Origin of the sequence: Corynebacterium sp. 239_CJEI (assembly GCF_001055995.1) — a bacterium.
Taxonomy (GTDB): domain Bacteria; phylum Actinomycetota; class Actinomycetes; order Mycobacteriales; family Mycobacteriaceae; genus Corynebacterium; species Corynebacterium jeikeium_D.
Genome location: NZ_JVOW01000005.1, coordinates 1 through 57671, shown reverse-complemented (window position 1 = coordinate 57671; position 57671 = coordinate 1). Strand labels below are relative to the sequence as shown.

Sequence of the window (57671 nt, the reverse complement as noted above, 5' to 3'; positions counted from 1 at the left end):
ACTCCAGCGGCGGTCTGCAGGAAGTGCCGACGGGAAAATTCAGATATATTTTTAGGTGAAGTTGCCATAGGCATCTACGTTAAGAAGCGCAGATTACAGGCTGGAAAATTGTGGTTTAAATTTCCTCAATAAACCGCTCTAGACGGTCAACCACAGCCTGCGGCTCACGCGCCCAGCGATTGTGGCCCAGCCGCTGCTCAATGAACTCGTACTTTGCAGACTTAGGCAACATCCGAGCTAGCGCTTGCGCAGATTCCGCTGGGCAATCACGGTCACCGCCACAGTTCAGCAATAACGCTGGGGTAGTTACTTTCGGCATCTCAGCGGCATAGTCGATGTCTGCACCCCGTGGTCGCAGCAAGCCCGTGCGCGAGAAGCGCGCCCACTCCACCACATGATTGCGAGCCTGCCGACCGTAACCGGCCACATCGAACCTGCCTGCCGGCCAATAACCCAAAATCTGGGATACCACCTGCATAAATGGTGCACCGTAACGAAGCCGCTTGTACTCGTTGCCAGTAAAACACCTATAGTGCGGGGTGCCGGATCCGACCATCACCACGCCGGCCACATCCGCTTCCGGTCGGGCCAAATACAGAGAAGCAATCTGGCCGCCCATGGAATGACACAGCAAATAAACGGGAAGCTTCTTCCCTGCTGCCAGATGGTCGAATTCCTTCCGAGCACGAGCCACGGCCAACGGGTAATCCACCGATGCGAGATCCTGGTAGCCCCAATTGTGACGGCGGGTGGCCACTGCAGTCTGGTTACCCTGGCCACGCAACTCCGAGGTCAGGACGCAAAAACCTCGGCGCTGTAACTCTTGGGCAATCGGCCGGTAGTAGCGAGCACCCATGCCAAAGCCCGGCCAAATAACGACAATGCCCCGAGGCGAACCTTCGGGAAACCGAAGCGCCATCGGGGTCACGGAGCCATCTGGCAATGTCTCCTGCACAATACGTGGCTCGACTGGCGGTTCCCCGTTGACCATGCTTCCCCGAGTATCTTCCATTTCATAAACATTAATGGCTGAACGGAGGTTTTGTCAGGGGAACCGACAAGCCGATAACCAGACTTGGTATCGGCTTAGACGTCGAGGAAGCGAACGTCCTTCGCATTACGGGTAATGAACGAACGTCGTGAAGCGACGTCATCGCCCATCAGAATGGTGAACAGTTCGTCCGCCTTCTGCGCGTCCTCGAGGGCGACCTTACGCAGCACGCGGTGATCCGGATCCATGGTGGTATCCCACAGCTCAGCGGCGTTCATCTCACCGAGACCCTTGTAACGCTGAACACCATCGTCCTTGTTGATCTTGCGGTTGGCAGCCAGCCCCTCTTCCAGCAGCTGATCGCGCTCAGCATCTGAGTAGGCGTAGCCCGGCTCACCCTTGGCCCACTTGAGCTTGTACAGCGGTGGCTGGGCGAGGTAGACGTGCCCTTCATCAATCAGCGGACGCATCAGTCGGAACAGCAGCGTCAGTAGCAGCGTGGCAATGTGCTGACCATCGACATCGGCGTCGGCCATCAGCACAATCTTGTGGTAGCGCAGCTTCTCGATGTCGAACTCGTCGTGAATACCGGTGCCCAGCGCCGTAATAATGGCCTGGACCTCGTTATTCTTCAGCGTCTTATCCAGGCGCGCCTTCTCGACGTTCAAGATCTTACCGCGCAGCGGCAAAATGGCCTGGAACAGCGAGTTTCGGCCTGCCTTTGCAGAACCACCTGCGGAGTCACCCTCCACGATGAACAGCTCGGACTGCTTCGGGTCCTTCGAGCGGCAGTCCGCCAACTTACCCGGAAGACCGCCAAGATCGGTCGCGGACTTACGACGTACCAGGTCACGGGCCTTACGAGCCGCCTGACGGGCATGTGCCGAAGCAATGGCCTTGTTAACAATGGCCTTGGCCTCAGCCGGATTGGCCTCCAGCCAGTGACCGATGTGTTCATTAGTCATGCGCTGGACGAAGGAACGCACCTCGGTGTTACCGAGCTTCGTCTTCGTCTGGCCCTCGAACTGCGGATCGGCGACCTTCACCGAAATCACGGCAGCGAGACCTTCACGGCAGTCCTCGCCGGAGAGGTTGTTTTCCTTCTCTTTCAACAGGCGGTGCTCACGCGCATAGCGGTTCATCAGCGATGTCAACGCAGAACGGAAGCCCTCTTCGTGCGTGCCACCCTCAATGGTGTTAATGGTGTTGGCGAAGGTGTGCACCGACTCGGAGTAACCCGAGTTCCACTGCATTGCAATCTCGACCTCGTGGCCGTCACCTGCAGCATCGAAGGAAATGATGGTCGGGTGGATGATGTTCTTCGACTTGTTCAGAGTCTCGACATAGTCCCGCAGACCATTCGGGTAGTGGAAGACCTTGCGGCGCTCCTTCGGCTTGGTGGTCTTCTCTGCCTTCTCCTTCTGCTCCTCAACCGCATCCTTGGCGATCTCAGCGGATTCGGTCTCCGCCTGCTCCGCCAGAGCCTCGGCCTCGAGCTCCTCCTCGGAGACACGCTTGTCCACCAACGTGATGGTCAGGCCCTTGTTCAAAAACGCCATCTCGCGCAGGCGGCGAGAAATGGTGTCGAACTTGAAATCGGTGGTCTCAAAAATCTCCGGGTCCGGCCAGAAACGCTGCGTGGTACCCGAGCCGCGCGTCTTCTTACCTCGGATAATTTCTTCCGGAACAGCCTGGTCGAAGTTCTGGTACCAGGTGTAGCCATCGCGGATGACCTCGGTTTCCATACGCGTCGACAGCGCGTTAACCACCGAAATACCCACACCGTGCAGACCACCGGAAACAGCGTAGGACTCGGAGTCAAACTTGCCGCCGGCGTGCAGCTGAGTCATAACCACCTGCACCGTCGGCATACCCGACGGGTGCATTTCGACAGGAATACCACGGCCGTTATCGCGGACCTGAACGCCGCCGTCTTCCAGCAGAGTGACCTCAACATCGGTGGCGTAACCCGCCATCGCCTCGTCGACGGAGTTGTCTACAACCTCCCACACCAGGTGGTGCAAGCCACGCTCACCAGTTGAGCCAATGTACATACCCGGCCGCTTACGCACGGCCTCGAGGCCCTCGAGGATGGTAATCGATGAGGCGTCATATTGATGTTCGGTAGCAGCCACGGTTCGGCGCGTCTCCTATTCTTGGTTCTCTCCCCGCGCAACATTCGTCAGCGCGCGAAAAATAGGCCGGCGGTCAAGCGCTATCAGCGCCAGCCAGAACTACATAGGACTACTAGATAGGTCTGGCTAGTTTGGAAGTCGATAACGTCTCAAGAACCGCCTGCCGGTTTTCTCCTGCCCATCTTACCCCAACGTAGTCCCCTACTGTGGATATAGCCGATGCGCTCAAAGGACCAAATTTCGCAGTTTTACGCATACCGACGGGTATTCGTAGACCGTTTACCGACCTTTACCCGTAAGTATCACGCGGTCCTCGGCCCTCGATGTGCAATTTGCCCTTGCGCCAATTCGGCGCTTTTGGCCCAAGCACCTTAATTTCCTCAACCACTCCATCCCCGACGCGTTCCGCAATCGACTTCAAAACCTGTCGCTGTGCTAGCCGCAGCTGTGTTGCCCATGCTGTCGATTGGCACTCGACCACCAAAGTGCCGTCCTTGAACTCCTTGACCTGGGAGTGTTCCGCGACAACCTTGCCGACCATCGAATCCCACTCCGTCATGATCACACCGTGGGCAATATGGATCTGCCAGCCGCGATCAACTACTGCCTTATTCAGCACCGCACCAATCGGCGCAGGTCGACGGTCATATTTCCGGTACAGCCGAATCCCCGCCTCCTTCAATAAGCTCGGCGAAATCACCGTACCGGCACGATCTCGTACCACTGCTTGCGCTGCCCGCTGCTTATCGACGTCCGCAACAATCCCCTCCGCGGCCTTCACAGGCACACGGCTATCGAGGCCAGACCACGAGCCCTTCTTCTTCGGTGGCCGCTGGAGATTCGGTAACTTGTGACCGCCCTCCTTAGCGGCATCGCGCATGCGGAAGAAAGCGTCGCTGATCAGGTCCTTTTCTTCTTCCGGTGAGTTATCCGGCTCCATGTTCTCGACCATACCCGTCACTCTTCCGCGACTGGGTTTTCATCCAGCAGTGAGATTCTCCCCTGCTCAGTCTGCGCCACCGTCACCGTGTGATGAGTGACAGAAGAATCCTCGACCAGTGCCTGAGGCAACTCCTCCCCCACCGCCGAGGTGATCAACACCTGCTCAGCCTGCTGCGCGATTTCCATGAGAGCTTCCCGACGATGCCGGTCGAGCTCCGCAAACACGTCGTCAAGCACCAAAATCGGGTCGGGTCCATCGGCCCGGAGCAAAAAGTACGCGCCGAGACGCAGCGCGAGTGCAAAAGACCAGGTTTCGCCGTGGCTAGCAAAGCCCTTGGCGGGGTCATTGCCGAGAATGAGGTCGAGATCATCGCGATGCGGACCAACGAGACAGGAACCGCGCTCAATCTCCGCGGTGCGGCGCTCCGCCATCTTCGTCAGCAGCAGTGCCTCGAGCAGCTCCGGTTCGCTGGGCAATGGCCCGCCATCCAGGCTGTCGACCTTCGGCGCATAGGCAATCGTGGCTGGGCGCGAGTGCGGGGCAAGCGTGGCATAGGCCTCGCTGACATGCTCGGAAAGCTCGGCGATCAAATCCATGCGCGCAGCCATTAACGCCGCTCCCACCTGCGCCAATTGCGCATCCCAGGTATCCAGCGTGCTCAGTGCGGCCTGCCCCTCCGAGGAAGAATAGCCACGGCGCAGCGTCGAGCCCGCCGACTTCAGCAGCGCATTCTTCTGACGCAAAATCTTGTCATATTGAATGCGGATACCGGCGGACAGTGGCCGTCGTAAAGCGAGCAAATCATCGATGTATCGGCGACGGGAAGCGGGCTCGCCCTTGACCAGCGTGAGATCCTCGGGCGAGAAAAAGACCGACTTGACGATCCCCAGCAGCTCCCGCGGAGACTTCAGCCGCGTGCGATTAATCTGCGCCTGATTCGCGCGATGCGGATTGATGAGCAGATGCGCCGTCAGCTCGCGGCCATCATTGACTGCCGTCGCCGAAATGCGTGCCGACGGGGTCCCCGAACGAACCAGCGGAGCATCCGTAGACACTCGATGCGAGCCGAGCGTGGAGAGATATCCAACGGCCTCAACAATATTGGTCTTGCCGTAGCCATTTTGCCCGGTAAATACGGTAATTCCAGGCGTGAACTCGACTTCCAACTCCGGCCAGGAGCGGAAGTCCCGCAAGGACAAATACCGAATGTGCATAGCCGCAAACTAGCCCGGCAGGCGCACAGGCATCAGCAGGTAAGTGAAGTCGGTCTCCGGCGTTGGGTAGAAGCCGTCCTCACCGAGCTCCGGGATAGCTTCCGGCTCTGGAATGAGAATCGCGGGACGCGACGGCTGCGTAAAGCCCAGCAGAACGCGGTGGGAGCGAACAGCGCTGAGCCCCTCGAGCAGGTACTGCGGGTTGAAGGCGATCAGAAGTGGTTCCCCATAGAAGTTGCAGGCCACAGTCTCTTCTGCGTGACCGACCTCGTCGCCATGAGCGGAAAGGACAACCTGGCCGTCGGAGAAGTCCATGCGAATCTGCGCACCGTGATCCGCCATCAGAGACACACGACGGATGGCATCCTGCAGCTGGTCAACACGAGCAACAGCCATGGAGGAATGCTGCTTCGGCAGCAGCGGACGGAACTTCGGGAACTCGGCGTCCAGCAGTCGCGTGGTAGTGCGACGAGGATCGGCGAGGATAGCCAGCAGACCTTCGGAGCCGACCTCACGATCATCAGATCCGTCGCCGAATGCCAAGGTCACTGGCTCGCTGGAAGTGGTATCGAGAGTGCGGGCAGTCTCCGCGAAGGTCTTTGCCGGGATGAGCAGCTTGGTCTCCCCCTCCGGGATCTGCTCCCACTCGAAACTGCGAACCGCCAGGCGGAAACGGTCGGTGGCAGCGAGAGTGACCTCGTTACCTTCGGTTTCCATCCGGATGCCGGTCAGCATCGGCAGCGACTCATCCTTGCCGGCAGCGATAGCGACCTGACCAATAGCCTCAGCCAACAGAGCGGCATCGACAGTGCCGGTAGCAGCCGGAGCTTCTGGTAGCTGAGGGTAATCCTCCAAGGTCAGGCTTGGTAGCTCGAAGCGGGAAGAACCACAGCGAACGATGACCTTCGTGCCATCAAAGTGCATCTCTACCTGCTTATTCGGCAGCTTAGAGACAATGTCAGAAACCAACTTGCCATTGACGGCGAAGCGACCGGGCTCATCGACCTCTGCGCTAATACGAATCTGAGTCGAGACCTCGTAGTCATAGCCAGCGAGCTGCAGACCATTGTCATCCGCGAGAAAAATCATGCCACGCAGAATCGGCTGAGTCGGGCGTGCAGGCAGGTTACGAGCAACCCAGCTCACCGCACCCGCGAGATCGTCCTTAGCCGCGCGAATACGGACTTCGGTCTGCTCCATCGTTCCTCCACCGGTATTGGATGTCTGTTATTAGCCGTCTTTTGTGTTGTCAGCACGCTATGTCAGCGCACATGACTGGAGTTACAAAGATTCCATCGTACAACTCTACTGCAGACTGCCAAAGACCTCACTGGCATTCTTGTAGTCCGTCTAGTGCTTAATCCTAGTTCTTGCTCGTTCTTGGCATTTATGAAGTTGTGCGCGAGAGGTTGCTTGCCAGAGGTTGTGCGCTGGCCCCCTTTTATCTAGAAGTTTCTAGAGATTTTTAAAGTCGGGAGTAGTAATAGGGGGTGTGCACATTGTGAAATTACATGATTCCCGCTGGTCTTCACTGATTTCGCGCTGTGGATAACCAGTGCGTCTAACTGTGGATAACTTGGGGTGTCTGTGGATAGTGTTCGGGCTTCATCTTTCATCCACAAAATTTACGAGTTGTCCACAGCTCTGTGCACGGAAAAACCGCAGTTAATAACAAGAATTCCGCACGCCGAGCCCAAGGTTTTTAAGCCGTGCCGCGAGCTCGGTCTCGAATGCGTGTAGTCAGGTCGTTGACCTGGTCCTTTGAGGGCTTCTTCTCCTGAATTTCCTTAACAATCTTGCGTTCAGCGTGCAAAACCGTCGAATGGTCACGATTTCCGAACTCCCGGCCAATCGACGGCAACGAAAGCTCAGTGAAGGACCTTGTCAAGTACATCGCGATCTGGCGAGCATGAGCGACCGGGCGAGTCTTACCCGGGCCCACCAAATCCGCAACCGTTAGGTCGAAGTACTCAGCGGTGGTGGAGATGATGATCTCCGGGGTAATCTGCACCTCGATTTCGTCGGCACCGAGGATCTCCTGCGCAAACTTCAAGGTCACAGGCTCATGAATCATGGATGCGTGAGCGCTAATCTGCAGTAGACGCCCCTCGAGCTCACGAATAGAAGACGAGGTGTTCTCCGCGATGTACTGGAGTACATCATGCGGAACGACCAAATCAGACAGCTGTGCCTTCTTCGACAGAATTGCGATTCGCGTCTCCAAGTCCGGGTATTGCAGATCCGGATTGAGCCCCCACTGGAAGCGGGTACGAAGGCGATCCTCCAGGGTCTTAAGCTCGCGTGGTGGGCGGTCCGACGACAGCACAATTTGGTGATTGGACTGGTGCAGGGCATTGAACGTATGGAAGAACTCTTCCTGTGTACCTTCCTTGCCCTCCAAGAACTGGATGTCATCGATGATGAGCATGTCCAAATCGCGGTAGCGACGCTTGAAGGATTCCTGGGCGTCGTCACGCACGGAATTAATGAAGTCGTTGGTGAACTCTTCCGAAGAAACGTAACGAACCCGCAGGTTAGGGTACAAATGCTTGGCGTAGTGACCAATGCCGTGGAGCAGGTGCGTCTTGCCAAGACCCGAACCGCCGGAGATAAACAGCGGGTTGTAGGTGCGCCCCGGAGACTCTGCAACAGCGACGGCGGCTGCGGCGGCGAACTTATTCTGCGGACCAATAACAAAGGTTTCGAAGGTGTAGTTCGGGTTGAGGGTGGGCTCCTCGAAAGGCATGCTCATCTCGGTTGGAGTGCCGTGGCTCTCGGAGCGGAAAGGACTTGTGACCTGGCGCTGATCAGCAATAGTCATCGGATTCTCGGCAGATGAGTGCGAAAGCCCCTGCGCCATTGAATCCACTGCGTCCATCGATCGGTGCTGTGACTGGGCACTCTGCTGATTATGGACATTCTGCTGGTGTGTCTGCGGCACCTGTGGCGTCTGCGTCGATCCCTGGTGCTGCTCGTGGCGATTGAAGTCATTCGCATCTGCACTGGGGAACGGGTAGTTGCGGCCAGATTGCTGTTGGTGCTGCTGGTTTGGCTGTTGACGCTGAGCCTGCTGCGGACGCGAAGCTGCAGATGGCATCTGCCCCGAGTGCTGTGCAGATGGTTGAGTGGTCTCTGCTGCCTGGCTATCTTCAGCGTCGTCAGCAGGATCGGCAACGGTGATGACCGTTTCCAACTCCTCGCCGGTCAGCGAGGCTAAGACGGCCTCGATAATGCCCTTGAGCTCTTCTTTTACCAGTGCCTGCACCACTGGCGATTGAGTGCTGAGCAGGAAAAAACCTGGAAAGTCACCAGTGTGCGTCACTGACCGCAGCAGTGCCTTGTGTGGCGGGCGTAGTGGTGCAATGCCCAACTCCGGCGCACCTTCTGGTGAAGTCAGGATAGAAACGACCTGCTCCCAGAGTCCACCTGGCAATTCTGGTTGTTCGCTCACTGTGTGAATGTCCTTTTACATGTTTACGTTCATCAAATTTATCGAGGCGACCTGTTTTTGTGGAGTGTTTTTGGCATGGCGAGAGCGCCATATCTGCCCATTTGGGGGCTATTTCTTGTAATTCGCCCTGTGGGGTGTTTCTACACAAGGTGCTATACGCCCCGAGCAGGACTTCCACATGTTTGTCCACACCTGTGGATAAACCTTGTCGCTAATTGACTAACAGTTTATCCACAGTTTGCCCACAATGAAAAATAGCCCCCTAGTCTGCGTTTACCTAGGTAAACACGTTATTTCCCCTGCTCGCTGTGATTCATGGTGTGGAAGTTATCCACAGCTGATGGGATAAACGCCCTGTGGATTGCAGTGCATAGGTTAGTATTTCCACAGGTCAACATCGGTACCGTCGGAAAACTTGGAAAATGATTCTCCAGGTAAATCCGGCGTGTTGATTTGAATTTCTCGCTCGATTCGACGTAACCTATCTGGGTGTTTCATATCCATTGAGATATGAGTCCGAGCTTGTGCTTGGACCCGACAGAACGCATGTAGCTTTCAATCTGTCGGTAAGTAATTTTTCCGTGCATCACGGGAATGCGTCAGACGCATCGCTGCCTCGCACTCGAAGCGAGGAGTTTACTGCGGTGTGTTCAGCGTGGACTCGTGGTCGTTTGAGTTTCAAGGAGTGTCAACCGTGTCGAAGCGGACGTTCCAGCCGAATAACCGCCGTCGTGCACGCGTGCACGGCTTCCGTACCCGTATGCGTACCCGTTCCGGTCGCGCCGTTGTGGCAGCACGCCGCAGCAAGGGCCGTGCCCGCCTGTCCGCTTAAGCAAGAGGACACCGATTTCGGTGCTCCCTCAGAGCAATAAGCTGCGTTCTTCGCGTGACTTCACGGTCACCGTACGACGTGGACGCCGAATCGGACGCAAGACCTTGGTCTTGCATATTCGTGACACCGCCGCTTCTGGCGGTGAAGATAAGACCGATACGCAGATTGCCAGGTTTGGTGGTCCGCGTGTCGGTCTTGTCGTATCTAAAGCTGTGGGCAACGCCGTGACTCGTCACGCTGTATCCCGCAGGCTCCGCCATGTTATGGCCGCGGCCGCGCAGAATCTTCCGTCCACCATGGACATTGTCGTTCGCGCGCTGCCTGCATCTGCCACAGCCACCAGCCAGGAGCTGTCCCACGATGTGCAATCGGCACTCGCCACATACGAACGTCGGCGCTAATTCGCTTGACGACGGCCCCCTCGCTCAGACCCCCGGCGCACGTGTGGCTGAGAGGGCGATTCTCTTCTACCGCCGTCGTATCTCTAATCTGAAGCCCACGAGCACATGTCGTTTTGAACCGACGTGCTCCGCATATGGTCTTGAGGCTGTGCGCCGTTTCGGAGCTATTCGTGGCCTGTGGCTGACTTTCTTGCGCATCTTCCGTTGCGCACCCTGGCATCCGGGTGGCTGGGATCCAGTTCCTGCCACATTCCCCGGCCTGGGTTCGTGGTTGAGGCGAATGCACAGGTAACCTCTAGTAATGCTTAGCCTTTGACGGGGCTTTGTAGACGAAGGCGCGAGTGCGCTGTCCCCTAAAGAACGGAGTGATCTTAGACCGTGCTCAATTTCGTGTATGTGCCGATTTCGGCCATCCTGTGGTTCTGGCATAAGGCCTCAGGTTTCCTATTCGATCCCTCCTCGGGTATCTCCTGGGTGCTGGCCATTATTTTGCTTGTGGTCACCATCCGTATCCTCCTGTTTAAGCCGATGCTGAACCAGCAGCGTTCTGCCATCAAGATGCAGCAGTTCGCTCCTGAGATGCAGGCCATCAAGGAGAAGTACAAGAACGATCAGCAGGCTCAGGCTCTTGCTATGCGCCAGCTACAGAAGGAAATGGGTGTCAACCCGCTCGGCGGCTGTCTGCCGATTCTGGTTCAGATGCCTGTGTTCATTGGCCTTTTCCACGTGCTGCGTTCGTTCAACCGAACGGGTACGACGGGCAATGCGCTCGGCATGTCGGTGGAGCAGAACTGGAATACGCCTAACTACGTCTTCGGTGTAGATGAGGTGCGGTCCTTCCTGCTGGCTCGTGTGCTCAATGCTCCACTGTCCAGTTCGGTTGGTATGGGTGAGGATCAATACGCAGCCTTTACTGTGCCTGGTACGCCTGCGGACTTCACCCGCATGGACATCATGATCGTTGCCATTCCGCTGATTGTTATCGCGGCACTTGCAACGCACTTCAACGCTCGCATGTCTGTTGACCGCACGCGTGCCCGCCAGGAAGCCGGTCTGGTGAAGCGCCAGGAAGGCGTTATGGGTCAGCAGATGGACATGATGAACAAGATGATGCTTTGGTTCTTCCCAATCATGATTCTTGTTACCGGTGCTTTCTGGCACATCGGCCTTCTTGTCTACATGGTGACTAACAACGTCTGGACCTACTTCCAGCAGCGCTACATCTTCGGCAAGCTGGATGAGGAAGAGAAGGAAGCTGTCGCAGCTAAGAAGGCTGCCAAGCGCGAGGCACAGGAGAAGCTCGCTCCGAAGGTTGGCCAGAAGCCAATCAATCCGAAGAAGGGTGGCAAGCGTCAGGCAGCGCAGAATGCGCAGCAGGCGCAGTCCGGTCAGGCCTCTGCAGCGAACAAGGCTTCTAGCCATCTTCCGGATGGTAATTCGGGGAAGGGACAGCAGGGCCCAGTCTCGAAGCCAGCGCCAGGACAGAAACCCGCAAATCGGAAGAACCGGAAGCGGAAAAAGAAATAGCTGAAGTGGAATCGCCCTTCGTCTACATAAGTTAATTAATCGAAACGCCCCGCAGTTGATGCGGGGCGTTTTTGCTTGCCTTGGTACTCTATCGCGCAGACAACGTCGCTGTTATTACAGGCATGTAATTTTCTGTGGGGCCTGGAGTTTGGCATCCAACTCCGGTCAATGTTTCACGTGAAACATGGCTGTTGCACTGTCGTACACTAGGGGTAATGAAAAGCTCGACGGGTGACGGCACAGCTGCCCCATTGGAAAGGTTAGTGGAACTGTTGAGTAACTCCGCGAAAGACGTCGATAATCAAGAAGCCTCCGCAGGTTTGGTCGATCCGGATCTGCGTTCGGTGATAGATACCGTGTTTGGAGGGAATGCCGATCGAGCATACCGCTACCATTCATGGTTGGCTGAGGAGGCTACAGTCCGAGGTTTGATTGGGCCACGTGAAACTCCAAAGCTGTGGGATCGGCACATTATCAATTCTGCGGTAGTTGGAGAAGCGATAGGCAAAGGGCTTCTAGTTGCGGACATTGGTTCGGGGGCAGGCTTGCCCGGGATTCCGCTTGCTCTTGCACGACCAGATTTGAAGGTGGTTCTTGTGGAACCATTGCTGCGCCGTACGACTTTCTTGAACGAGGTTGTGGAAGATCTCGAGCTGGACAATGTGACCGTGGTTCGCGGCCGCGCTGAGGAGAAAGTGGTTCGCGCTGAGGTTGGCCAAGTAGATGTCGTCACTTCTCGCGCTGTTGCCCCTCTTGGGAAATTGGCGGGCTGGTCGCTTCCTTTAGTTAAATCCGGAGGCGCGATGGTTGCACTGAAGGGTGGAACTGCGCAAGAGGAGATTGATCGGGACGCAAAGCTTATTGCCAAGGCGAAGGGAACTAATCCCCGCGTTGTAGAGGTTGGCGGTTCCGTGTTGGGAACTTCGACGTACGCCGTGATTATTCAGAAGAAGTAGGTTGTAAGTCCCCCTCCCCTACTCCACTGCCGGTTCGCTTGTGTTTTGGTTTCGACATTGAGGCGCGTAGTGCCGTCGGGCTAGAGTGGGATAAGTATCGCGGTATGGCAAAGTCCTACCGGCCAAGGTGGATGTTTCACGTGAAACATTTCCACAATCGTCGGCGTCTAACGCTTGTTGGGGCTTGATGATTACGCTTTTGCAGATAGTTACTAAGTTTTTATTCGCACTCCAGTGGCCATGATTGGTGATTGCTGTGCTTGTAAGGGGAATAGTTAATGAGCCGGAAGTCCTGGCAAGACACACCCATCGCTGCGGCAGCTCAACGGGCAGCGCAAGTTAAGGCCCCGAACCGTTTATCGCTTCCACGCCCCGAACGCCCGCGCCGTATTACTATCGCCAACCAGAAGGGTGGCGTGGGCAAGACCACTTCGGCAGTCAACATCGCGTCGGCGCTCGCGCGGCATGGTCTCAAGGTGCTAGTCATCGATAATGACCCGCAGGGAAATGCTTCTACGGCCCTGGGGATTGAGCATGTTTCCGGGACCCCGTCGACGTATGAGCTTCTAATTGGCGAACTACAGATTGACGATGTCATCCAGCGTTCCCCTGAATCTGAGAATCTCTTTTGTGTGCCAGCGACATTGGACTTGGCGGGCTCCGAGATTGAGCTGGTCTCGCTCCTGAACCGTGAGCGCCGACTTCTCGATGCAGTGTCAGATCAGTACCTGATTGACAACGGCTTTGACTTTCTCATTATTGACTGCCCTCCTTCGCTCGGTCTGTTGACTCTGAATTCGATGACTGCCGCCAACGAGGTTTTGATCCCGATTCAGTGTGAGTTTTACGCCTTGGAGGGTGTGACTCAGCTGATGAATAACGTGCAGATGATTCGTCAGCATCTCAATCCGGAGCTACATATTTCTGCTGTGCTGCTCACTATGTTCGATGGCCGCACCAAGCTTTCGGAAGAAGTTGCCAATGAGGTTCGTAACTACTTCGGTGAGGTTGTGCTACGTAATCTCATCCCTCGATCTGTGAAGGTATCGGAGGCGCCGGGATATTCGCAGACCGTAATTTCCTACGATCCAGGGTCTCGGGGCGCAGTTGCTTATCTTGACGCCGCGAAGGAATTGGCAACGCGTGGCGACTATTCAGCAGTTTCGGGTGGAAGTGCGATTGGGCAAAAACCAGCTTCCTCCCCTACCCCGTCCAATTCCACTGAGACAAATTAAAGCCACTAGGAGTAGTTACCGATGTCGAATCAAAAAAAGGAGAACCGCAAGGGAGGGCTCGGTCGCGGTATCGCCGCGCTGATCCCAACTGCTCCGGCGGCTAACCCCTCGGTAGGTGAGAGTGCCGCGGATATTATCTTCGGTCCCCGCCGTACCCAGGGGACGAAGCAGCCTGGAAGTAGCGGAGTTGCCGACGTACTGGGGGCAGCCGCGACGGGATCCGGCACCTCGTTGACTGAAGGGAAAAACGCCGGAAAATCTGCAAAATCCGGCCAGAGCAAACCTCATACCAATGAGGCGCAGAAACGTCACAGTGACAATAAGACTATTGGTAAGTGTAGCGATGTTTCACGTGAAACATCGCCCTCGACGACATCGGGAGTAGCGGACCATAGCGGCGCCAAGCCGACCGATGTTGACACTTCGGCCGCAAACGAGTTTGGCGCGACCTATCGCGAAATCAACTTGAAGCTGATCACGCCGAACCCGAAGCAGCCACGAGAGGTCTTCGATGAGGAGCCCCTAAATGAGCTCGCTCACTCTATTCGTGAGTTCGGTCTATTGCAGCCGATTATCGTACGACCAATCTCTGAGGATAGTCGTGCGGCCGCACTCGAGGCAGCGCGCAAGGAAGATCCGAACGCGCCGCAACCCGAGTTTGAAATCATCATGGGTGAACGGCGCTGGCGTGCTTCTCAGCGAGCTGGGGTCGACACGATTCCCGCCATCGTTCGCGATACTCCAAACCAGGACATGCTTCGCGATGCCCTACTAGAGAACATCCATCGCGTTCAGCTGAACCCACTCGAAGAGGCCGCTGCGTACCAGCAGCTACTCGAAGAGTTTGGTGTAACTCAGGCAGAGCTGGCGGATCGAATCGGTCGCTCGCGGCCCGTTATTACCAACATGATTCGACTCTTGCAGTTGCCGGTGGAGGTACAGCGACGAGTAGCGGTCGGTGTTCTGTCGGCTGGTCACGCACGTGCCTTGCTTGGAGTTAAGGCAGGTAAGGAAGAACAGCAGCGCCTCGCCGAGCGAATTGTTGCTGAAGGACTATCCGTCCGTGCGACCGAAGAAGCAGTGACATTACTCAATGCCGGCGAGCGACCGAAAAAGCAGCACCGCGAGCCCACTCCGCAGCCGGAGGTCCTTCACAATTGGGCTGACCGCCTGTCCAATTCTTTTGATACGAAGGTGACTGCCCAGATGGGCAAGCGTAAGGGCAAAATCGTTATCGAATTCGGCAACCTCGAGGACTTTGATCGCATCATGTCACTGATGCATCTCGACGAAGAGTAAACCCGGTTACTGTGACTGAAGTATTCATCGAGAAAATTTCGCTGGCCGACATCGAAGGAATCTATCCAGAGACGATGTTAAGCCTGTTTTGGGAACAGGGCATGGAGCATATCCGTACAGCAACTGCCCTACCCCAGTTCTCGACTGAGCCGCGCGAACCTAATTTGGACCCCAGCACGCCAGAAGAGGATGAAGCGCTCAACGGTGATTTAAAGCATTCGGACGGCCAACCCCCTACTCGGCCAGGCGGAGCTAGTGAAAGCCTCTTAAATGGCGATTTAAGCCCTGATTTAGCCGCCCAGGTGCGCTTGGAGAAGGAAGCATGGCTCAATACCGTCTACCTTTCCTGGGGACCGTGCGGATATTCACTACGACGAAAGCCACCGGCATCACTTATCGATGGGAAACTTGAGACCGTCGGCACGCTGCTCTTTGCTCCGCCACGCTTCTGCCCGACGACATTTTCCATGCCTTCCGGACCAATATCGCCGGATGCGATTGCGCTGACGAGTCTGCATTACAACGCTTTAGAGGTTGACGATGACATGCTCCGCGTGCTCATTGTGACCGCTCTGCACAAGCTCGCGCTGCGCGGGATTTCAGCGGTAGAAGCGTTTGGTTGCAGTGGCACGGCGGATTCTATGTCGGCATCCACGCCGTCGTCGCCAACGCCTGACGACGGTACGGAGAATCTAATCGCTGATTTCGAAGCGCAACTCGAAGAAAAGCTGAATCCAAAGCCGTGTATTTCAGATTCGTTGGCGGCGATTAACCATAACGCCGGTGATTTGATTCGTACGCGAACCCTTCTTGACTCCGGGTTTCGGGTGGTGACTCCACATCCGATTCATCCGAAACTCCGTATCGAGTTGGATGCGGAATTGGACTGGGACGAAGAAATCGGCCATGCGTTGGATCTAAGTGCGAAAGAACCCTTTATGCGCTCAAAGCTGTTCAGTCTTTAGCGCTGGGTTTCATTGGTCAGCCGTGTTTAGGCTTTTTCCTCTTCAATCAGCTGCGCAAAGCTGTAAGCGCCGGTCATTGGCTGCTGCTCTTCATCGCCCAGGTACAGACGCTTTACAGCGACAACGATAGATTCGGCAATTACGTCCCGCTGATCTGGGGAAGAAAGAATTGCGACGTCATCCTCGTTGGTCAGGTAACCAACGGCGACTTCCACCGTGGGCATCCTGGTCAGACGGAGGAGATCCCAGGTACGGGCGTGCGAGCGGCAGTCTACCAGGCTCGTACGGGCAACAATCTCTCGCTGGATAAGGCCAGAGAGCTGTTCGCCCAGAATGGAGTTGGAGCCCTTCATCGAGCCAAAGTAAAAGGTCGCAATACCGCTGGCGCGGTTGTTGTGATAGTGGTCAGCCTGCAGGGAGATGAAGACGTCAGCGCCAAATGCGTTGGCCATCTCAGCGCGATCCTCGATGGACGGATTGTCGGTACGAGGACGAGACAGAATAGTCTCTGCACCTGCCGCGACAAGGCGACCCTCAATGCGAGAGGCCAAATCCCAAAGAATCTCTTCTTCAGAAATCTGACCGTAAGGGCCGTCGACCACAATGCCGGGCTCCCCTGCCCCAAGACCTGGATCAATGACAATGCGCTTTCCAGAGAGCTTCGGCCCCATCGTGCGCAGTATTTCCTTCTCGTGGAAGGCGTTTACAGAGCCACCAGTAACCCTCCTGCCCAAGTAGCTGAGCGCCCGGAGAGTAACGGGACCACAGATACCGTCGGGCTCCAGCCCGTAATTGAGCTGGTATTCACGTACAGAGGCATCGGTCTTCGGGCCAAAGTGGCCGTCTACTCGGGCATCGTGGAAGCCGAGTTCCTGCAAGGTAGCTTGGAGAACGCCTACGTCCTCACCGGTCATTTGTGACAGTGGATCGTAGGACAGTACGCGGGTGCCCAGAGTGTACGAGGCTTCTCGCAGTAGGCGCAGGGTGCTGTCGCGGATAATCCCGTCGGCATAGACACCGCGGGACTGTTGGAACGCCAGAAGAGCGTTGCGCATGTCCTCATCAAAGAGGTCATCGTCACCAGACCACTGAGGCGAGTTCTCCTCCGCGGCTGAGCCCTCCCAATTGGGCAGAAGCCCAAGACGAGCCAGGGTAGAACGTACCTCGGCTACACGAGGTGACCTATCGCCCACCTTCAGAAACTCTGGCACGAAAACTCCCTTCCGAACTCCACAATTATGTTTAGGCCGTTGTGGGTCCTCACAACACTTAATCAGTATTACTGGCCAGTGAGCTAAACGAAACTTCAGTTAAGAAATCCCGCGCACTCTCAGAGGATATGGTCAGCAATACCTCTCAAGTTGGCGGCAACCTGGTTCCTTCACGGTATTAAGGAAGACGTAAACCGCCATTTCCAGCAAGATTACCAGGTCGCAGGCGCGAATTGATTGTTACGAGGGCGCGTCGGCTAGCCCGACGGCAGAACCCCAGGACTAACTCTAAATCACAACCACAACTTCAGTCACATCATAATGGGGTGTGTCCAACGAAGGTGGCAGTGGCGAAGTGACGGGTGGGCAGTCGTAACCTCGTATCGGATAAGGAGCAACCCCAAGTTCTTTTAAAGGTGCTTTTCGATGAGCGACGTGATTTCGCCCTTCGGGCGGACTCCGCGAATCTCTTCGACCTTCTTGCCGTCCTTGAATAGGAGCAGGCTTGGGATGGACATAATCTGGAACATGCCAGCCAGTGCACGCTCCTCATCGACGTTGACCTTGGCGATGACGGCCTTGCCATCGAGCTCGGTCGCAACCTCGTCCAAAACGGGAGCAATCTTCTTACACGGGCCACACCACTCTGCCCAGAAATCAACAAGCACCGGCTTATCGGATTCGAGGACATCGGACTTAAAGGTGTTGGCGGTGACGGTTACCGGAGCCATGAAATTCTTCTCCTTAGAATGAGCTCGTTTGAGTTCTTAGTGGTTTTGTTTTGTGGTCTTGATTCTAATTTTTCAACCTAGCTTCTTCAGCCTCGCGTACGGATTTGGCGCTCAAGGCGTCAAAAATTAGGGCTTCCGGTGGTGCGAGTGAAGTACTAAATTGTTAATTAATGGTGTTCTTGAGAACGCTGCAAGTGCTCGATGAGTACGGGGCGTACCGGGCTATAACACGTCCCGCTGCACCCTGATTGAGCTACAGCTAACAACAATTGGGCTTACCGACTATCGGATATTCCCCATAGTTGGATATCTGCAATCGTAGGGCTTATCCAACAATTGCGATACCCCAACTATTAGGTGTTTATCCAGCTAGTGCGACTGCCCTGCTGTCATCTACCGAGTAACAGTTTCCAAGTAGTGCTCAGCATCCAGCGCAGCCTTGCAGCCAGAACCAGCGGCGGTAATTGCCTGCTGGTAATGCGAGTCAACAACATCGCCCGCCGCAAAGACGCCCTTGAGAGAGGTCTGGGTGCTCGGAGCGGCTACCTGAATGTAGCCATTCTCATCGCAATCCAGCTGATTGCGAACCATCTGCGAACGTGGCTCGTGGCCAATTGCTACGAACATGGCAGTCACATCCAGGACGGACTTCTCACCAGTGACGGTGTCTTCCAGCTCGAGACCGGTAACCGAACCCTTGTCCTCACCAAGAACCTGGGACACAACCTTGTTCGTCGCAAAGCGAATCTTGTCATTGTTCTGCGCGCGCTCGACCATGATCTTCGACGCACGGAACTCATCGCGGCGATGGACAATCGTCACCGAGCGGGCGAACTTGGTAAGGAAGGTTGCCTCTTCCATTGCGGAGTCACCGCCGCCGATGACGGCGATATCGTGGTCGCGGAAGAAGAAACCATCACAGGTGGCACAGGCGCTGACACCATGACCAAGCAGCGCCTGCTCACCCGGAGCACCGACATAACGCGGAGCGGCACCGGTTGCCAGGATGACAGCGTGAGCCTTGTGCTCTTCTTCGCCAACCCAGACAGACTTGATATCGCCGGTGAGATCCATGCGATCGACAATCTCCATGCGCAGGTCAGCGCCGAAGCGCTCTGCCTGTGCGCGCATCTGATCCATCAGCTCTGGGCCCATGATGCCCTCGGAGAAACCTGGGTAGTTCTCCACATCGGTAGTCGTCATAAGCAGGCCGCCAAACTCGATGCCCTCGAACACCACAGGCTTCAGGTCGGCACGGGCTGCGTAGGTGGCAGCCGTGTAACCGGCGGGACCGGAACCGACGATGATCAGGTCGTGAACGATATCGCTCATGAAGACTCCTATAATTTTTATCTCTCACATCACATGGCGCACAGTGATGCTCAGTAGTAAGCAAATTTTTCAGCTCCGGGAAAGAAATTACCGGAACCAGCCACCTCAACCAACGTGAGGTTAGCCATCTCTATTCCCCCAGCCTCTCCCCTGCTCCGCAGTTGTTAGGCCACCTGCACTTCTTCCAATTGTCGCCGAAGCGTACGACGCGCCCGCGCCCGCCGAGACTTCAACGTCCCGCTCGGCTGCCCAATACTGCGAGAGGTCTCCTGCAGCGAATATCCAAAGATGTCCAAGTACAGCAGGGCATCCCGTTGATCCGTTGGCAGCTGCTCCAATGCGGCGGCCATAGTCACACGTAGCGGAACATCCGGGCAGGGAATCGGCTGTGAACTCATAAACGTCTCAAAATCCTCCTCCTTATCGCAGAGAGGGATCTCCCCGAAACGACCGCGGTTGTGGTCAATACACGCATTCTTCACGATGCACGTCAGCCACGTCGCCACCGTCGAACGCCCGCGAAAATTCGCCGCCCCCGCAATTGCCCGCGCCAGCCCCTCCTGTACCCCATCCAAGGGATCGAAATCATCCCGACGATAGCGCCGCGCCATCGCTACCAACTGCGGATAATAACGCCGTGCCAACACCGCGAACGCGCGACGATCCCCCGCCAGGTGCGCCTTCAATAATTCACGATCGACCTCGTCCGCAGATGCATGCTTTTGCATACCGACGACGCCACAATCCCCCAGTCGCCGACCCATGCGGGCCTTACGGTGACTGTCCCCAATTCGATTTCTTCCCCCAAAGTTCATGGCTCCTATGCAAACACGAAACCCGCGCTCTCCGCTTGGCAAAACTGCCGTGGAGACCGCGGGCTGTGGATGAATTTCAAAACGTCCCAGTAGCTGTGGATAACTTGGGACAACTTGAACTGTTGCCACCTAAGGCAAGCTCAGAGCGTTATTCCGTACCACGCACCTGAATGTCGCCAATAGCAACTGGCAGCAACGAATCCGGAGATTGCTCAGCCAGATTGCGGTCGCCGACAAGTGGGTTGTCCGCATCGGAATTCTGCGACTCAGCATCTGTATCAGCATCTGTATCAGCGTCAGTGTCTGAGTCGCTGTCGGCTACCGCTTCCGCAGCCGTCGGCAAGCCGGAGATCCAGACAACAAGGTTCTTCCACTCAGTGTCGCGGCTATCGATTTCGATGGTCGTCGTACCTGAGGTGGCAGTAGCGCTTCCGAGAACCGTTGTGTCATCCAAGTTCGTCGAGTCAGCATCTCGTAGGCCGCGAACTTCAATGTGTGCGCCCGGGGTCGCCGCGACCTTAAGCTCTCGAATGGTTGCCGGTTCATCGAGAGTGACCCGAATACCAACGCCAGGTTTGAAGTCCTCTGGGCGATTGCCGAACTGGCTGAGGTAAGTAGAAGTTACCCAGAAGCTTTCCTCGTCATTATCGATGGTCAGCTCAGCCATGTCCGGATTGTCCGGACCTGCTGCAGGGTTGTCGGTGTCGGCTTGCCACTCGCTAGCGTCGGCAAGCGAGAGCGTCGTGACCGGAGCCGGACCGCGTCGTACGGACTCGGAGTTAATCGGTGCGTCCGAGGAACGGTTAACCAGACCAAAGATGCCCGCGGCGACGAGTGCACCGACAATGACTACGCCGACAACGACTGCGCCGGTGCTGAATGCGCGGGTGCGATTCTTGGTGTGATGAGCGTTTGATTGGGCTGCACCGCCGGCATCGACGGATTCGCGCGCACCGGTGTCGGGGTCGATTGCGAGAAACTCCGAAGAATCGGGGCCCAGCGCTGCGGCGCGCAAGTCCTCGGCGAGCGTGCGAGCTGGCGACTCCTGCCCATTGAAGTCCTCCGGGCGTGTTTGCTTCGCGCGGTCGATAGCAGCAGAAATATCGGAGGGGATGTTCGTCACGCTGTAGAACAGCTCGTCGATGACAGAAAGCAACGCGCTGTAGTCCGAACGTTGCGAGCTATCGGGCAAAACGACGGGGAAAGCGTCGTAGATGTGGCCGTCGCTGCTGATGCGCAATTGTCCAGGCTTGTTTGTCAGGCCAAGGCAGCGCCCAGATTCGTGGGCGTCGGCGATTGTCTCGGCAAGTGATGCTATTGCGAGTGCCAGGGCATCCGGGTGGGCGGCCTGATCGAACCGCTCAATACCGATACTGCTGGTCCAGTCGGCGACGATGAGCACCTCGGTGCGTGTCTTCGCCACACTATGAATGCGGGACATCCCGGTGCCAGCCAGGTCACGCAGCTCATTGGTCGTCGTGGCAATCTTCTGGGCGGCAACCGATGGCGAAGTGTCGTAGTACGGCAGTGCAATCGTGTCGACGAAGACAAGTGCGACATCTGAGTTGTCGGGATCTCCCATATCCATGGCGCGCCACAGGCGCAGACCTGGGTAGGTCGCGACTTCAGAACGCAGACGGAAACGACCACCTGAGACCATCTCGCCGGGTACATAGCGGGTCGGGCGAGAACCCTGCGTCGGCATCGGCGGCAACAGCGGCGAAGCGGTGAAGCCCTCGTTTGCCAGACCCGTGGCCTCGCCAATCAGGTTCGACGGGGCAATCGAGAAAGCATCAGCGGCGAAGCCACGTTCGCGCTCCATATCCTCACGGTCGGCGACGGCATTGTCGGCTGCATGAGGCTGCGGAGCAAAGCGACGTAGACCCGGAATGCGGCCGAGGAAGCCACCCAGAACGCGGACCTCTTCCAATGGAGCCTGAGCGAGCACCAGGCCGGTACCGATGAGGAAGACCACGCCGGTGACGATGGTCTGCAGTAGCACACCGAAGGAACCGAAGAAATCGAACAGCACAAGGTCGGTCAATGCGAATGCGCCCCAAGCAACGGCGACACCGACAAGCGACGCCCCCAGTGCCCACAGCACGGTGTGGACGGTCGCCTTACTGTCCAAGTGTCCGAGAGTGCGGCGCAAGAGCAAGAAGCCAATTATTGCGCCGGCGACGAAACCGAAACCGTTGGCGGCACCGAGCAACACGACGACGGTCTCATCGTCAGAAGCCAGACGAGGAGCGAAGAACGACAGAATCACCTTGACGGTGGTAATGCCGAGGATGATGAAAGTCGGGGTCCAGGCCTCTTCACGGGCGTAGAAAACACGCAAGTGCAAAAGCACAATGGCGTATGGAATAAGCGAGAACGCCGAGAAGGACAGCGTCCAGCCGAGAATCTCTGCGGTTTCGCGGGGGAACTCCAGATACGCGAAAAGACCGACGGCGATGGGGCGGCCGAATGCGGTGAAGAAGGCAACGATCGGCACCAGCGCAATCATGGTCAGGCGGGTACCGATGGACAGATCTCGGACCACTGCCCCATCGTTGCCGTCGGCTGCATTGCGGGACAGTCGCGGCATGATGGCGGTCAGCAAGGTAACGCCGATGATGCCGTAGGGCACCTGCAACAGCAGCCAAGCCTGCTGGTAAATCGTCGGCGCTGCCTTGGAGGCAGTCGAGGCAATATTGGTGGTGATGAAGTAACCAGCCTGGGAAATTGCCACGTAGGTGATAATCGCGACACCCATGCCGGTGAACTGTTTGATGCGGTCGTCGATACCCCACAGCGGACGCAAATCAATGCCCGCGCGCTTGAGGTAGGGAATCATGATGGCTGCCTGAATGACGACACCCAGGGTGGTACCAAGACCCAAAAGCAGGATGTGCGGATCGGAGAGTGAACCGTCCGAATCCGGACTCAACTGGCCGGGCAGGAACAGATATAGCAAGAGCGTGGCAATGGCCACGACGTTGTTAGCGACAGGTGCCCACGCACCGGGTTTAAAGATTCCCTTGGTGTTTAGCACCGCCATGAGCAGCGCAAATATGCCGTAGAAGATAATCTGCGGCAATAGTAAGAACGCAAATGACGTTGCCAGCGGAACGTTGACCTTACCGGCCTCGTTAAGGCTCAATCTGGTCAACAGTGGCGCACCTATCACCGCCAGCACCGTCACCACTGCCAACAGCGTCATAGAGACAGTCAAGAGACGTCTAATGAAGGCGGCACCGTGATCTGGATCCTCCTTCTCCGCGCGCACCAACACTGGCACCACCAGAGAAGTCAGCACTGCGCCGAGGACGATTTCCGTAATCAGGTTCGGCAGTGTGTTGGCGACGTTGAAGGCTGAAGCCACAGCCGGACCCAGCGTCGCGCCGATGAGCAGGTTTCGCAAAAAACCCGTAATGCGCGAAATCAGGGTAGCGATTGCCATCGAGCCCGTGGAGGCGACGATGTCCGAGTTCGACTGTCCCTGATTTGCGTCCGCCGTCGAGCCTGCGGAGGAATCGCTGGAAGCGGTTGCTGTCGCAGTTGCCGCCTTTGCTGGCGATGGTGATGCCGATTCCGTCATCGCGTCAGCGGCGGTATCGGCATTTGCCTTATGGCCGGATACGCGAGTTAGGTCCGGGGCCGCTTCGGCCGGCTGAGATTCAGCCGTTGGCCGCGCCGCCGGAACTGGGGCCGGTGGCGCGGGGCGACGAATGCGGCCTCGAAGTCCAGATTTATGCGCGTCTGAGTCAGTCACATGTCCTATTGTTGCTTAAAAGGGGGTCTATTTCCGAAAGTACTGAGACCGTTTTGCGGCAAAAAACCCACCAACAGTGACGATGACGAGGGTCACGATAGCCAAAACCCCAACCGAAGCGCCCGATTGCACGGAAATACTCACTGATCGAGAAATCGGCGTGCCGCCAGGTGATTCGAGCCACAGCAACAGGTTGTGGGAGTTGTCTCCACTATCCCGTGGCCGGTCTCCCTCTGGAGCATTGGTCGCCGGAGTGGATTCTGCATCATCACCCGACTTCGGAGTGAACTGAACAGTCACCGACCCCTTGGCGGGGATGGCGGCCTCATACTTCTCCTCCAACACCGAATCTCCAGCGCCGACGCGCACGAACGCGGGAACCGGCAGCGGCAGGCCATTACGAGCCAGCACCGCAATCGGCGACAGCTGCGTTGCGCGGGTGTAGACACCGCCGGGAGCTACCAACGTCACCGAATTGCGCAGGCGTCGATTCATAATCAGTGCCTGGTCGCTGAGTTCTTCGCTCCGCCGCTGCACGTCAGTTGACTGCAGCTGATTTCGCCGGCCGAGAGTTGTAAACGAGCGCAGCAAGTCGTGCCGCAGGGGACGGGTGAATTCATACCGCGTCAGCGCGACATTGGGATCGTTGGACATGATTGTGGTCAGGTCGGTGATCTCGCGGGAGGCCGTCTGAGCCTTCTCCACGAGCGTCTCACTCACTGGCGCGGGATCGGCAAGCTTGTCAATTGGAGTAACCGAGCCCGCATCCAGGTCGTGAGCTGAAGCGGTGATGGAGTCCATCAGCGGAGTCAGCTCAGCCAGGTTATCGTCCACGGCTTTCCTGACCGCAGCCATGAAATCTTCAGCGTCGCTAGCGCGTGGATCCCAACCGGACGGCGGTGCTGCCACCACAGCCGCGCGAGGGTCATCCGAATCAGTCAATGATTGGAACAGAGTGCCAATCGCTGTCTGCATCCGTGCAGCTTCGGAGTCGATTCGGAAATCGTAGCGTCCGAGCAGATTCGAATACGCCACAGTCTGGGGAGACCGTCCTGTTGCAGCCAGAGAGGTTGTCAGTGCCCCAGGGAGGGCGAAGGCGCGGCTACCGTCGGCAAGCACGCCACTATGGCCGGGGCGCAGTGTCTGACCATCGGCGGTGACGGCGGTGTTGTCTGCGACTAACACGGTGGTGTCGTGCGCGGCTTCGGGTGGAGTGGGCGACGGTGGCATCGCCTCGCCGGTATCTACGCGGTCTTCGAATGCGCGCTCCGGGGCGGTCCCGCTCAGGGCCGTCGCCGCCGAGTACAGCGGGGCGCTTTCCGACGTCACGTATCCCTCGGCCGGCAAATAGAGGCCCGGCAGTGCCTGAACGTCCAAATGCTTGGCGATAGTCTGCCGACCAGCGGCGAGTGCCTCCATCGAAAGCTCGTGATCCCCCACGCGAGCCACGGCGCTGGCATCGGTGCCGCCCCACGGCAGTGACAGTGTGCAGGTGTCCTGTGTGAGATCGTGCAGCCGATTGAGCCAGGCGGCAGCATTGTCACTGGCGGGCATATGCGTGAGATTGGTGTCATCCGCGTTTCCCCAGGAATCCCGCAGTCGCGGAGAGGACTCCACAGGACTTGGGCGGCTGGTGCCAATCCAGTAGTCGCGGGTCATCCTGGAGATTGCGTCGAGGGTCTCCGGGTCGATGGCGATGCAGGTTGATTCCCGCAACCTCTGCCCATCCGGGCCGGCAAAGCCCTTTTCCAACGAGGTGAGCAAACCGTCGAGGCGGCCACCGCGTTCGAGAGACTCGGCCAAAGAATTGTCGGTGAGGATGAGATTCGGCGACGAGGGTGCGTCACCGGTCTCACCGCCGACCAGTGGCACTGGCTGGCTGATGGGCCAAATCAGCGAAAACGGCACTGGGTCGCGGCGGGTGGGCGCATCGGAATTGTCGGTCTCATCGTTGTCGTTCTGATCACCGGCAGGCGGTTCCGGCTCATCACCTTCCGCTTGCGGATCCGTCACCGGAAGCAGTGCGCGTGTTTCCGCCAGCAGGCGGTCGATGTCATCTGCCGGTTGCCCGTTAGCATTGATGAGCAGCGGAAACGTGCCGGCTTCCGTGATGTCGAGTCCTTCTGGAGCCGGTGCGGAGATAGGAACACTTAGCGTAACCTCACGCTTCTCCCCCGCTTTCAGCTCGATGGGGGCACTGAAGGTCCCAGCCACATCAAACACCGATTCAGGCTCAGCGAGAATCGTCCGCGCATCTGCAGAGGAAGCCAGTGCGCCGGCCCGCTGTGGGCGCAGCGCAACATTGCTGATATCCGCATCGGAGGTGTTGTGCACCTGCACCTTGATGGTCAGCGTCGAATGTAGAGCCGCGACATGCGGAGTGAAGCTGGTTATCGAAAGCCGAAGGGGGCCCTGTTCACCGACACGATTGGTGCCACTGCCCCACAACTGCTCATCTTGCGCAAAAGCTGGGGGCGCAACGGTCGTCGGCAAGCACAGTATGAGCGCTGCGGTGGCGGCCGTGACTTTACGAACAACATTTCTTGGCAACTGCAACCTGAACATGCGCAATCACCTCGGCGTCTGCCGGCCTGCTCGCTTTTCCGCGCGGGCGAGATCGGGCAGCAGATTGTGCGCGCGCCGGGCCAGTTTGCGTTCGTCAGCGTAGGCCAACCGTTCCACCAGGGTATCCACAGGAACCCACATGACTTGGGTGACCTCGGGGTCTTCGTCGTTCAGATCGCCATCGACGTAGCGCAGAAGGTGATGGTGCACGGTCTTGTGAATTCGCGTGCCATCGGAGACAAACCAGTAGTCAATCACACCGAGCTCTTCGATGACCTCGCCGCGAATGCCCGTTTCTTCCCACACCTCACGTTCGGCGGTGGAATCGAAAGCTTCGCCGGGTTCGACATGGCCCTTAGGCATCGACCACAGCAGGCGCCCGCGACGATCGTGCCGACCAATGAGCGCGACATAAATCCGTGACAGGTTGACCTTGCCGCCATCTCCGACCGCCTCGGCAAGCCCCGAGACGACCAGTCCGCCCGCCGAAGTCTCAATCGAGGTCTGCATCGGCGCTGCATTTTGCGCGCGCGACGAGTGCGCGCGGCGATTGTTCGTGCGCTTCGTCTGTGCGTGACGACGGCGATTGTTCCTATCCTGACCGTTCTTACGGCCACCGCGGTTGTTCGACTGCTTCGAGGGTCGTGCCGACTTCGGTGATTTGGAATTTTTCTTGGCGCCACCGGAGTTTGGCTTGGCCTTTTGGGGGCCATTGGCACCGGAGCCACTACGTTTTGCAGAATTTCCGCTGGTAGTAGCGTTGCTAGTGTTGGTGGACGAGGAAACGCCACCTCTTCTGCGCGGTCGCCGACGACGTCGACGGCTCTTCGCCACCGAGTTGTCATTGCGTACCACGTTGTTCATTCCACTTAGACTACCGGGTTTATAGGTATAAGCGGGTATTGTGTCGGTCGTGACACAATCGACTCCTTCAACGACAAATGGTGACCAGCCCGGGGGGACTACACCTCACGGTGCTACTCCGGCGACTGCTGACGCAGACCCACAGGTGCGCAGGACGGCAATGCTGGCAGTGGCGGATCAGGCGATCGCCAAGGAGTCTGAGATCCTCGATTCGCTGGCAGCTGCGTTTAGTGCAGCTGGCCATCGCCTGTACCTCGTGGGCGGTTCTGTGCGCGATGCTCTCTTAGGGCGACTGGGCGTGGATCTCGATTTCACCACCGACGCGCGCCCGGAGGTGACACGCGCAATCCTTGATGACTGGGCGGACATTGTCTGGGATACCGGCATTGAATTCGGCACACTCTCCGCGGAACGGCATGGCCGTCAGGTGGAGATCACCACCTTCCGCGCGGATACGTATGACCAGGTCAGCCGGAATCCGGAGGTCACTTTCGGTGACACGTTGGAGGGCGATCTAATCCGCCGTGACTTCCGCTGTAACGCCATCGCCGTGGAGCTCCACGGTGACGGCACCCGCACCTTCCTCGACCCGCTCGGAGGTTTCGAGGATCTTGTCGCGGGTGTGTTGGATACCCCGGGTGCGCCGGAGGTCAGTTTTGGCGACGACCCCCTGCGGATGCTGCGTGCCTGCCGCTTCGCATCCCAGTTGGGGTTCGATGTGGCACCGCGTGTGCTCAAGGCGTTGAAGGAAATGTCCAGCGAAATTGACCGCATCACGGTCGAGCGCATCTCCACCGAGCTTAACAAGCTCATCCTGGGTGCGGACCCAAGCCGAGGTATCGACCTGATGGTGGAATCGGGGTTGGCCGACCGCGTGCTGCCGGAGATTTCCGACATGCGCATGACGCAGGATGAACATCGCCAGCACAAGGATGTCTACCAACACTCTCTGCAGGTCATGCGGCAAGCTATTGACCAGGAAGAACCCGGTGAACCGGACCTCGTACTGCGCTGGGCGGCACTGCTGCACGACTGCGGCAAACCCGCTACCCGTGCCTACAACGAGCAGGGAAACGTCACCTTTTACCAGCACGAAGTGGTTGGTGCGAAGCTGGTGCGGCGCCGCCTTCGGAAACTGAAGTTCCCGAAGAAGACCAACCACGAAATCTCGCAGTTGGTCTACCTGCACATGCGCTTCCACGGCTACGGCGAAGGCAAGTGGACGGACTCGGCGGTGCGACGTTATGTCAACGATGCCGGAGATTTGTTGGAACGACTCAACAAAATCGTGCGGGCCGACTGTACGACAAGAAACCGTCGTAAAGCAGCACGCCTCGCACGAGCCTGCGACAGCCTGGAAGCGCGAATCAAGGAGCTCGCCGAGCAGGAGGACCTCGCACGCGTCCGCCCCGACCTGGATGGCAACGAAATCATGGAAATTCTGGACCTGAAGCCCGGCAAAGAAGTCGGACAGGCCTGGAATTACCTGAAAGAGCTGCGATTGGAGTCCGGTCCGCTGGAGCGTGAAGATGCTATCTTGGCGCTGAAGAAATGGTGGTACGAGCAGTCCGGTGAGCAGGCTGAAAGCGAAAGTGAGAGCTAATGGCATCGATTAATCCGGAAAATCTCTACGGCGACCGGCTTTTTACCAGCCTTGAGCGCAACGACCCGGCTGCCGGGATGCTGCTGCTCGCAGCACCCGGCATGCTCTCGCCGGAGTTTTCCCGCTCGGTGATTTTCCTTATTGAGCACGATGAACACGGCACCCTTGGTGTCGATCTCACGCAGCGTTCGCAGACGCCGGTGCACAATGTGCTCGAGCCTTGGGCGCCGCTGATGGCCAAGCCGCCGGTGCTCTACGTCGGGGGTCCGGTCAACCAGACACAGCCAATCTGCATTGGTGTGGTGCGAAATGGTGCCACCCTCCCAGAGGAGACCGACAGTATTACCGGTGCCCCGCTGATGGAACGCATCGCTCACAGGTTTGCGCTGGTCAACCTCGGTGCGGAGCCGGAGGGCGTACGCGACCGCATAGATGGCGCACGCATCTTCGCCGGTTACGCAGGCTGGGATCCGGGGCAGCTGGAAGACGAGCTCGAGCGCGGTGACTGGTACGTCGCCCCTGCCCTGCCCTCAGATGTACTCGCGCCTGCTGCCGCGGACATCTGGGGTGATTGCATGCGCCGTCAGCCCTGGCCGCTGCCACTGTATGGCACCTATCCCGTAGATGTACGTGACAACTAGATGAGTGAGCACATCAATACCGAAGGAAACAGGGCTGAAGGAAGTAGCGCCACAGGAAACAGCGACCGCACCGACATAGCTGCCGGCATCCGGCAGACACTGCCCGTGGGCATGGGACTCATTCCGCTAGGGCTCGCATTCGGCCTGCTCATCGCACAAACTGGCTTTAGCTGGTGGTGGGCCCCCATCTTCTCCTTCGTGGTCTACGCCGGGTCGATGGAATTCCTCGCTGTCGGCCTGGTTATGGCGCATACGGGTCTGCTCGGCTGTGCCGTGACGTCCTTTATGGTCAACTTCCGCCACGTCTTCTACGGACTGACGTTCCCACGCGACCGGATACAGTCTCGTCTCGGCCGCGCATATTCCACATACGCGCTTACCGACGAGTCGTATGCCATCGTCTCTGCAGCAAATCCGACCGAAAAGATGTCGGGCCACCGACTGCTGACGATTCAGATTCTCTGCCAGTTATTGTGGGTGGGCTCCGGCATTGTCGGGGCGCTAACCGGCGCAGCACTGCCCGAGGGTATCCGCGGTGCCGAGTTCGCACTGGTGGCGCTCTTTACGGTGCTGGCCATGGACGCGTTTGAGACTTCTAAGGACTGGTCACTGCCCCTGTCCGCTATCGTCTGCACGCTGGTGGGCTGGCTGATTAACCCGAACCAGATGCTGGTTATCGGACTGCTGATGTACTTCGGCCTGCTGCTGTTGCGCGTGTGGTCACCGCGGGTGGATCGGGTGATGCGCATGACGTCGGCAAGCAATCAGCGTACGACGGAGGGAGAGCGAGCATGACCGCGATGCCCGATTCCGGCTATGTGCTTGCCGCGCTCTTTGCGATGGGTACGGTGACTCTTGCGCTGCGTGCGCTGCCGTTTGCATTCGTGCGCACTCTGAAGGGGTCTCCCCTGTTCGAGTTCCTCGGCACGACCATGCCGGTTGGAGTCATGGTGGCGTTGGTTGCCTACACCGTCTTCGGGCGGCTAGGACTCAGCGGTGAGAGTGGCGACCCCGGCGCTGCCTGGGCCGTGCCCGTAGCGCTGGCCGTCACCGTTGGCCTGCACTGGTGGCGGCGCAACACCGTGATTTCGATTTTTGTAGGCACGGCGCTGTATATGGTCCTCGTGAACCTTGTCGCGTGAGGTGCGCTGTGTGTGGGACGGTGCCAGCGGACCAGTGGCTAGCGGCAGTGGCTAGAACTGTGCCGGTACCTGACCAGTGAAGTCCGGTAGTCCCGGAATCTGGGGCAGCTGCGGGGATTCCGGCAGATTCAGTAGTTCGCCGAGATTTGGGCTCTCGGGCAGGTTCGGGACGCCTGGGATGTCCGGCAGCGATGGAGTGCCCAGCGTGCCGTCGAAGGCATTCTGAACATCGCTGGTGTGAGTTTCCTTCGTGCCGTAGGTGTTAGCAGCGACGCTGAAGTCAGGTCCAATGGATGCCGAGGCGTGAACGCTCTGGCGGTCATCGGACCAACCCCACTTTGTGCCAATAACACCCGGCAGCGTGGCGGTGCCGTAATCCTGACGGTAGTCATCCGCTGCCACAGGTGACGCGGTGCTCATAGCAACCAGAACCGGGTCAGAAGTGTTCTCACGCTTCTTGGCCTCCAGGAACTTCACAGTGTCCGCGCTGGACGTAGTTGAATTTCCCCAGTGACCTGCATCGTGGGTGTTGCTGAGGCCGTATTCACGCGCAGTGGCGTTGATGGAATCCGGGTAACGGCCATAGAGCTCACTGGCGATATTGTCATCGGAGTAGCGAATCATCTCTGTGGCCTTCGCCTTGTCCGCTTCTGTGCCATGTTTGAAGACGTAGTCCGCAATGTAGAGCTTGACAATCGAAAGCCCCGGACGAGCTTCATTCTCGTTCGCCGTACCGTAGTGCGTGCCACTTGGGGTGTGGGTAAAGCTGATCTGGGTTCGCCCCGGAGCATCAATAGTGCCCTGCGGAGTCAGTTTTGGCTGCGGAGCCGCAGCGACGTTTCCAGCTGCCAGCGGAAGGCTGGTGACAGCGATGACACCGGTAAGACCCATGCGAATCGCGCGGGAAGGCCGTGGAGTAAGACGATGACGAGCGTTCATAACAAAAAACCAATCTACACGCGCAGGTGACCGACGCGCTGCCAAGCTGGATCGTAAGCGGTATCGATGACATGCTCTCCCTCGGTCCACGTCTCCGCAACAGCTTGCAGACCCGCCTCCGCATCAGATGCCGGGTCAATAAAGAAGTGCATCAGAGCCATGCCATCGGATTGCTCAGTTGCAACAAAAATACCCTTGTCCTCAGCGATGGCTTCAGCGGCAGCGGTATTGAACTCGGAGAGGGATTCCTTCGATTCGTCCGTCGGCAAGCCCTTGTCGTCAATATTGCCGAGCATGAGCTGAATCAGCACATGCTGCGTCATAGTCGGGCTCACCAGCTGCGTAATCGGAGCGCGGGTGGCGACGACGAGCGGCTGGCCGTTGGCTTCGGCATCAATGGTGAGCCACTCGGGGCACTCTTCCGCGAGCTTCTCGACGACACCGCCCAGCTCCGGTAGCGGGATCGCACCTTCCGGCTCCTCGCCGGCGAAGGCAAAACCGCGTAGCCATAGGCCGAAGTCCTCCTCCCCCAGAGCCAGCTGCAGCAGCGTGAAACCGAGCTGAGCTACCAAGCGCTCACCGTCCTCCAACTGAGCAATTGCCGGGAACAGCGGGTGGAATAGGCGAACGTCCACTGCCCCATGACCACTGCTAACAGCCACGCGGGCGTCTGCCGGATCGACCTCGGCCGGAGCATCGGCCTCGAGAGCACCCTGTGCAACCAATGTGGCCGCGACATCCCCCAGCGACAGCTTCATCGCCGGATCCGCCTGACGGAGGTCGGTGAAAGACCACACCGCGCCGTCGTCAGGCGCGGCCTCCAGCCAACGGCGAGCGACCGGACGCAGCTCAGGGTCACCCGCAGCGCTAACAGTCAGAAGGTGGCGAGAATACGGAGCGCCAGCCTCAAACCCCCAGATGAGCCGGTCATTAATAGCGGCGATGCGGCCGCCGACCTCCTTCTGGACATCAATAATGTCCACATCGGCGGCGTTCGGAGCACCATCGATACCGAGCTGGACACTAAACATCGAGTCGAGCGCATCGGCGCCAAAAGAGTTCCACCACGACCAGAACTCGTTGATTGCGGTCTCTTCTGCGGCGCGCTGTTCCGGGGAGAACGGAGCCGGATTCTCGTTAGCCATGCTGAATCTCACACTTTCGTTTGCTCGTTTAAAACCGAACCATATGTTGTGCGCCCCAGTATATGTGCCAAGCCGGATTCGCTCCTCGGGTCCATGCGCTAGACCGCGTTAAGCGGGTTGTGGCTCCGGCTCAGCTTCTGCTTCCTTGCCCCAGCGAGCGGCGTAGACCGCACAGATCATCAGCTGAATCTGGTGGAAAATCATCAGCGGCAAAATGTAGAGGCTGGCATCGGCACCGAAGATAACGGCAGCCATGGGCAGACCGGTGGCCAGGGACTTCTTCGAACCGCAGAACTGAATCGCAATGCGGTCCTTGCGGTCGAAGCCCATCTTATTTGCGATGAATCCGGACAACCGCAAAACGAATTCCACCAGCACGACCGAAAGCACACACAGGATGACAATGTCCCCTGCCGGCACCTTCGACCAGATGCCCTGCACCATGCCCTGGGAGAAGGCTGCGTAAACGACCATTGCGATGGATAGGCGGTCAACGTTCTTAGTCGTCTTCGCGGCGGCAAACTTCAGGGTCCAACGGCGAGTGAGCTGGCCGATTGCGAATGGCAGCAGCAACTGCAGCGAAATATCCAAGAACACCGACGAATCCACATGAACGCCGCCACCGGTGGCCATCAACAGCATCACCAGCACCGGTGTGACCACAATGCCCAGCAGGTTAGATGCCGAGGCACTGACGATTGCGCCGGCGACATTGCCCTTGGCGATGGAGGTGAAGTTCACACTCGACTGCACCGTCGACGGTGCCAGCGTCATGTACAAAATGCCCAGGTAGAGGCCAGGAGAAAGAATCCAATCCAGGGGTTTCATCAGCAGGCCGAGGATTGGGAACAGCACGAATGTGAAAGCCAGAATGGTTATGTGCAGCCGCCAATGCTTAACACCGGCCAACGCATCCTGCGGGCTCAGGCGCGCGCCATAGAGGAAGAACAAGAAGCCAATGGCGATCTTTGTGGCCCAGCTGAAAACCTCAGCGGTAGTGCCGCTTGCAGGAAAAATAATCGCCAGTATCGCTGCAGCAACGATACCGACGATGAGGGGATCTGGACGCCAATTCACAATTCGTTGCCACATGGACAAATAGCTTAGTGGGCAACCAGAGGTTGTCTTACTGTTTTGCAGAAGCTTTTCTCTGCAATAATTTTTTACTTCTTCTGCTCAGCTGCCTTGCGCAGCGCATCCTTGTCCACAGGCTTGAAAGTGGCATTCGCGGATGAGCCCTTGTCCGTGCACAGTCCTTCCAGACCACAGGAGCTGCAGCCACCGGAGACACCGCAGTCTGCTGCCGGGTTGTCGGAGCAGCAGGCATCATCAGCCGCAGTGTCGGTGGCATCAGTGGCGGCGGAGCCACAGCCACAGCCGCTGTCACCGTCGCCGCACCCACAACCGGAGCCGGACTCGGCGGAGACCTTGGCGTCGTAAAGCGCGATGGTGTGCGAGCCGATAGCCGCACCAATGCCGAGCATGGCGATACCGGCGAGCAGAGCGACGGCGTACCACAGCCACATCCAACCAGAGGCCTCCGGGCGGATGGCGAGGAAGCCGAGCATGGCGGCACCGAGGAAAGCGACAGCGGACACAGCCCACGGCGGGCCGGCAACGCGGTGCGTAATATCCCAGTTTTCCTGGGACTTTCGAGCCTCAGGCGCACGAATTCCGATCCAGTTATTACCCGGTAGCTTCGCCGACCATGCCAAACCAGCGACAACGGCTATGCAAACAGCCAGAACCAGGGTAATTACAGGGATGACAATCATGCTTCCAATTTATATAGGTGGTTGAGCACGTGCCAAACGCACCTATTAGACTGTGAGACCATGACCAACAGCGAAAAGTCCTCGTCCTCGGCAGAAGCCACCGACTACCGCTACTCCCCCGAGCTGGCGACTCAGCTAGAGGGAAAGTGGCAGGCGTATTGGAAAGATAACGGCACCTTCTACGCCCCCAACCCGGTGGGCGATTTGGCAGCTGCCGACGGATCGACTCCGCCGAAGGACAAGCTTTTCGTCCAGGACATGTTCCCGTACCCGTCCGGTGTCGGTCTGCACGTAGGCCACCCGCTGGGATACATCGCCACCGACGTCTTCGCGCGCTTCCACCGCATGCAGGGCGCAAACGTGCTGCACACCCTGGGCTACGACGCCTTCGGCTTGCCGGCGGAGCAGTTCGCAATCCAGACCGGTACGCACCCGCGCGTGACGACGGAAACGAATATCGCCAACATGGAGCGACAGCTGGGCCGCCTGGGACTTGGCCATGACCGCCGCCGTGTTTTCGCGACCACTGACCAGGACTACTACAAGTGGACGCAGTGGATTTTCCTGCAGATTTACAATGCCTGGTTCGATGAGGATCAGAAGAAGGCCCGTCGCATCGATGAGCTGATTCCACTCTTGGAGTCGGGCGAGATGGCTACCAAGGACGGTCGCGTCTACGCTGAGCTCAGCGAGACCGAGCAGCGCGAAGCAGTCGACGAATTCCGTCTGGTTTACCAGTCGAATTCGATGGTCAACTGGTGTCCGGGCCTCGGCACTGTGCTGTCCAACGAAGAAGTGACCGCCGAGGGCCGTTCGGAGCGCGGTAACTTCCCGGTGTTCCGCAAGCGGCTGGGCCAGTGGATGATGCGCATCACCGCTTACGCTGATCGCCTAGTCGACGACCTGGAGCTGCTGGACTGGCCGGACAAGGTCAAGTCCATGCAGCGCAACTGGATTGGCCGCTCCCGCGGTGCCGAGGTCGACTTCACAGCCGAGGTCGGCCCGAAGGTCTCCACCAAGATCAGGGTCTTCACCACTCGCCCGGACACTCTCTTCGGAGCCTCCTACATGGTGCTCGCTCCTGAGCACGAGCTGGTGGATCAGCTGGTCGAAGCCGGCAGCGGTACCTACGAGGGCATGGATGAGCGCTGGACCTTCGGCAAGGAAACCCCAGCCGAGGCCGTCGCCGCTTACCGCGCCGCAATTGCCTCCAAGTCCGACCTGGAACGCCAGGAGAACAAGGAAAAGACCGGTGTCTTCCTGGGCGCTTACGCCACCAACCCGGTGAGCGGTGAGCAGGTGCCGGTGTTCATTTCCGACTATGTCTTGATTGGCTACGGCACCGGTGCCATCATGGCTGTCCCGGCCCACGATGAGCGCGACTACGAGTTCGCCACTGCCTTCGGTCTGCCAATCCGCGAGGTCGTCGCAGGTGGTGACATTGCAAAGGAGGCGTACGTCGGTAACGGTACGTGCGTGAACTCCGCCAATGATTCCGGCCTGGACATCAATGGCCTGGACAAGGACACCGCCATCGCCACCGTCATTGAGTGGTTGGAGAAGGAAGGTGCTGGTCACGAGAAGGTCCAGTACAAGCTGCGCGACTGGCTGTTCGCCCGCCAGCGCTACTGGGGCGAGCCCTTCCCCATCGTCTACGACGAGGACGGTCACGCCCACGCGCTGCCCGAGTCCATGCTTCCGGTCGAGCTGCCAGAGGTCGAGGACTACAAGCCGGTCACCTTCGACCCGGACGACGCCGACACCGAGCCAAAGGCTCCACTGGACAAGGCCACTGACTGGGTCAATGTCGAGCTCGATCTCGGCGATGGCAAGAAGAAGTACCGCCGTGACACCAATGTCATGCCGAACTGGGCAGGTTCCTCCTGGTACCAGCTGCGCTACATCGACCCGAACAACGCTGAGGAGTTCGTTGACCTGGAAAACGAGCGCTACTGGACCGGCCCTCGCCCGGAGACTCACGGTAAGGACGACCCAGGCGGCGTCGACCTCTACGTCGGTGGCGTCGAGCACGCAGTGCTGCACCTGCTCTACTCCCGCTTCTGGCACAAGGTCCTCTTCGACCTCGGCTACGTGACCTCCAAGGAGCCGTACCGCCGTCTGTTCAACCAGGGCTACATCCAGGCCTACGCCTACACCGATGCCCGTGGTGTCTACCAGCCGGCGGATCAGGTTGTTGAGCGCGATGGTAAGTTCCTCATCCCGGGCGGCGCCGAAGACGGCTCTGACCTGGAAGTTTTCCAGGAGTACGGCAAGATGGGCAAGTCCCTGAAGAACGCCGTCTCCCCCGACGAGGTCTGCGACAACTACGGCGCTGACACCCTGCGCGTCTACGAGATGGCCATGGGTCCGCTGGACACCTCCCGCCCGTGGGCGACGAAGGATCTAGTCGGCTCGCAGCGCTTCCTCCAGCGCGCTTGGCGCCTGGTGGTCAATGAGGACTCCGGTGAGCTCGCCGTCACGGACGCAGCGCTTTCCGACGACGACCTCAAGGCCCTCAACCGCACCGTGGAAGGGGTTACCTCCGATTACGCAGAGCTGCGTGACAACACGGCCGTCGCAAAGCTCATTGAGTACGTCAACTACCTGACTAAGACCTACGGTTCGGCCGGTGCACCGCGCGCCGCCGTGGAGCCGCTGGCCCTCATGCTTGGCCCTGTGGCGCCGCATATTGCGGAGGAACTGTGGAGCCGTCTCGGCCACACCGAGTCCCTGGCACACGGCCCCTGGCCGGCAGTTGACGAGAAGTGGCTGGTCGACGACACCGTTGAGCTGCCAGTTCAGATTAACGGCAAGGTTCGCGCTCGCATTGACGTGGCTACCGATGCTTCCCGCGAGGACATCGAGGCCGCCGCGCGTGCCGACGAAAAGGTTGTCGCAGCTGTGGAAAACGCCGGTGGCAATATCGTGAAGGTCATTGTCGTTTCGGGCAAGATGGTCAACCTGGTTGTGAAGAAGTAACCAGGGAGGCTAATGCGTACAAGAAAGTGTCTGGGTTTATGACAGTTTGAGGCCTAAAATCGACTCAAATTTGTCATAAACCCAGACACTTTCTCGCTTGAGACTTTCTCGCAAAAGCCTCAAGGGGTGGCTCCGAAGCTGGCCGCCTCTTACCCCTACTTAACGCCCAGAATCAGGACACCGAATGTGGAGAGCATCCACATCAAAGTGAAGGGCATGAGCACCCAGCACATAGCGAGCCACGCGCGCCAGTTGCGGAAGTTCTTCCACTCCACGTAGGTCTGCCAAAAGCCCAAAAGGCAGCCGACCAGGGAGATTACGCCCGGGACAACGGGGAAAAGGATCTCCCAAGTGCGGGAGCAGAGGAAGCTGGACTTACCCGCATCACAGGTGGGGCCACCGACAATGGCGCCGGCGATGCCAATAATGAGGCCCGCGAGCAGCGTCGTAAGAATCACACCCGCGGTGTAGATGTAGGCGCGCTTGCCGGAATACATCTTGCGCTCAAGCTCGTCGAAGATTTCATCCTCATTGCGCTCTGGTGTACTGCGTTCCGATGAATTATCCACCTTCTGCTCCCCTCGCCTCTAAATGCCGTCTGATGTGCCTGCCATACTAGGCCGGAGTAATCAGCATTGGCACTGGGCTGTGGCGAACGATGTGGTTAGTCGACGAGCCGATGAAAATTCGCCCGAATGGGCCAAGAGTAGACGAACCCAAAACGAGCAAGTCTCCCTTTTTCCACTTGATGGACTGAATGGCCTCTTCCCAACCGTTGCCGGAGGCTACTTCCGCATCAATGGAAAGGTCTGGGTAACGGGTATGCGCGCGGTCGATACCGCGGTCGAGCAGGCCCATAGCCTGCTCGCGCCACTCAATCATCAGGTCAGAGGAGGGGCCGTAGCCGTTCTCCGTCGGGTACATGGTCGCACCACGCGGCGTAAATGAGACCAAACGCAGGGGAACTTCCCAGCGATATGCCAGGTCAGCAGCCTTATTCAATGCGTGGTGCGACTGTGGGGTGTCAATGTAGCAAATGCTGACACGGGTCACACCGTGCTTAGAAAGCTTCGCGCCGGGGATCGCCAATCCCAGCGGGATTGGCGAGTAATGCAGCAGCGCATCCGAGGTTGATCCCGCAGTAAAGCGACTGCGGTTCTTGGCGGTCCAGTCCTTGGTATTGCTTCGGCGGGTGCCAAGCAAAACCACATCGGCTTCGAATTCTTCGGCTTCGTTGCAGATAGTTGTGGATTCGCTGGAGGATTCGATGATCCGTACGGCATCGTCGTCAAGCATGCCCTTGCGCAGGCCAGCGAGCTTTAGCTCATCCTTGATGATTTTTTCAAGAGACTCGGTTTCGTGGGAAACCCAGGAGTCATTGGTGCTCAACCGAGCCAGTGAGGTCAGCGGCCAGCCACGCGACAGTGCGCTGACAACGCGAATCTGCACCTTCGTGGTGCGAGCTAACCAAGCGGCGTAAGCAAGCGTTTCGGTGCCGTACTCGCCTGGACGCCACGCAATCATGATACGAAGCGGGCGGGAAGCCATCGCTAATCCTCCTGTGATTACTCAGAAATATCCAAGTGGTGCTTCTGGGTAATAGCCTACGTGGATAGGCGGGCATATTTAAAACGGCACCGAGGAAGTGTAAAAGCTATGTATCCTGCCTGTGGGCTTAAAGGTGGCAGGGCTAGCTGGAAAAGAGACTAGACGCTTGGGTTTGTCTTTGGGTGCTCCGGGTAGTTTTCGAGGATCTTGGACAGAATCGTCTCAAGACCAGCGCCAAACTCCAGCTCTTCCTGGGTCAGCGTGCTGAACATCTCAGCCATCTGCTGATTGCGCTCTTCAGAAACGCGGTGCAGCTCTTCACGGCCACGGTCGGTCAGTTCAACGCGGACGCCACGGCGGTCTTTGCTGTCGCGGACGCGCTCCACCATGCCGGCGACCTCCAAGTGGTGCACGGCGTTGGAGGCGGTGGGCATGCGGATGGCCTCGGCCTCAGCCAACTGGCTGATACGGCAGGCACCCAGTGCCTCCAGGGTCATCATGATGGACAGCTGCGCGCGGCTGAGCTGGGACTCCGAGGAGCGGCGGCTGTAGAGCAGCTCAGCGCGAGTCAGAAGAGGGCGAATGCGCTTAGCGAGCGACAGAGGAGTAACGGCATCAGGATTGCCAATCGAGCCCGAAGATAATGTCATAGCGACGATGTTATATGCGAACAGTGCTAGTTGCCAATACGAAATTTATTTGGGGTGCTATTTATTTTTCTACAACTGGTAATTTCGGCAATGAAATCACCGGGAATTTTTCGCCAATCATCTAAAACCCCAGTACAAGGCATTAAACATATCTGCGTATAAGGTTTTTTCGGTGCTGGCAGAAACCCCCTAAAGTGTCACTTCTTCTGTACTTAGAACTTTGGGTTGGAGGTAGCCATGCGGCTACTCTCGCGAACCCTTTTGGCTTGTGATATATCTCGCGGATCAACCCTCGCGGGTGTATTGCTGTCAGCTTTACGACGACTGCAGCGCACGCATCCATGGCGGGGACGAGATGGGCGCAGCAGCGAGTAGGGCGAGAAGGCGTGGAAGAGACGCGGGGAGGATAGGGGAGAGAGAAGCACAAAAGCGCCAGCGGCTACCGCATGGGTAACCGGCTGACGCTTTTCAAGGAACATGCTCTCGGAGCTGCTGGCTTATACCTTTGAGCGCTTGTGCCTTTTAGTCTTCGCCCTTGATGAACGCTTCGAGCTGTGCTCGCGCAACATCGTCGGCAAGCTGCTTCGGCGGGGACTTCATCAGGTAGGAAGAAGCGGCGTAGACCGGGCCGCCGATGCCGCGATCCTTGGCGATCTTGGCAGCGCGAACAGCATCGATGATGATGCCAGCGGAGTTCGGGGAGTCCCAGACCTCGAGCTTGTACTCAAGGTTCAGCGGCACCTCGCCGAAGGCCTTGCCCTCGAGTCGGACGTAGGCCCACTTGCGGTCATCCAGCCAGTCCACCCAGTCGGACGGGCCGATGTGGACGTTGCGGTCATCGATCTTGCCGGCCAGTGGACCGGTGAGATTGGAGGTGACGGCCTGGGTCTTGGAGATCTTCTTGGACTCGAGGCGGTCGCGCTCGAGCATGTTCTTGAAGTCCATGTTGCCGCCGACGTTGAGCTGCAGGGTGCGCTCGAGGCGAACACCGCGGTCCTCAAATAGCTTGGCCATGACGCGGTGGGTGATGGTTGCGCCGACCTGGCTCTTGATGTCGTCGCCGACAATCGGAACCCCTGCGTCTTCGAACTTCTTGGCCCACTCCGGGTCGGAAGCGATGAAGACCGGCAGGGCATTGACGAAAGCTACACCAGCGTCAATGGCGCACTGTGCGTAGAACTTGTCAGCCTGTTCTGAACCGACCGGCAGGTAGGAGACCAGGACATCGACCTTGGCATCCTTCAGCGCCTGAACAACGTCGACCGGTTCAGCCGGGGATTCGTCGATGGTGTCCGCGTAGTACTTGCCAACGCCATCCAGGGTCGGGCCGCGCTGAACCTCAACGCCGAGAGTCGGGACATCGGCAATCTTGATGGTGCAGTTCTCGGAGGAAACAATGGCCTCGGAGAGGTCCTTGCCGACCTTCTTGTCGTCAACATCGAAAGCTGCGACGAACTCGACATCGGAGACGTGGTAGTCGCCGAAGACGACGTGCATGAGGCCAGGAATGGTCTCATCGGGCTTTGCATCGCGGTAGAACTCGACACCCTGCACCAGGGAGGAGGCGCAGTTGCCGACGCCGACGATAGCGACGCGAATTGAACTCATTTGGTAATTCTCCTTGAAACTATGTGCTCGGAGGCTTTGACCTCGCGCCGGGAACTCACACCGGGAACTCGCATCAGAACCTAGCATCAGAACCCGCACCAGGGCCTTACGCCCGCGGTGCGGCCGTGAGTGGGTGCACGCATTGAGGTAACGAGCGTGACGTTATACCTTTATGCGTTTTTTGCCGATGCCCGAACCGTGAGGGGGCATGTGTTTACCGATAAAGCGGGGGTGAAATCAGCCCGCACGCGCCTGCTAATCTGTCTTCGTGATGACATGGCAGGGCGAGATCGATCACTCCTTGCTCAAGAAGCAGTTATTGGAGCAGTGGCGTGCAGGGGAGATTTCACGGAAATCACTCTGTGATGCCGATGCTCGGCTGGTCGCTGCCGCGCGTTTTCACGGCAGAAAGTCCCAGGAAGAGTGCCCAGTATGTCGCAAATTCGACCTCCGACTCGTATTCTGGGTGTTCGGAGAAAACTTGGGCCGTCGTTCCGGCTCTGCTTGTACTGAAAACGAATTATCCGCAATAGTTAATGAATATGGTTCGTGCACCGTCAAAGAAGTTGAGGTGTGCCCCGACTGCAAGTGGAGTTTCCTGACCCGGACACTTCAGGCAGCTCGAGAAGAGTCAGAAAACTAGGGAGAGCACCCGTGAGCAATGATCGACCCGATAGCCCAGGCGGTCCTAACAGCCCTCACGAGGGCCAGGGTTCTAATTCATCAGGCGAGTGGTGGGATCAGCCGGATGCTGATTCCTTCAATACGCACGCACGCTCCGATGACGCATCGCTTGACGACGATTCCAGCGACAGCATTGATGCTGTTTCGGTCGGTGGCAGTGACGAGGGTCTGGCTACCGGTTCAGAGATGACGTCGGCAAGCGAGCCGGACCCGGAGAAGGGGCAGTACGCCCCAGATGACCATGAACCAGATGACCATGAAGAGGAAAGCTCGATGGCGCAAGAAGAACAGCCGACTGACAATAAGCGGCGAATTTTAGCGTGGCTCGGTCTAGCCGTGGCGTTGGTCGTGCTGTTGCCGGTAGTTGTGTTCGGTGTTGCTTATGCGACAACGGACGTGCCGGAGCCAGAGGAGTTGGCCAATAGCCAGATTGCGGTGATTTATGACCGTTCTGGTGAAAAGGAAATCACGCGCATCGTCCCCGAGGGCGGTAACCGAAGCAACATCACTATCGACAAGGTGCCGGATGCTGTACGCAATGCAGTGCTGGCAGCTGAGGATCGTGATTTCTATACCAACCCGGGTTTCTCCTTGACTGGTTATGCCCGTGCGGCTCTGGGAGTCGTGACTGGTAATTCCAGTGCCGGTGGCGGCTCGACCATTACGCAGCAGTACGTCAAGAATGCTGTGGTGGGCAATGAGCGCACGCTGACCCGTAAGGCCAAGGAACTGGTCATGTCGGCGAAGATGGCGCGGGAGTGGACCAAGGACGAAATCCTTGAGGCCTACCTCAACACGATTTACTTTGGTCGTAACGCATACGGTATCGCGGCAGCGTCGAAGGCCTACTTCGGTAAGGAAGTCGGTGAGCTGAATGCCGAAGAGGGTGCCGTGCTGGCAGCCTCGATTCAGCGTCCATCCGCACTGGATCCGTGGACTAACCGTCCAGAGGCTGAGCAGCGTTGGAACTACGTCCTCGATGGCCTGGTGGAGATGAACATCGTCTCGCCGCAGGACCGCGCGGGAATGCAGTACCCGGAGACCATCGATCCGGCGTTGGCGCCGAAGCAGGCTCCGGAGCCCGGCCCGGCTGCCATGATCAAGAATCAGGTGCTGGCTGAGTTGGAGCGCGAAGGTATCTCCGAGCAGGAGGTCAACACTGGCGGTCTACGCATTACGACGACCATTGACCCGACGGTGCAGCAGGCTGCCCTGGATGCGATGGAAAACTACGTCGATCAGTCAACGGGTTTGCGTGCCGCCATCGTTTCGGTGGAGCCGAAGACCGGTGCTGTCCGCGCCTACTACGGTGGCGACGATCCGACTGGTTGGGACTACGCAAACAGCGGTCTGCAGACCGGCTCTACTTTCAAGATTTTTGCGCTGGCAGCAGCTCTCGATCAAGGTATTCCACTGACCGCGCAGTACTCTTCGGCACCTGTGCAGTCCGGTAACGTCACTCTGCACAACGACGGCGGTGCCGGCGGTGGCGTGCTTCCGCTTTATGAGTCCCTGAAGCAGTCGCTGAACACCCCGTTTATTCGCCTGCAGCGCGACCTGAAGAATGGTCCGGATGACACCGCCAAAATGGCTCATCGTCTGGGCGTGGCTGAGTCCATCCCGGGTATTGAAAAGACTCTGATGGACGACAACGGTCACTCGCAGGACGGTATCGCCCTGGGTCAGTACCTCTCACGTCCGCTGGATATGGCCGTTGGTCTGGCTACCCTGACTAACGATGGCGTCTATCAGCAGACTCACTTCGTAGAGAAGGTCGAAAACTCCAAGGGCGAGATTGTTTACGAGTCCAACGCTGACAAGGGCGACCGTCGAGTTTCCAAGGCAGTGGCCACCAATATGATATCGGCCATGGAGCCTATTGCCGGTTACAGCAACAAGCCCTTGAGTGGTGGTCGCCCGTCGGCCGCCAAGACCGGTACTACGCAGTTGGGTGACACCGGCCAGAACAAGGATGCGTGGATGATCGGTTCGACACCGCAGCTGTCGACTGCAGTGTGGGTTGGCAACGTCGATGGTTCGGCGCTCTACAACTCCTATGGTGGCATCATGTACGGCTCGCAAACCCCGGGTGATCTGTGGAAGTACACCATGGATAACGCACTGTCTAACGAGGACTTTGAGTACTTCACCAAGCCGGAGCCAATCGGTGGTGTCGCAGGTGCGCCGCAGTACCAGGCGCCGTCGACCTCTGACTCTGGCTATGACCAGGGCTATGCCCCGGAGACCACAGAAGAGGAGTCGGCCGAGGAGTCGACCTCTGAGTCCTCCGAGGAGCAGCCTGCACCGCTTCCGGTTCCGGGTGGCGATGGCGGAGGCGGTGGCGGCGGAATCGCTGACCTACTGCCCATCCCGATTCCGGGAGGCGGTGGTTTCGGCGGTGGCAATGAAGGCGGCGGAGACCCCGGTAACCCTGGAGGTGGACAGTAAGTGGACACGTGGGTGATTTTCACCATCGTCTGCGTCGCGATTGGCTTCCTGATGTTCGGCACGGCCTTTTGGGGCTTCATGCAGAAGTGGAAACCGGCAATCATTTGGGCTCTGTGCCTGGCAGCTTTCCTATTCGCGACAGTCATTCCGGTGATTATTGCGTTGGCACATGCTTCCTCGACATCAATGTAGGACGCAGGCCAGGTAGTCAGTTGCTAGAGCGTTAACTGCCCACCAAGCACGCGACAACTTCACAATTCAAAGAGGCGCACGCAGTAGCTCTGTGTGCGTCTCTTTCTATTCGGCGCCCTGACACCGCTTGCCAGTACTGCTTGCCGATGGCGCCTGCGATTAGGACATATACCTCTGCCTGCGGTACCCTGGCAGGGTTGCTTGACGCAACGATCCTCCTGCTGCATAGCGGTTGGCATGAAAGACAGTGCCAGCGCACCACGCTGTGTAGCCGAAATACAAGAACTAGACCATAGGAGGTGATGAGGTCCGTGCGTCACTACGAAGTAATGATTATTATCGATCCGTCTCAGGATGAGCGCACCGTAGGCCCGTCCCTGGAGAAGTACCTCGACGTTGTCCGCAAGGAGAACGGCAAGGTGGAGAAGGTGGACATCTGGGGTAAGCGCCACCTCGCCTACCCGATCGAGAAGAAGGAAGACGGCATCTACGTTGTCGTCGACCTCACCTGCGAGTCCGCAACCGTGCTGGAACTCGACCGTCGTCTGAATCTGAACGACAGCATCCTGCGCACCAAGGTGCTGCGGGTTGATCGTTAATCTGCGTCATATTTGCGTAACCAGAGTGCTCGAATGGGACACACCGGTAATGCGAAAGTCGTAGGATAGCGGGCGAAAGCCCCATCATCAGCTCGACAGAATACAACCGAGGAGAAGAAGCATGGCTCAGGGAGACGTACAAATCACAGTGGTTGGCAACCTGGTTGCTGACCCGGAGCTTAAGTACACCCAGAACGGCACCGCCGTCGCGAACTTCCGCGTCGCGTCGACTCCGCGGGTGTACCGAGATGGCCAGTGGGTTGACGGCGAGGGTATGTTCCTCACCTGCAGCCTGTGGCGTGAGGCGGCGGAGAACGCTGTCGAAAGTCTCTCCAAGGGCATGCGCGTCATCGTCCAGGGTCGTCTGCGCCAGCGCAGTTACGAGACCCGCGAGGGCGAGCGTCGTACCGTCTTTGAGGTTGAGGTCGATGAGGTGGGCCCGTCCCTGAAGTTCGCTCGAGCTCAGGTCACGCGCACTCCACGCAACGGCGGTGGAAACTTTGGCGGCGGCAACCGCAGCCAGGGCGGAAATGCCGGTGGTGGTTTCGGCGGTGGCTTTGGTGGAAACCAGGGCAACCAGGGTGGACAGGGCGATCGCGGTTTTGGTGGCGGAGCTCCTGCGGAAGATCCGTGGAACTCAGCTCCTCCGGCCGGTGGCGGCTTCGGCGGCGATGAGCCTCCGTTCTAAGCTCCTTGCAGCCACGGCACTACGTGACTAGTTTGCAGCAGATTTAGCATCCACAATTCTCATAATCTTTTAAAGACATATCCAGCGAAAGGCAGGGATCATGAAGCTGATCCTCACCGCCGACGTTGACAAGCTCGGTGTCGCAGGCGACATCGTTGAGGTCAAGGCCGGCTACGGACGTAACTACCTGCTTCCTCGCGGACTGGCAATTGTTGCCACCCGCGGCGCAGAAAAGCAGATCGAGGGCATTCGTCGTGCCCAGGAGGCTCGCGCTATCCGCGACCTCGACCATGCACGTGAAGTCAAGCAGAAGATTGATTCGCTCGACAACGTCTCCGTTGCTGTGAAGGCTTCGGAAAATGGCAAGCTGTTCGGTTCTGTCACCAAGGGTGACATCGCCGATGCAGTTCGTAAGGCTTCCGGTCAGGCTATCGACAAGCGCGCAGTCGTGCTTGCTCCGAGCCAGATCAAGTCCCTTGGTAAGCACACCGTTGACATCGCGCTGCACCCGCAGATTACCGCGCATGTTTCCGTACAGGTCGTCGCCGCGTAAGTTCGCGGTTTAGAGTTTTTACTTTGACGGCGGCTGACGAGCACCGCGTTTAAAGACTGCGCGGGCTCTGAGGCCCAATGACAACAGCACACGTGAAGCTCTGATCTTTCGTAGTGAAAGGTCGGGGCTTTTCGTGGTTTAAGGCTGGTTTAAAGCCTTTTACGCAGGTGTTGGAAAGAGCGTCTACGACTTGTCCACAGGCTAACGATGATTGCTGTGGATAAACCTGTGGGTAACTTGCCTGGCTGCCGTGGATAACTTTTCTGGAGAGCGCGAGATTTTTATTAATTTATCGTTAATAATCTCCGCATGAGCAGCATCGATGCTAACGAGGTAACAGAGGATTACATTTGTGCAGAATTAAGGCAAATACGCACTGACCTGCGTAGATAGAATATTTCCGGGTTGAAACTCCGCTACCCCCGTTAACATTCAAGCGGCGGTTTAGGGTTATGGACCGTTCACCTGGACTTTTCTTGATTGTGCACATGTTCTCCCCAGGCTTGTCCACAGGTGCTGTGGATAACTTCGGGGATAAACACCGTAGAAGATTGTTTTCCGGGGCCTTCAAGGGTACTTTTACAGGTCCGTCAATCCGCTCGAACAGGTATAACTGCGGTAGGTAGTCAGGTGTCCAGTGCTGGCGGTCGGAACAGACATATTGAGTGTGACGGTCAGTCAGCAACAGGGTTGAAAAGGCACCTAAGTGGTCCAGAAGGGGAGGAGCTGCTCACGATGAGTCAGCCTGTAGGTGATGGTGGTCATTCCGGAGCAGGGGACGAGGCGTCCTCCTACTCGGTAAATTCCCACGATGATTCCTTCGATGACGTTCCGCTGCCCCCGGAACCGCCGGTAGAGGATGCGCCACCGGAGGAGTATTCCTTCTCTCAGAGCTCGGGCAACGGATCGTCGGCAAGCGGATCTGGGGCGCGGGACTGGGAGCGAGACCGTGGTCGTGGCGCTCGTGCGAGTGCGGTCGCGGGCGCGACTTTTGAGCGCACGCCGCCGCACAATATCGAGGCGGAGCAGAGTGTGCTCGGCGCGATGCTGCTGAACTCAGAGGTCGTTGCGGATGTGTACGAGCAGCTGACGCCGGAGGATTTCTACCGGCCAGCGCACCAGACGATTTACTCGGCGATTTTGCACCTCTACGGTGAGTCCTCGGAAATTGACCCTATTTTGCTGGCAGGTCGTCTGGATCGAACTGGAGACCTGGAGCGTATCGGTGGTCCGCTGTACCTGCACACCTTGGCCTCCCTGGTTCCAACGGCGGCGAATGCGCAGTTCTATGCCCGCATTGTTGCGGAGAAGGCGACAATCCGTCGCCTGGTCGAGGCCGGCACGAAGATCGCCCAGATCGGCTATGCGGGCGCGGAGGACACGGAGCCGGAGCAGCTGGTGGATGAGGCGCAGCAGCTCATCTTCAGCGTTGGACGTGAGAACACGAAGAATGACTACGTTCCCATCGCCGATGTCCTGGATGACACGCTGGAGGAACTGGATCTTATTACCCAAAACGGCGGTCTGGCGCAGGGTGTGCCGACGGGGATTACCAACCTGGACAAGCTGACGAACGGCCTTCACCCAGGTCAGATGGTGATTATTGCGGCTCGTCCGGGTGTGGGTAAGTCCACGCTGGCGATGGACTTCATGCGTTCGGCATCGATTCGCAACGGCATGACCAGCGCAATTTTCTCGTTGGAAATGTCGCGCAACGAAATCATGATGCGCATCATGTCCGCAGAGGCGAAAATCAACATGGCATCTTTGCGCTCCGGTGACCTGGATGAGCGGGACTGGACAAAGCTGGTCGAGGTCGGCGACAAGATTCGGGATGCTCCGCTGTTTATTGATGACTCGCCGAACCTGACCATGATGGAAATTCGCGCGAAGGCACGTCAGCTGAAGCAGAAGCACGATCTGAAGATGATTGTGGTCGACTACCTGCAGCTGATGAGCTCGGGTAAAAAAGTCGAGTCCAGGCAGCAAGAGGTCTCGGAGTTCTCCCGTCAGCTCAAGTTGTTGGCGAAGGAACTCGAGGTACCGCTGATTGCAATTTCGCAGCTGAACCGTGGTCCGGAAGCTCGCACAGATAAGAAGCCACAGGTCTCGGACCTGCGTGAGTCGGGTTCGCTGGAGCAGGATGCCGATATCGTCATGCTAATTTACCGGCCGGACTCGCAGGAGGCTGACCATGAACGTGCTGGTGAGGCGGATATTATCGTCGCAAAGCACCGTGGTGGACCGACCGGAAGCATTGCTGTGGCCCACCAGCTGCACTACTCCAGGTTCGCCAACCTAGCGGAGGAGCCCAGCGGTTCTCTCTAGGTGCCTGGCCTAGCCACCCAGAATTAGTGCAATCCGGGGGGCTAGGTAAGGTGAGTGACAGTCAATGGGGCGAGTTTTCGTGCGTTGATGGTTTTGAAGGTTTTGAGGGTTACGCGGAGTCGTCGGGAAGCGGGGAAGCACTATGTCACCAACTGCCGCTCCCGTGGCAGCGGAGGCCAAAGCGAAAAGGCAGAAGAGTGCGCCGAAACAGCGCGTCGGTTGGGTAGATGCGGCTAAGGGGCTGTGCATTCTTTTAGTTGTGCTTGGCCATGCCATCACAGAGCTGCAAGCGCACGGTTACTACACGGCGCAGTGGGCGGGGATTAACTTCTTCCTCGGACCAATCCGTATGCCGCTGTTTTTCCTGCTATCTGGTCTCTTTGCCGGCAAGGCACTCAAGGAGTCGTGGCATAAGTTAGCCAATCGCCGAATCTGGGTGATGGTCTATCTCTACGTGATTTGGGTTCCACTGCGTGACTTCGTGCTTTTCCTCATGCCGTATACGCACGTGGATGCCGATGGCATAGTGTCTCCGGCGCCGATTACAGACCATAGCGCGTGGGGGCCGCGAATTTACAACACGCTTCACGCGATCATCGAACCAACTTCCTACCTATGGTTCCTGTGGGCGCTGGCGCTGTTCGCAATTCTCACACGAGCATTCCGCTGGGTACATCCGGTGATTCAGCTCATCGTTACAGGCCTCATTAGTGCATGGGCGCCTTTTGCCTCGTCCAGCTGGTCGTGGGACTTTGTCAGCAAAATGCTGTTCTTCTACGTGCTGGGCATGTACGGCGCGCCCTGGATCTTCCGGATGGCACAGCGTCGCAGTGGTCTCGCACTACTAGTGACGCTGACGGCGTTTCTGTCGGTGGCGATCTGGGTGCAGGCGACCTACTCGAGCTTTAACGAAGGCAACGTCGGCTTCACCCGCGTGTACCTGTCCACCACTGGCGCACTGGCTGCAATCAATATTATGGCGATGCTGCAGAACACTCGCCTAGTTGTGCCTTTTGAAAAGGTTGGCGGCCGAACGCTGCCTATCTTCCTCATGCACATTCCAATGTTGGTTGTGGTCATGATTATTTGTGACCTCATTCTGCCGAAGGACCCACATTTGGTCATCATGACGCCGCTGGTGACTATCATTGCGGCGATGCTGTGTCTTGGTCTGCACAGGTTGCTGCTTGCCATCGGTGCCGGGTGGCTCTTTGTCCGTCCTGTGTGGGTAGTGCGCATGACTACGCCGGGGCAGCGTGCCCTTCAGCGCAGTCAGAATCCTTCTTCCCTGCCTGAAGGCGAGGCTCCGCGGCAGCCTAAGAGCGAACCTGCTTCCTAATTCAGCTCAACAAGGCGGTAGCGTGGAACCGGGAGCCGATCAGGCGGCAGAAGTGACACAGAGAATAGCCATGAAGAAATGAGAAAGCCATGCGTCTAGCAACGTTGCGATACCAGGGTGCAACCCGCGCCGCTGTTCTCGGCGACGGCGTAGCGGTCCTTTTTGATGACCACTGTCTCGGAGATGTGTTAGCGCGGCCAACGTGGCGTCGTGAAGCGGAAGAACTCTTGGCGGAGGCGGGGAACAACCCTGACAACGTCATGGCGGAGAGCGCGTGGGCGTTCGCACCGCTGATTACGCGGCCGGGCAAAATCGTCTGCGTCGGCTTGAACTATGCCGCGCACATCGACGAGATGGGGCACCAGCGCCCCGAGGTGCCAACGTTATTCGCGAAGTTTGCCGATGCCGTCGCCGGTGCGAAGGATGATATCCGAGTGCCGGAGGCCTGCGCGGAGAAGCTCGATTACGAAGGCGAGCTCGCGGTTATCGTCGGTGAGACCTGCCTGCGGGTGTCGGAGGAGCAGGCACAGGACGCTATCGCTGGGTACGCGATTATGAATGACTTCACTCAGCGCGATTTCCAGTACGCTACCGCGCAGTGGCTACAGGGGAAGACGTTGCAGCGCGCCAGTGCTTTCGGGCCGTGGATGCTCACGGCTGATGCTTTCGATGCGGACTCCGCGCGGGTGCGCACATACGTCGACGGAGAGCTGCGCCAGGATGCACCGATTGCGGACCTTGTTTTCTCCCCGGCGAAGTTGATCGCCTACATCTCACAGTTCGTGCAGCTGAACCCGGGCGATGTCATCTCCACGGGAACGCCGGCGGGTGTTGGCCACGGCATGAGCCCGCAGACCTACCTTCAGGATGGCCAGGAAATGGTCATCACCATCGATGGTCTGGGTAAACAGGCCAACACTGTCCGCATCAACCACTAGCACGCGCCGCTTTACGACGTTCCCGCGAACCCGGCGGGAATGAATCGACCCCCGCGTGCGTTGTGGGAGACTAACGGGTAAAAACCTACGTAAAGAACGTGAAGTTAGAACACGACGTTAAAGAGTAAGAGGAGTTAGACCCATGGCAACTGTTGATATTACGAACGAGACTTTCGCTGAGACTATTCAGAACAACGACATCGTGCTCGTTGATGCCTGGGCATCCTGGTGCGGTCCGTGCCGCCAGTTCGCCCCGATTTATGAGAAGGCTTCCGAGAAGCACTCAGAGGTAGTGTTCGCAAAGCTGGACACCGATGCCAACCAGGAGGTTTCGGCAGCCCTGGGCATTCAGTCGATTCCGACGCTGTTTGTTTTCCGCGAGGGAATCCTGCTGTTCCAGCACTCTGGTGTGCTGCCGGAGGCCGCCCTGAGCGATCTGGTTGGCCAGGCTTCGGAGCTGAACATGGATGATGTCCGTGCGCAAATTGCCGAGCAGGCCGCACAGGATAGCGCTACCGAGTAAACTCTGCGGTTCAGCCCGCATACTGTGCGTTTTCCGACTTGGAGCACTTCCGCGTAAGCCCCCGCGCCTGAACTAGCCCTCAAGCGCGCGGGGGGCTTTTTGTATCTAGTCCGCGCGCTGGCCACGAATGAGCCAGCCAATACCAAAGCCAGCGAGTGCTGCTACTAGCGCCCACAGGGCTGGAGCGACTTTGTTTGAGTCCTCCTCAATCGACAGTGGTGCGCTGGTGCGGGCGTGCTTTGTCTCCTTCTCACCTGTTGGCAGAACCTGCCCGTCTGGGAACACGTGCTTGACAGCTTCGGTGAGTTCGTTGGCGGTCAGGTTTTTGCCCAGAACCGCGATAGCGTAACGGTCATCGTCGCCAAGGAATCCGGCAGTGGTGTGCTGCTCTTCGTACCAACCGGACTTGTTGGCAATCGTTTCCTTCGGTAGCGCTGCACGCAGACCGAAGTTCTGGTCTGCATCGCCGTAGGAGTAGCGCGGCAGTGAGTACATCAGCTGACGCATGTATTTGGTCTCCGTGTCGCTCAGCCCGCCTTCTTCGCTCAGCATCCGGTCAAAGTAGGCAACCATGTCGGCTGGCGTACTGGTGGTGGCTCCCCACATAGGTGAGCCGACAGTCTTATCCGAGAGGCCGTAGCGCTGTCGGACATTGTCAACGATGCGTACACCGCCGTAGGAATCCCACAGCTCGTCAGTTGCTTCGTTGTTGGAGTATCGAATCATGTCGTCGCGCAGCATGGCGTCGGGGTTGCCCTCAACCGGCATATCGCCCTCGCCAGCGACGATCTCGCCCTTCTTCGGCTGCGTGTAGTTGGAATAGGCCACAACGTCGGCGACGAATACCTTCATCAGGCTGGCGAGGCGAAAAACATCATCACAGTGTGAGTTGCAGATGAACTCACCGGTCTGGCGATCCAGAATGCCCATGCCGAGCATGCCGCCCTTAGCATCGAAGTTCTCGGTCACTTCGTCGAGACGAGTTTGCACGCCAAGGCCCCACTGGGTCTTCGCCCCTGGCACAAGTGGGGGAAACTCCTTCGGCTCACTTTTCACAGTGCTTTCCGACGGCTCCGTCGAGGACGTTTCCGATGTCGGTGAAGAGGTTTTCTCGGTCGACTTCTCAGCCGACTTCTCTGCGGTTCGCCCTGTGCTCTTCTCGGGAGCCTTTTCAGTTGGCTTTTCGGTGGTCTTCTTCGTTTTTGCGTCGGAGGGCTTAGCCGGCTCCGTTGAGGATGGAGCTGCTACGACTACCTGCGAAAATGCACCGGTATCGGTGGAGTCAGCAGTTGCGGTGACTGTCGCGTTAGCCAGCGGCGCAGTTGCTGACAGAGTAATTACCGCGGCGAGACTCGCGGCCAGTCCGCGGTACGCGCGTTGAGGGCAATGAACCATGTTTAGAGAGTTTACAACTCTAGGGGAGTCTTGCTCGTCGGTAACCAGCTCTTACCGTTTGCCGAGAGAGAGCGAGCTAGCTCACGTACAATTTTTTAAGAGATGGAATCTTCTCGGTTCCGATTAGTTATTCCGCATATGTTGAGGAAGGTTGGATTTGCATGGCTAATCCATTTGCCAAGGGCTGGAAGTACATGATGTCTTCGTTCGATAAGAAGATCGAGGACAATGCGGATCCTAAGGTTCAGATTGCACAGGCAGCTGAGGCCGAGCGTCAGCGCCATCAGGAGATTCAGCGTCAGGCTGCGGCTATCATCGGCAACCGCAATCAGCTGGAAATGCAGCTGGGGCGGTTGACCTCTGAGCGTGACAAGATTACCGAGAACACCCGGCAGGCACTCGCCAATGCGGATCAAGCTCGTGCCAAGGGCGATGAGGCCACTGCACAGAAGATGGAAAGCACTGCTGAGGTGTTTGCCACCCAGCTGGTGAATGTTGAAAAGGAGCTGGAAAATACTACGCAGCTCCACCAGCAGGCCGTATCTGCTGCTGAGGAGGCACAGCGTCAGGCGCAGCAGTCGCAGGCTCGCTACGAGCAGATTAAGCAGGATATCCGCAAGCTGGAGTCGCAGGCGGATCAGGCCAAGATGCAAGAGACCGCGTCGAAGACTCTCCAGAGCATGCAGGGTATTTCCGAGGATCCGAATGTGCCGACTTTGGATTCGGTCCGTGAGAAGATTGAAGGCCGCTACGCCAATGCGTTGGGCGCTCAGGAGCTCGCGGAATCCTCACAAGCAGGTCGCATGGCTGAGATCGAGACTTCGACTCGCGATGCCGCTGCTGACATGCGTCTGGCCGAAATTCGTGCCCAGATGAGTAATGAAAACGCTGCTCTCGAATCCGGTTCTGCCGCGAAGGATAACGCCGGCGAGCTGGAGGCCGCCGAGGCCGCCGAGGCTGTCGAGTCCGTTGAGGCCGTTGAGGACACCACAACGGACGCAGACGAAGCGAAGTAGCGTTCACCAGTTGCCAACAATCGTCAACAAGAAAGTGTCGGGGTTTATGTCAGTTTGAGCGGGAAAAACCACCCTAAACTGACATAAACCCCGACACTTTCTCGCACCAGCAGCGCCAGCAGCGACAGTAGCGCCAGCAGTGCTGAAGCCACCGAAACTGCCGAATCCGTGAGGCGCGCTATTACTCCAATTCGCCGTTCTTCCGCGCGAGCAGCACTCCGCGGATACCGGCGTGGAAACCATCGCGCAGATTGACGCGCTGCGTCTCCGTCAGCGTGTATTCGTGCAGGGTTTCGCACGCAAACTGCAGCAGCGGACGATCAATGTCCGGTGGCAGCCCACCACCAGAGAGCAAGTGGGCACTATCGCGCGCCTGCTCGTTTGCAATATTCTCGTACCACCAGTTCGCGTACTGCTGTCCCACATCGAACGGCGTCTGAAAACCCGCGGATGCCCACACCTCGTTCGGCAGGGGCACGTATCGACTACGCAGCTTCCTCCTTGGCGCCATCATCGAAGGATTCGGCCGCGGGCTTGGTTTCGGCGTACTCGTGTTGGCACCGTCTTCGCTTGTCGACGACTCCGTCGCCGACTCCCCACTGCCGGTTGCAGTCGACGACGCGGAATCGGGGGCAGACGCGCCTGCATGCTCGGCTCCGGTGTTGTTCACAGTGTCGTTACCAGCCCCACTGCCAGTGTTGACTGTCGCGCCGGGCATGGTCGCTGGAGAAGGCTGTGCTGGCTGCGTTGGCTGCGTTGGTGAGGCAGCCGAAACGCCCGAAGCAGCGGAATCCACCCGTGTAGCTTCCGAACCGCCGGTGCGCTCTACCTCAGCGCGGTGCTCAGCCTGCGCCGGGATTTCCCGGGCACCCATCTTGGCCGCGTGCTCGACCTCGTTGAACTTCGGCGAGTCGGCCTTGGCCGTCGGCGTGGCTGCGGCATTGTCTTCGCTGCGACAGTCGGAGTCGCTGTCAGCCGTGGGGGATGGCACAACGCGCTGGTCCTGCGGAACCTCCGGAGTGCCGGCCTCCGGCGAAGCAGCGTCACCGTCGGCAGCGGAGGGAGTGTTCTCCGTGCCGTCGTCAAGCGAGCCCTCGCCCGGAGGAGTGATGCGCGTATCCGGCACGCAGGTGGCGCCGAGATCCTCGATTGGTTCGGCATCGCCCAGCGGCTTATTCGTGCGGACGACCGGTGGGATTGGGCCTTCAAGGACGTTGAGCTGCATGGCGTCGGCGAAGTCCTCGCGGGGATCGAGGATTGTCGTCGAATCGCAGGCATGGCGAAGTGCACCGGACATGGAGTCCCAGCCGAAGCCGTAGAGATGCACACGCACACCGGCAGCCGAAGCCTCAGCGACGCCGGGCAGCATGTCCGCATCGCCCGAGACCAGCACGATATCGGAAACTTGGTTGCGCAGGCCGGCGACGACCATGTCTGCGACGAGTCGCGTATCGACGGCCTTCTGAGTCCGTCGGTCACCCCATTCAATGAGCTGACCTGCGCGCAGCTGCACACCATCAATCGTGCGCAGTGAGCGCTGGTAACGATGCGGCCCCGACTCCGGGATGCCGTCGTACCAAAGTTGCCGCTGAACTGGCTGGTTCAGCTGCTGGTTAATCATTCGGTCAAGGACACTAACTACTTCTCTAAGGTCGATTTCTAATTGCCCGCGGGCTCCGGTTTCCCACGAGTTGTAAAAGCTCGCCAATAAATATGACGTATCGACGAACACCAATGTGCGTTCAAGCATGGCTCCTAATTCCTGATTCTTTATTAACTAAATAAGCAAACCGGTTACATCGACAAGGATGCCCGAATAATTCATTCTATGCGCTAAACATGTTTAACTTCAGGGACTATTCTTAATAAGCCGCATCACTTTGACCGCCCTTCGCGGGTTGGCAGGAGTGCGAGTCGACGAGAAGGCACCGATCAATTTAGGTATTGACGTGCAAAGAAATCGCCCCGCGAAGAGTACGACCACACAGGAGAAGGGGAGTTACAAACAGGTATGAGACGCTGGTTCGGCCTATTGGTTCTCATTACTGTGTTGGGACAAGCGGTTTTCAACGGCGGTCGCGTGCTGCTTTCTTGGCGAGTCCTCGATTTTGGCGGTTCCGCCGCCACCGTCGGCTGGTTCACTGCCGCATTTTCACTTGTACCTCTTATTATTGCGCTTCCCGCCGGCAAGCTTGTCGACAGTCATCGCGCCACCGAAGTCATGTACTCCGGTCTCGTCGCCACCGTCATCGCGGCAGCAGTAATGGCGCTCTCGCCGAACCTACCTATTCTTCTGCTCGGCTACGTGGCCCTGGGTTTTGCCCACATGACCACGCTCATCGCCGCTCAAGGCATGGTTTCGCACCTGCGTGGCGGCGTCGCCGGGCTCGATAGCCTCTTTGCTTATTTCACGCTCGGAATTTCCGTCGGGCAGTTCCTCGGCATTGTCGGTGCAGGTCTGCTCACTCCCAACCACGACGGCAGCGCCATGACCGCCACCACTTCTGCGCTCTGGGCGATGACGGGAATCGGCGCGGTCGCCCTGGTCATCGGCTGGCCGGTCGCAACTGCTTATCGACGGCACGAAGCGAATGCAGCCGCCGAAGTGCAAGCTGCTAGCTCAACTGAGCAATCCCCGGCGTCGACTGTTAGCGACCGCAGCCGGATGGACAAGAGGCGGCCGGCGCAGGCCGAAGCCAGCGGCGCATCGGTCCTAAGCATCCTGCGTATCGACGGCATGTCCAGCGCCATGGCTGTATCAATTGCGGTCATCGTAGCCATTGACCTGTTGACGGCATATGTGCCGGTGCTGGGACGCGAACTGGGCTTTAGTGTTGCCGAGGTGACGGCAATCCTTGGTGCGCGTAGTGGCCTCGCGATTATTTCCCGAGCCCTCATGCCGACTGTTTTGAACCGAGCTAATCGCAATCGAGTCCTTATCATTGCAGTTTGTGCCGGTGTCCTGCCGCTTTTGGCAATGCCGTGGCTACAGAGTGCGTGGCTGATGGTTGTCGCAGTTGGTATCTGTGGCTTGGCGTGGGGTTTTGTCATGCCCATGTCAATGACGTGGGTGAGCTCCCTGGTGGATGCCGAGGTGCGCGCTCAGGCGCTATCCATCCGACTGATGGGTAACCGCTTGGCGCAGGTCATCCTGCCGCCGGTTGCTGGTTTGGGTGCTACCGCGATGGGTGCAGGCAGCGTGTTTCTGGGTGCGGGTGCGCTGATGGGGGTCGCGTCTGCCACTGCTTGGCGACGACTCGCAGGTGACAAGGCGGCTCTGACTAAGTAATTGGTCGATTGCTGAGTTGCTGAAAAGTAGCGCCCGAGCCGTAGGAAGGCTCAAATCTGGCGTACAGAGTTAACTAAAGTGATTCGTTTTCCAGGTTCTACCAGCGGATTCGCTTAAATAGGGGCATGTGTGTAATGTATCTGGAGGTCAGCGTGGCCAGGCAGTTTATGTGTTTGGTTGGTTGATGTGGGGGAAATGTTTTCGTGCGGTTAGCCGCTGGGAGTCGTTGGTTTGACTTTCTGGTTAATTGTTTGTTAATGTTTTCTCTCGCTGCTCACGTGGTGGTTGCCCTGGTTGGGGTGGTTGTCTTCGTGGGTGTGTGTTGTGTGAGAACTCAATAGTGTGCCGATGTACTAACTAATACTTTTTTTGGGAAAGTGCTTGTTTGGTTGTCGTTTGCGCGTGTGTGTTGCTGGTGGGTGCCG

General features: G+C 58.0%; 49 protein-coding genes (1 of these 49 running past the window's edge). 25 read left to right on the top strand and 24 right to left on the bottom strand.

Annotated elements, in window-relative coordinates; genetic code table 11:
• From ADB08_RS01090 to dnaA, 7 genes are all read right to left on the bottom strand, one after another.
• On the bottom strand, nt 1-68 hold the start of the coding sequence (locus tag ADB08_RS01090; protein ID WP_049170121.1) for an alkaline phosphatase family protein. The gene continues 1885 nt to the left of window position 1, outside the view; only the first 68 of its 1953 coding nucleotides appear in the window; its start codon is at nt 66-68; the stop codon falls past the left edge of the window.
• A 47-nt stretch (nt 69-115) separates the two neighbouring features.
• Nucleotides 116-1012 (bottom strand): alpha/beta fold hydrolase, encoded by an 897-nt coding sequence (locus ADB08_RS01085; protein ID WP_343217402.1) that lies wholly within the window; start codon nt 1010-1012, stop codon nt 116-118.
• Nucleotides 1013-1086: 74 nt separating this feature from the next.
• Nucleotides 1087-3126, bottom strand: a complete 2040-nt coding sequence (gene gyrB, locus ADB08_RS01080; protein ID WP_016421743.1) for a DNA topoisomerase (ATP-hydrolyzing) subunit B — start codon at nt 3124-3126, stop codon at nt 1087-1089.
• A gap of 289 nt (nt 3127-3415) precedes the next feature.
• The gene (locus ADB08_RS01075) at nt 3416-4078 is read right to left on the bottom strand and encodes a DUF721 domain-containing protein (protein WP_049170117.1); all 663 of its coding nucleotides are present in this window, start codon (nt 4076-4078) and stop codon (nt 3416-3418) included.
• Nucleotides 4079-4083: 5 nt separating this feature from the next.
• Nucleotides 4084-5283 carry a DNA replication/repair protein RecF gene (recF, locus tag ADB08_RS01070; protein WP_049170115.1) on the bottom strand — a complete coding sequence of 400 codons (1200 nt, stop codon included), beginning with the start codon at nt 5281-5283 and terminating at the stop codon, nt 4084-4086.
• Nucleotides 5284-5292: 9 nt separating this feature from the next.
• Nucleotides 5293-6483 carry a DNA polymerase III subunit beta gene (gene dnaN, locus ADB08_RS01065; protein WP_048731377.1) on the bottom strand — a complete coding sequence of 397 codons (1191 nt, stop codon included), beginning with the start codon at nt 6481-6483 and terminating at the stop codon, nt 5293-5295.
• 502 nt (nt 6484-6985) lie between these two features.
• Entirely contained in the window at nt 6986-8734 is a 1749-nt protein-coding gene (gene dnaA / locus ADB08_RS01060) for a chromosomal replication initiator protein DnaA (RefSeq protein WP_049170112.1), read from the bottom strand.
• Nucleotides 8735-9428: 694 nt separating this feature from the next.
• Between dnaA and rpmH the strand changes: the two genes are divergently transcribed.
• The 8 genes from rpmH to ADB08_RS01025 all read left to right on the top strand — a co-directional run bounded on the left by rpmH (nt 9429) and on the right by ADB08_RS01025 (nt 15949).
• Nucleotides 9429-9566 (top strand): 50S ribosomal protein L34, encoded by a 138-nt coding sequence (gene rpmH / locus ADB08_RS01055; protein ID WP_005511646.1) that lies wholly within the window; start codon nt 9429-9431, stop codon nt 9564-9566.
• Between the two features lie 20 nt (nt 9567-9586).
• Nucleotides 9587-9967 carry a ribonuclease P protein component gene (gene rnpA / locus ADB08_RS01050; RefSeq protein WP_049170110.1) on the top strand — a complete coding sequence of 127 codons (381 nt, stop codon included), beginning with the start codon at nt 9587-9589 and terminating at the stop codon, nt 9965-9967.
• Nucleotides 9927-10259: a membrane protein insertion efficiency factor YidD gene (gene yidD, locus ADB08_RS11250; protein WP_080969543.1), complete on the top strand. Its 333-nt coding sequence runs from the start codon at nt 9927-9929 to the stop codon at nt 10257-10259. The genes rnpA and yidD overlap by 41 nt, the downstream gene beginning before the upstream one ends.
• Nucleotides 10260-10345: 86 nt before the next feature.
• Nucleotides 10346-11494, top strand: coding sequence for a membrane protein insertase YidC (yidC, locus tag ADB08_RS01045; protein WP_049170108.1), 1149 nt, complete (start codon nt 10346-10348; stop codon nt 11492-11494).
• 320 nt (nt 11495-11814) lie between these two features.
• Nucleotides 11815-12450, top strand: a complete 636-nt coding sequence (gene rsmG, locus ADB08_RS01040) for a 16S rRNA (guanine(527)-N(7))-methyltransferase RsmG (RefSeq protein ID WP_224783766.1) — start codon at nt 11815-11817, stop codon at nt 12448-12450.
• Between the two features lie 278 nt (nt 12451-12728).
• Nucleotides 12729-13685 (top strand): ParA family protein, encoded by a 957-nt coding sequence (locus ADB08_RS01035; protein ID WP_048733133.1) that lies wholly within the window; start codon nt 12729-12731, stop codon nt 13683-13685.
• A gap of 21 nt (nt 13686-13706) precedes the next feature.
• Nucleotides 13707-14984, top strand: coding sequence for a ParB/RepB/Spo0J family partition protein (locus ADB08_RS01030; protein WP_049170106.1), 1278 nt, complete (start codon nt 13707-13709; stop codon nt 14982-14984).
• Between the two features lie 11 nt (nt 14985-14995).
• Nucleotides 14996-15949, top strand: coding sequence for a hypothetical protein (locus ADB08_RS01025; protein ID WP_049170104.1), 954 nt, complete (start codon nt 14996-14998; stop codon nt 15947-15949).
• 26 nt (nt 15950-15975) lie between these two features.
• On the opposite strand, the gene ADB08_RS01020 is transcribed toward ADB08_RS01025, so the two are convergent.
• From ADB08_RS01020 to ADB08_RS00990, 7 genes are all read right to left on the bottom strand, one after another.
• Nucleotides 15976-17160: an N-acetylmuramoyl-L-alanine amidase gene (locus ADB08_RS01020; protein ID WP_048733139.1), complete on the bottom strand. Its 1185-nt coding sequence runs from the start codon at nt 17158-17160 to the stop codon at nt 15976-15978.
• Nucleotides 17161-17570: 410 nt separating this feature from the next.
• Entirely contained in the window at nt 17571-17891 is a 321-nt protein-coding gene (gene trxA / locus ADB08_RS01015; RefSeq protein WP_016421730.1) for a thioredoxin, read from the bottom strand.
• A gap of 393 nt (nt 17892-18284) precedes the next feature.
• A complete protein-coding gene (gene trxB, locus ADB08_RS01010) occupies nt 18285-19223 on the bottom strand; it encodes a thioredoxin-disulfide reductase (RefSeq protein WP_049170102.1) in 939 nt (312 codons plus the stop codon).
• A 164-nt stretch (nt 19224-19387) separates the two neighbouring features.
• A complete protein-coding gene (locus tag ADB08_RS01005; protein ID WP_224783764.1) occupies nt 19388-19951 on the bottom strand; it encodes a sigma-70 family RNA polymerase sigma factor in 564 nt (187 codons plus the stop codon).
• Between the two features lie 235 nt (nt 19952-20186).
• Nucleotides 20187-23795 (bottom strand): murein biosynthesis integral membrane protein MurJ, encoded by a 3609-nt coding sequence (locus ADB08_RS01000; RefSeq protein ID WP_049170098.1) that lies wholly within the window; start codon nt 23793-23795, stop codon nt 20187-20189.
• A 27-nt stretch (nt 23796-23822) separates the two neighbouring features.
• Entirely contained in the window at nt 23823-26360 is a 2538-nt protein-coding gene (locus ADB08_RS00995) for a hypothetical protein (protein WP_049170095.1), read from the bottom strand.
• A 6-nt stretch (nt 26361-26366) separates the two neighbouring features.
• Nucleotides 26367-27224, bottom strand: a complete 858-nt coding sequence (locus ADB08_RS00990) for an NUDIX domain-containing protein (protein ID WP_193394147.1) — start codon at nt 27222-27224, stop codon at nt 26367-26369.
• A 160-nt stretch (nt 27225-27384) separates the two neighbouring features.
• On the opposite strand from ADB08_RS00990, the gene ADB08_RS00985 reads away from it, so the two are divergent.
• The 4 genes from ADB08_RS00985 (at nt 27385) to ADB08_RS00970 (ending at nt 30610) form a co-directional block, all read left to right on the top strand.
• Nucleotides 27385-28827 (top strand): CCA tRNA nucleotidyltransferase, encoded by a 1443-nt coding sequence (locus ADB08_RS00985; RefSeq protein ID WP_016421726.1) that lies wholly within the window; start codon nt 27385-27387, stop codon nt 28825-28827.
• Nucleotides 28827-29468, top strand: a complete 642-nt coding sequence (locus ADB08_RS00980) for a YqgE/AlgH family protein (protein WP_016421725.1) — start codon at nt 28827-28829, stop codon at nt 29466-29468. Before ADB08_RS00985 ends, ADB08_RS00980 begins: the two co-directional genes overlap by 1 nt.
• A 111-nt stretch (nt 29469-29579) precedes the next feature.
• On the top strand, nt 29580-30263 hold the full coding sequence (locus tag ADB08_RS00975) for an AzlC family ABC transporter permease (RefSeq protein ID WP_049170132.1): 684 nt from the start codon (nt 29580-29582) through the stop codon (nt 30261-30263).
• Entirely contained in the window at nt 30260-30610 is a 351-nt protein-coding gene (locus ADB08_RS00970; protein WP_049170093.1) for a branched-chain amino acid transporter permease, read from the top strand. The genes ADB08_RS00975 and ADB08_RS00970 overlap by 4 nt, the downstream gene beginning before the upstream one ends.
• Before the next feature lie 51 nt (nt 30611-30661).
• Here ADB08_RS00970 and ADB08_RS00965 read toward each other — a convergent pair whose 3' ends face one another.
• From ADB08_RS00965 to ADB08_RS00950, 4 genes are all read right to left on the bottom strand, one after another.
• The gene (locus ADB08_RS00965; RefSeq protein ID WP_049170092.1) at nt 30662-31549 is read right to left on the bottom strand and encodes a hypothetical protein; all 888 of its coding nucleotides are present in this window, start codon (nt 31547-31549) and stop codon (nt 30662-30664) included.
• Nucleotides 31550-31563: 14 nt separating this feature from the next.
• Nucleotides 31564-32694 carry a DUF695 domain-containing protein gene (locus ADB08_RS00960; RefSeq protein ID WP_049170090.1) on the bottom strand — a complete coding sequence of 377 codons (1131 nt, stop codon included), beginning with the start codon at nt 32692-32694 and terminating at the stop codon, nt 31564-31566.
• A 108-nt stretch (nt 32695-32802) separates the two neighbouring features.
• The gene (locus ADB08_RS00955) at nt 32803-33786 is read right to left on the bottom strand and encodes a bile acid:sodium symporter family protein (RefSeq protein ID WP_049170088.1); all 984 of its coding nucleotides are present in this window, start codon (nt 33784-33786) and stop codon (nt 32803-32805) included.
• Nucleotides 33787-33857: 71 nt separating this feature from the next.
• A complete protein-coding gene (locus ADB08_RS00950; RefSeq protein WP_049170086.1) occupies nt 33858-34469 on the bottom strand; it encodes an SdpI family protein in 612 nt (203 codons plus the stop codon).
• A 60-nt stretch (nt 34470-34529) separates the two neighbouring features.
• Between ADB08_RS00950 and leuS the strand changes: the two genes are divergently transcribed.
• Nucleotides 34530-37448 (top strand): leucine--tRNA ligase, encoded by a 2919-nt coding sequence (gene leuS, locus ADB08_RS00945; RefSeq protein WP_049170085.1) that lies wholly within the window; start codon nt 34530-34532, stop codon nt 37446-37448.
• A 155-nt stretch (nt 37449-37603) separates the two neighbouring features.
• Here leuS and ADB08_RS00940 read toward each other — a convergent pair whose 3' ends face one another.
• The 4 genes from ADB08_RS00940 to ADB08_RS00925 form a co-directional block, all read right to left on the bottom strand.
• Nucleotides 37604-38017 carry a hypothetical protein gene (locus ADB08_RS00940; RefSeq protein WP_049170083.1) on the bottom strand — a complete coding sequence of 138 codons (414 nt, stop codon included), beginning with the start codon at nt 38015-38017 and terminating at the stop codon, nt 37604-37606.
• Between the two features lie 46 nt (nt 38018-38063).
• A complete protein-coding gene (locus tag ADB08_RS00935) occupies nt 38064-38996 on the bottom strand; it encodes a universal stress protein (RefSeq protein WP_049170081.1) in 933 nt (310 codons plus the stop codon).
• 158 nt (nt 38997-39154) lie between these two features.
• Nucleotides 39155-39646: a MarR family winged helix-turn-helix transcriptional regulator gene (locus tag ADB08_RS00930; RefSeq protein ID WP_016421708.1), complete on the bottom strand. Its 492-nt coding sequence runs from the start codon at nt 39644-39646 to the stop codon at nt 39155-39157.
• A gap of 522 nt (nt 39647-40168) precedes the next feature.
• On the bottom strand, nt 40169-41254 hold the full coding sequence (locus ADB08_RS00925) for an inositol-3-phosphate synthase (RefSeq protein WP_016421706.1): 1086 nt from the start codon (nt 41252-41254) through the stop codon (nt 40169-40171).
• 271 nt (nt 41255-41525) lie between these two features.
• Here ADB08_RS00925 and ADB08_RS11450 point away from each other — a divergent pair, with 271 nt between their 5' ends.
• The 10 genes from ADB08_RS11450 to trxA (ADB08_RS00880) all read left to right on the top strand — a co-directional run bounded on the left by ADB08_RS11450 (nt 41526) and on the right by trxA (ADB08_RS00880) (nt 51546).
• The gene (locus ADB08_RS11450; protein WP_224783765.1) at nt 41526-41897 is read left to right on the top strand and encodes a DUF5318 family protein; all 372 of its coding nucleotides are present in this window, start codon (nt 41526-41528) and stop codon (nt 41895-41897) included.
• A gap of 11 nt (nt 41898-41908) precedes the next feature.
• On the top strand, nt 41909-44386 hold the full coding sequence (locus tag ADB08_RS00920) for a transglycosylase domain-containing protein (RefSeq protein ID WP_049170079.1): 2478 nt from the start codon (nt 41909-41911) through the stop codon (nt 44384-44386).
• Nucleotides 44387-44578, top strand: coding sequence for a hypothetical protein (locus ADB08_RS00915; protein ID WP_016421704.1), 192 nt, complete (start codon nt 44387-44389; stop codon nt 44576-44578).
• A 311-nt stretch (nt 44579-44889) separates the two neighbouring features.
• On the top strand, nt 44890-45177 hold the full coding sequence (gene rpsF, locus ADB08_RS00910) for a 30S ribosomal protein S6 (protein ID WP_005511978.1): 288 nt from the start codon (nt 44890-44892) through the stop codon (nt 45175-45177).
• A gap of 121 nt (nt 45178-45298) precedes the next feature.
• Nucleotides 45299-45865, top strand: coding sequence for a single-stranded DNA-binding protein (locus ADB08_RS00905; protein ID WP_049170077.1), 567 nt, complete (start codon nt 45299-45301; stop codon nt 45863-45865).
• Nucleotides 45866-45965: 100 nt separating this feature from the next.
• Nucleotides 45966-46418: a 50S ribosomal protein L9 gene (rplI, locus tag ADB08_RS00900; protein ID WP_005511982.1), complete on the top strand. Its 453-nt coding sequence runs from the start codon at nt 45966-45968 to the stop codon at nt 46416-46418.
• A gap of 735 nt (nt 46419-47153) precedes the next feature.
• Entirely contained in the window at nt 47154-48746 is a 1593-nt protein-coding gene (gene dnaB / locus ADB08_RS00895) for a replicative DNA helicase (protein WP_049170075.1), read from the top strand.
• A gap of 142 nt (nt 48747-48888) precedes the next feature.
• A complete protein-coding gene (locus ADB08_RS00890; RefSeq protein WP_049170073.1) occupies nt 48889-50085 on the top strand; it encodes an acyltransferase family protein in 1197 nt (398 codons plus the stop codon).
• 89 nt (nt 50086-50174) lie between these two features.
• On the top strand, nt 50175-51023 hold the full coding sequence (locus tag ADB08_RS00885; protein ID WP_016421701.1) for a fumarylacetoacetate hydrolase family protein: 849 nt from the start codon (nt 50175-50177) through the stop codon (nt 51021-51023).
• Between the two features lie 142 nt (nt 51024-51165).
• Entirely contained in the window at nt 51166-51546 is a 381-nt protein-coding gene (gene trxA / locus ADB08_RS00880) for a thioredoxin (protein WP_016421700.1), read from the top strand.
• A gap of 105 nt (nt 51547-51651) precedes the next feature.
• On the opposite strand, the gene ADB08_RS00875 is transcribed toward trxA (ADB08_RS00880), so the two are convergent.
• The gene (locus tag ADB08_RS00875; RefSeq protein ID WP_049170070.1) at nt 51652-52941 is read right to left on the bottom strand and encodes a serine hydrolase; all 1290 of its coding nucleotides are present in this window, start codon (nt 52939-52941) and stop codon (nt 51652-51654) included.
• 161 nt (nt 52942-53102) lie between these two features.
• On the opposite strand from ADB08_RS00875, the gene ADB08_RS00870 reads away from it, so the two are divergent.
• Entirely contained in the window at nt 53103-53957 is an 855-nt protein-coding gene (locus ADB08_RS00870; RefSeq protein ID WP_049170068.1) for a PspA/IM30 family protein, read from the top strand.
• A 181-nt stretch (nt 53958-54138) separates the two neighbouring features.
• Here the strand turns inward: ADB08_RS00870 and ADB08_RS00865 are convergent, their stop codons facing one another.
• The gene (locus tag ADB08_RS00865; RefSeq protein ID WP_049170067.1) at nt 54139-55707 is read right to left on the bottom strand and encodes an NYN domain-containing protein; all 1569 of its coding nucleotides are present in this window, start codon (nt 55705-55707) and stop codon (nt 54139-54141) included.
• A 261-nt stretch (nt 55708-55968) separates the two neighbouring features.
• On the opposite strand from ADB08_RS00865, the gene ADB08_RS00860 reads away from it, so the two are divergent.
• Complete coding sequence (locus ADB08_RS00860; protein WP_048732259.1) at nt 55969-57246, top strand: MFS transporter; 1278 nt, start codon at nt 55969-55971, stop codon at nt 57244-57246.
• Nucleotides 57247-57671: the final 425 nt, after the last annotated feature.

Bases quoted from the DNA above. Each gene is read 5' to 3' on its own strand.
- ADB08_RS01085 (WP_343217402.1), bottom strand. From the start codon at position 1,012: ATGGAAGATACTCGGGGAAGCATGGTCAACGGGGAACCGCCAGTCGAG.
- ADB08_RS01075 (WP_049170117.1), bottom strand. From the start codon at position 4,078: ATGGTCGAGAACATGGAGCCGGATAACTCACCGGAAGAAGAAAAGGAC.
- recF (WP_049170115.1), bottom strand. From the start codon at position 5,283: ATGCACATTCGGTATTTGTCCTTGCGGGACTTCCGCTCCTGGCCGGAG.
- dnaN (WP_048731377.1), bottom strand. From the start codon at position 6,483: ATGGAGCAGACCGAAGTCCGTATTCGCGCGGCTAAGGACGATCTCGCG.
- yidD (WP_080969543.1), top strand. From the start codon at position 9,927: ATGTGCAATCGGCACTCGCCACATACGAACGTCGGCGCTAATTCGCTT.
- ADB08_RS01035 (WP_048733133.1), top strand. From the start codon at position 12,729: ATGAGCCGGAAGTCCTGGCAAGACACACCCATCGCTGCGGCAGCTCAA.
- ADB08_RS01030 (WP_049170106.1), top strand. From the start codon at position 13,707: ATGTCGAATCAAAAAAAGGAGAACCGCAAGGGAGGGCTCGGTCGCGGT.
- trxA (WP_016421730.1), bottom strand. From the start codon at position 17,891: ATGGCTCCGGTAACCGTCACCGCCAACACCTTTAAGTCCGATGTCCTC.
- trxB (WP_049170102.1), bottom strand. From the start codon at position 19,223: ATGAGCGATATCGTTCACGACCTGATCATCGTCGGTTCCGGTCCCGCC.
- ADB08_RS01005 (WP_224783764.1), bottom strand. From the start codon at position 19,951: ATGCAAAAGCATGCATCTGCGGACGAGGTCGATCGTGAATTATTGAAG.
- ADB08_RS00995 (WP_049170095.1), bottom strand. From the start codon at position 26,360: ATGTTCAGGTTGCAGTTGCCAAGAAATGTTGTTCGTAAAGTCACGGCC.
- ADB08_RS00990 (WP_193394147.1), bottom strand. From the start codon at position 27,224: ATGAACAACGTGGTACGCAATGACAACTCGGTGGCGAAGAGCCGTCGA.
- ADB08_RS00985 (WP_016421726.1), top strand. From the start codon at position 27,385: ATGCTGGCAGTGGCGGATCAGGCGATCGCCAAGGAGTCTGAGATCCTC.
- ADB08_RS00980 (WP_016421725.1), top strand. From the start codon at position 28,827: ATGGCATCGATTAATCCGGAAAATCTCTACGGCGACCGGCTTTTTACC.
- ADB08_RS00975 (WP_049170132.1), top strand. From the start codon at position 29,580: ATGGGACTCATTCCGCTAGGGCTCGCATTCGGCCTGCTCATCGCACAA.
- ADB08_RS00970 (WP_049170093.1), top strand. From the start codon at position 30,260: ATGACCGCGATGCCCGATTCCGGCTATGTGCTTGCCGCGCTCTTTGCG.
- ADB08_RS00965 (WP_049170092.1), bottom strand. From the start codon at position 31,549: ATGAACGCTCGTCATCGTCTTACTCCACGGCCTTCCCGCGCGATTCGC.
- ADB08_RS00960 (WP_049170090.1), bottom strand. From the start codon at position 32,694: ATGGCTAACGAGAATCCGGCTCCGTTCTCCCCGGAACAGCGCGCCGCA.
- ADB08_RS00955 (WP_049170088.1), bottom strand. From the start codon at position 33,786: ATGTGGCAACGAATTGTGAATTGGCGTCCAGATCCCCTCATCGTCGGT.
- ADB08_RS00950 (WP_049170086.1), bottom strand. From the start codon at position 34,469: ATGATTGTCATCCCTGTAATTACCCTGGTTCTGGCTGTTTGCATAGCC.
- leuS (WP_049170085.1), top strand. From the start codon at position 34,530: ATGACCAACAGCGAAAAGTCCTCGTCCTCGGCAGAAGCCACCGACTAC.
- ADB08_RS00935 (WP_049170081.1), bottom strand. From the start codon at position 38,996: ATGGCTTCCCGCCCGCTTCGTATCATGATTGCGTGGCGTCCAGGCGAG.
- ADB08_RS00930 (WP_016421708.1), bottom strand. From the start codon at position 39,646: ATGACATTATCTTCGGGCTCGATTGGCAATCCTGATGCCGTTACTCCT.
- ADB08_RS00925 (WP_016421706.1), bottom strand. From the start codon at position 41,254: ATGAGTTCAATTCGCGTCGCTATCGTCGGCGTCGGCAACTGCGCCTCC.
- ADB08_RS11450 (WP_224783765.1), top strand. From the start codon at position 41,526: ATGACATGGCAGGGCGAGATCGATCACTCCTTGCTCAAGAAGCAGTTA.
- ADB08_RS00905 (WP_049170077.1), top strand. From the start codon at position 45,299: ATGGCTCAGGGAGACGTACAAATCACAGTGGTTGGCAACCTGGTTGCT.
- rplI (WP_005511982.1), top strand. From the start codon at position 45,966: ATGAAGCTGATCCTCACCGCCGACGTTGACAAGCTCGGTGTCGCAGGC.
- dnaB (WP_049170075.1), top strand. From the start codon at position 47,154: ATGAGTCAGCCTGTAGGTGATGGTGGTCATTCCGGAGCAGGGGACGAG.
- ADB08_RS00890 (WP_049170073.1), top strand. From the start codon at position 48,889: ATGTCACCAACTGCCGCTCCCGTGGCAGCGGAGGCCAAAGCGAAAAGG.
- ADB08_RS00885 (WP_016421701.1), top strand. From the start codon at position 50,175: ATGCGTCTAGCAACGTTGCGATACCAGGGTGCAACCCGCGCCGCTGTT.
- trxA (WP_016421700.1), top strand. From the start codon at position 51,166: ATGGCAACTGTTGATATTACGAACGAGACTTTCGCTGAGACTATTCAG.
- ADB08_RS00875 (WP_049170070.1), bottom strand. From the start codon at position 52,941: ATGGTTCATTGCCCTCAACGCGCGTACCGCGGACTGGCCGCGAGTCTC.
- ADB08_RS00870 (WP_049170068.1), top strand. From the start codon at position 53,103: ATGGCTAATCCATTTGCCAAGGGCTGGAAGTACATGATGTCTTCGTTC.
- ADB08_RS00865 (WP_049170067.1), bottom strand. From the start codon at position 55,707: ATGCTTGAACGCACATTGGTGTTCGTCGATACGTCATATTTATTGGCG.
- ADB08_RS00860 (WP_048732259.1), top strand. From the start codon at position 55,969: ATGAGACGCTGGTTCGGCCTATTGGTTCTCATTACTGTGTTGGGACAA.